The 56,293-nt window shown below is 74.5% G+C and carries 52 protein-coding genes (2 of these 52 running past the window's edge); 28 read left to right on the top strand and 24 right to left on the bottom strand.

Annotation, left to right across the window (positions count from 1 at the left end):
• A protein-coding gene (sigB, locus tag ACFHW0_RS03280; protein ID WP_416605373.1) for an RNA polymerase sigma factor SigB crosses the window boundary here: on the bottom strand, positions 1–649 show its 5' portion. It extends 368 nt beyond the left edge of the window; 649 of the gene's 1,017 nt are visible here — the first part of the coding sequence; it begins with the start codon at positions 647–649; its stop codon lies beyond the left edge, outside the window.
• 258 nt (positions 650–907) lie between these two features.
• Here sigB and ACFHW0_RS03275 point away from each other — a divergent pair, with 258 nt between their 5' ends.
• Positions 908–1,696, top strand: coding sequence for a sporulation protein (locus ACFHW0_RS03275; protein ID WP_416605728.1), 789 nt, complete (start codon positions 908–910; stop codon positions 1,694–1,696).
• Positions 1,697–1,715: 19 nt separating this feature from the next.
• On the opposite strand, the gene ACFHW0_RS03270 is transcribed toward ACFHW0_RS03275, so the two are convergent.
• The 4 genes from ACFHW0_RS03270 to ACFHW0_RS03255 all read right to left on the bottom strand — a co-directional run bounded on the left by ACFHW0_RS03270 (position 1,716) and on the right by ACFHW0_RS03255 (position 8,533).
• Positions 1,716–2,702, bottom strand: coding sequence for a transcriptional regulator TrmB (locus ACFHW0_RS03270; protein WP_416605372.1), 987 nt, complete (start codon positions 2,700–2,702; stop codon positions 1,716–1,718).
• A 137-nt stretch (positions 2,703–2,839) separates the two neighbouring features.
• Positions 2,840–6,538 carry a S8 family serine peptidase gene (locus ACFHW0_RS03265; RefSeq protein ID WP_416605371.1) on the bottom strand — a complete coding sequence of 1,233 codons (3,699 nt, stop codon included), beginning with the start codon at positions 6,536–6,538 and terminating at the stop codon, positions 2,840–2,842.
• Positions 6,539–6,626: 88 nt separating this feature from the next.
• Positions 6,627–7,049 (bottom strand): D-aminoacyl-tRNA deacylase, encoded by a 423-nt coding sequence (gene dtd, locus ACFHW0_RS03260; RefSeq protein ID WP_416605370.1) that lies wholly within the window; start codon positions 7,047–7,049, stop codon positions 6,627–6,629.
• Entirely contained in the window at positions 7,049–8,533 is a 1,485-nt protein-coding gene (locus tag ACFHW0_RS03255; protein WP_416605369.1) for a methyltransferase, read from the bottom strand. The genes dtd and ACFHW0_RS03255 overlap by 1 nt, the downstream gene beginning before the upstream one ends.
• 132 nt (positions 8,534–8,665) lie before the next feature.
• Between ACFHW0_RS03255 and ACFHW0_RS03250 the strand changes: the two genes are divergently transcribed.
• Together ACFHW0_RS03250 and ACFHW0_RS03245 are read left to right on the top strand one after the other, a co-directional pair.
• Positions 8,666–9,247, top strand: a complete 582-nt coding sequence (locus tag ACFHW0_RS03250; RefSeq protein ID WP_416605368.1) for an HhH-GPD-type base excision DNA repair protein — start codon at positions 8,666–8,668, stop codon at positions 9,245–9,247.
• Between the two features lie 56 nt (positions 9,248–9,303).
• On the top strand, positions 9,304–10,542 hold the full coding sequence (locus ACFHW0_RS03245; protein ID WP_416605366.1) for a low temperature requirement protein A: 1,239 nt from the start codon (positions 9,304–9,306) through the stop codon (positions 10,540–10,542).
• A gap of 9 nt (positions 10,543–10,551) precedes the next feature.
• Here the strand turns inward: ACFHW0_RS03245 and ACFHW0_RS03240 are convergent, their stop codons facing one another.
• Positions 10,552–10,863, bottom strand: a complete 312-nt coding sequence (locus tag ACFHW0_RS03240; protein WP_366638593.1) for a hypothetical protein — start codon at positions 10,861–10,863, stop codon at positions 10,552–10,554.
• 13 nt (positions 10,864–10,876) lie between these two features.
• Positions 10,877–11,164 carry a hypothetical protein gene (locus ACFHW0_RS03235; RefSeq protein WP_416605365.1) on the bottom strand — a complete coding sequence of 96 codons (288 nt, stop codon included), beginning with the start codon at positions 11,162–11,164 and terminating at the stop codon, positions 10,877–10,879.
• Between the two features lie 106 nt (positions 11,165–11,270).
• Between ACFHW0_RS03235 and ACFHW0_RS03230 the strand changes: the two genes are divergently transcribed.
• Complete coding sequence (locus ACFHW0_RS03230; protein ID WP_416605363.1) at positions 11,271–11,627, top strand: DUF3099 domain-containing protein; 357 nt, start codon at positions 11,271–11,273, stop codon at positions 11,625–11,627.
• Between the two features lie 19 nt (positions 11,628–11,646).
• Here ACFHW0_RS03230 and ACFHW0_RS03225 read toward each other — a convergent pair whose 3' ends face one another.
• On the bottom strand, positions 11,647–12,543 hold the full coding sequence (locus ACFHW0_RS03225; protein WP_416605360.1) for a carbohydrate kinase family protein: 897 nt from the start codon (positions 12,541–12,543) through the stop codon (positions 11,647–11,649).
• On the bottom strand, positions 12,540–13,469 hold the full coding sequence (locus ACFHW0_RS03220; protein ID WP_416605359.1) for a pseudouridine-5'-phosphate glycosidase: 930 nt from the start codon (positions 13,467–13,469) through the stop codon (positions 12,540–12,542). Before ACFHW0_RS03220 ends, ACFHW0_RS03225 begins: the two co-directional genes overlap by 4 nt.
• A gap of 87 nt (positions 13,470–13,556) precedes the next feature.
• Here ACFHW0_RS03220 and ACFHW0_RS03215 point away from each other — a divergent pair, with 87 nt between their 5' ends.
• The 3 genes from ACFHW0_RS03215 (at position 13,557) to ACFHW0_RS03205 (ending at position 16,365) form a co-directional block, all read left to right on the top strand.
• The gene (locus ACFHW0_RS03215) at positions 13,557–13,775 is read left to right on the top strand and encodes a DUF3039 domain-containing protein (protein ID WP_089001394.1); all 219 of its coding nucleotides are present in this window, start codon (positions 13,557–13,559) and stop codon (positions 13,773–13,775) included.
• Positions 13,776–13,815: 40 nt separating this feature from the next.
• Positions 13,816–14,466: a trimeric intracellular cation channel family protein gene (locus tag ACFHW0_RS03210; RefSeq protein WP_416605357.1), complete on the top strand. Its 651-nt coding sequence runs from the start codon at positions 13,816–13,818 to the stop codon at positions 14,464–14,466.
• Between the two features lie 168 nt (positions 14,467–14,634).
• The gene (locus tag ACFHW0_RS03205) at positions 14,635–16,365 is read left to right on the top strand and encodes a DEAD/DEAH box helicase (RefSeq protein WP_416605356.1); all 1,731 of its coding nucleotides are present in this window, start codon (positions 14,635–14,637) and stop codon (positions 16,363–16,365) included.
• Positions 16,366–16,481: 116 nt separating this feature from the next.
• Here ACFHW0_RS03205 and ACFHW0_RS03200 read toward each other — a convergent pair whose 3' ends face one another.
• Positions 16,482–16,715 carry a DUF7455 domain-containing protein gene (locus ACFHW0_RS03200; protein ID WP_074474066.1) on the bottom strand — a complete coding sequence of 78 codons (234 nt, stop codon included), beginning with the start codon at positions 16,713–16,715 and terminating at the stop codon, positions 16,482–16,484.
• A gap of 244 nt (positions 16,716–16,959) precedes the next feature.
• Positions 16,960–18,570 (bottom strand): RNA polymerase sigma factor, encoded by a 1,611-nt coding sequence (locus ACFHW0_RS03195; RefSeq protein ID WP_416605355.1) that lies wholly within the window; start codon positions 18,568–18,570, stop codon positions 16,960–16,962.
• A gap of 287 nt (positions 18,571–18,857) precedes the next feature.
• Here ACFHW0_RS03195 and ACFHW0_RS03190 point away from each other — a divergent pair, with 287 nt between their 5' ends.
• On the top strand, positions 18,858–19,673 hold the full coding sequence (locus ACFHW0_RS03190) for an inositol monophosphatase family protein (protein WP_416605354.1): 816 nt from the start codon (positions 18,858–18,860) through the stop codon (positions 19,671–19,673).
• Positions 19,674–19,719: 46 nt separating this feature from the next.
• Here ACFHW0_RS03190 and ACFHW0_RS03185 read toward each other — a convergent pair whose 3' ends face one another.
• Entirely contained in the window at positions 19,720–20,235 is a 516-nt protein-coding gene (locus tag ACFHW0_RS03185) for a LytR C-terminal domain-containing protein (protein WP_416605727.1), read from the bottom strand.
• Positions 20,236–20,670: 435 nt separating this feature from the next.
• Between ACFHW0_RS03185 and ACFHW0_RS03180 the strand changes: the two genes are divergently transcribed.
• Positions 20,671–20,967: a DUF4193 domain-containing protein gene (locus tag ACFHW0_RS03180; RefSeq protein ID WP_013284790.1), complete on the top strand. Its 297-nt coding sequence runs from the start codon at positions 20,671–20,673 to the stop codon at positions 20,965–20,967.
• 139 nt (positions 20,968–21,106) lie between these two features.
• On the top strand, positions 21,107–21,976 hold the full coding sequence (locus ACFHW0_RS03175) for a hypothetical protein (protein WP_416605353.1): 870 nt from the start codon (positions 21,107–21,109) through the stop codon (positions 21,974–21,976).
• Between the two features lie 46 nt (positions 21,977–22,022).
• Here the strand turns inward: ACFHW0_RS03175 and ACFHW0_RS03170 are convergent, their stop codons facing one another.
• On the bottom strand, positions 22,023–22,523 hold the full coding sequence (locus ACFHW0_RS03170; protein WP_416605725.1) for a DUF3093 domain-containing protein: 501 nt from the start codon (positions 22,521–22,523) through the stop codon (positions 22,023–22,025).
• Positions 22,524–22,614: 91 nt separating this feature from the next.
• Between ACFHW0_RS03170 and dut the strand changes: the two genes are divergently transcribed.
• The 4 genes from dut to ACFHW0_RS03150 all read left to right on the top strand — a co-directional run bounded on the left by dut (position 22,615) and on the right by ACFHW0_RS03150 (position 25,119).
• Positions 22,615–23,202: a dUTP diphosphatase gene (gene dut / locus ACFHW0_RS03165; RefSeq protein ID WP_416605352.1), complete on the top strand. Its 588-nt coding sequence runs from the start codon at positions 22,615–22,617 to the stop codon at positions 23,200–23,202.
• A 25-nt stretch (positions 23,203–23,227) separates the two neighbouring features.
• Positions 23,228–23,896 carry a DUF3710 domain-containing protein gene (locus ACFHW0_RS03160; RefSeq protein WP_416605351.1) on the top strand — a complete coding sequence of 223 codons (669 nt, stop codon included), beginning with the start codon at positions 23,228–23,230 and terminating at the stop codon, positions 23,894–23,896.
• 127 nt (positions 23,897–24,023) lie between these two features.
• Positions 24,024–24,404 (top strand): OB-fold nucleic acid binding domain-containing protein, encoded by a 381-nt coding sequence (locus ACFHW0_RS03155; protein WP_416605349.1) that lies wholly within the window; start codon positions 24,024–24,026, stop codon positions 24,402–24,404.
• A gap of 31 nt (positions 24,405–24,435) precedes the next feature.
• The gene (locus ACFHW0_RS03150) at positions 24,436–25,119 is read left to right on the top strand and encodes a DUF3159 domain-containing protein (RefSeq protein WP_416605347.1); all 684 of its coding nucleotides are present in this window, start codon (positions 24,436–24,438) and stop codon (positions 25,117–25,119) included.
• 37 nt (positions 25,120–25,156) lie between these two features.
• On the opposite strand, the gene ACFHW0_RS03145 is transcribed toward ACFHW0_RS03150, so the two are convergent.
• On the bottom strand, positions 25,157–25,846 hold the full coding sequence (locus tag ACFHW0_RS03145) for a TrkA family potassium uptake protein (protein ID WP_334563545.1): 690 nt from the start codon (positions 25,844–25,846) through the stop codon (positions 25,157–25,159).
• Between the two features lie 2 nt (positions 25,847–25,848).
• A complete protein-coding gene (locus ACFHW0_RS03140; RefSeq protein WP_121395945.1) occupies positions 25,849–26,514 on the bottom strand; it encodes a potassium channel family protein in 666 nt (221 codons plus the stop codon).
• Between the two features lie 162 nt (positions 26,515–26,676).
• On the opposite strand from ACFHW0_RS03140, the gene ACFHW0_RS03135 reads away from it, so the two are divergent.
• The 4 genes from ACFHW0_RS03135 to dxs all read left to right on the top strand — a co-directional run bounded on the left by ACFHW0_RS03135 (position 26,677) and on the right by dxs (position 33,260).
• Positions 26,677–28,752, top strand: coding sequence for an APC family permease (locus ACFHW0_RS03135; protein ID WP_416605346.1), 2,076 nt, complete (start codon positions 26,677–26,679; stop codon positions 28,750–28,752).
• On the top strand, positions 28,749–30,002 hold the full coding sequence (locus ACFHW0_RS03130; protein ID WP_416605345.1) for a class I SAM-dependent RNA methyltransferase: 1,254 nt from the start codon (positions 28,749–28,751) through the stop codon (positions 30,000–30,002). The genes ACFHW0_RS03135 and ACFHW0_RS03130 overlap by 4 nt, the downstream gene beginning before the upstream one ends.
• 9 nt (positions 30,003–30,011) lie before the next feature.
• Positions 30,012–31,181 carry an anhydro-N-acetylmuramic acid kinase gene (locus ACFHW0_RS03125; protein ID WP_416605344.1) on the top strand — a complete coding sequence of 390 codons (1,170 nt, stop codon included), beginning with the start codon at positions 30,012–30,014 and terminating at the stop codon, positions 31,179–31,181.
• Positions 31,182–31,307: 126 nt separating this feature from the next.
• The gene (gene dxs, locus ACFHW0_RS03120) at positions 31,308–33,260 is read left to right on the top strand and encodes a 1-deoxy-D-xylulose-5-phosphate synthase (RefSeq protein WP_416605343.1); all 1,953 of its coding nucleotides are present in this window, start codon (positions 31,308–31,310) and stop codon (positions 33,258–33,260) included.
• 69 nt (positions 33,261–33,329) lie between these two features.
• Here the strand turns inward: dxs and ACFHW0_RS03115 are convergent, their stop codons facing one another.
• Positions 33,330–34,523: a hypothetical protein gene (locus ACFHW0_RS03115; protein ID WP_416605341.1), complete on the bottom strand. Its 1,194-nt coding sequence runs from the start codon at positions 34,521–34,523 to the stop codon at positions 33,330–33,332.
• Between the two features lie 189 nt (positions 34,524–34,712).
• Here ACFHW0_RS03115 and ACFHW0_RS03110 point away from each other — a divergent pair, with 189 nt between their 5' ends.
• The gene (locus tag ACFHW0_RS03110) at positions 34,713–36,683 is read left to right on the top strand and encodes a hypothetical protein (RefSeq protein ID WP_416605340.1); all 1,971 of its coding nucleotides are present in this window, start codon (positions 34,713–34,715) and stop codon (positions 36,681–36,683) included.
• Positions 36,683–38,473, top strand: coding sequence for a hypothetical protein (locus tag ACFHW0_RS03105; protein ID WP_416605338.1), 1,791 nt, complete (start codon positions 36,683–36,685; stop codon positions 38,471–38,473). The genes ACFHW0_RS03110 and ACFHW0_RS03105 overlap by 1 nt, the downstream gene beginning before the upstream one ends.
• A gap of 37 nt (positions 38,474–38,510) precedes the next feature.
• On the opposite strand, the gene ACFHW0_RS03100 is transcribed toward ACFHW0_RS03105, so the two are convergent.
• Positions 38,511–40,355, bottom strand: a complete 1,845-nt coding sequence (locus ACFHW0_RS03100; protein WP_416605337.1) for a hypothetical protein — start codon at positions 40,353–40,355, stop codon at positions 38,511–38,513.
• Between the two features lie 106 nt (positions 40,356–40,461).
• Between ACFHW0_RS03100 and ACFHW0_RS03095 the strand changes: the two genes are divergently transcribed.
• Positions 40,462–41,748, top strand: coding sequence for a PQQ-binding-like beta-propeller repeat protein (locus ACFHW0_RS03095; protein WP_416605336.1), 1,287 nt, complete (start codon positions 40,462–40,464; stop codon positions 41,746–41,748).
• A gap of 28 nt (positions 41,749–41,776) precedes the next feature.
• Here ACFHW0_RS03095 and ACFHW0_RS03090 read toward each other — a convergent pair whose 3' ends face one another.
• Complete coding sequence (locus ACFHW0_RS03090; protein WP_416605335.1) at positions 41,777–43,006, bottom strand: peptidase C39 family protein; 1,230 nt, start codon at positions 43,004–43,006, stop codon at positions 41,777–41,779.
• 149 nt (positions 43,007–43,155) lie between these two features.
• Between ACFHW0_RS03090 and ACFHW0_RS03085 the strand changes: the two genes are divergently transcribed.
• The 4 genes from ACFHW0_RS03085 (at position 43,156) to ACFHW0_RS03070 (ending at position 45,965) form a co-directional block, all read left to right on the top strand.
• On the top strand, positions 43,156–43,824 hold the full coding sequence (locus ACFHW0_RS03085) for a response regulator transcription factor (RefSeq protein WP_416605334.1): 669 nt from the start codon (positions 43,156–43,158) through the stop codon (positions 43,822–43,824).
• Positions 43,825–43,957: 133 nt separating this feature from the next.
• Positions 43,958–45,127, top strand: coding sequence for a sensor histidine kinase (locus tag ACFHW0_RS03080; protein ID WP_416605723.1), 1,170 nt, complete (start codon positions 43,958–43,960; stop codon positions 45,125–45,127).
• Positions 45,128–45,294: 167 nt separating this feature from the next.
• Positions 45,295–45,582, top strand: coding sequence for a hypothetical protein (locus tag ACFHW0_RS03075; RefSeq protein WP_416605333.1), 288 nt, complete (start codon positions 45,295–45,297; stop codon positions 45,580–45,582).
• Positions 45,579–45,965, top strand: a complete 387-nt coding sequence (locus tag ACFHW0_RS03070; protein WP_416605332.1) for a VOC family protein — start codon at positions 45,579–45,581, stop codon at positions 45,963–45,965. The genes ACFHW0_RS03075 and ACFHW0_RS03070 overlap by 4 nt, the downstream gene beginning before the upstream one ends.
• Before the next feature lie 54 nt (positions 45,966–46,019).
• Here the strand turns inward: ACFHW0_RS03070 and ACFHW0_RS03065 are convergent, their stop codons facing one another.
• From ACFHW0_RS03065 to ACFHW0_RS03045, 5 genes are all read right to left on the bottom strand, one after another.
• The gene (locus ACFHW0_RS03065) at positions 46,020–46,913 is read right to left on the bottom strand and encodes a hypothetical protein (RefSeq protein ID WP_416605330.1); all 894 of its coding nucleotides are present in this window, start codon (positions 46,911–46,913) and stop codon (positions 46,020–46,022) included.
• 101 nt (positions 46,914–47,014) lie between these two features.
• Positions 47,015–48,121 carry a hypothetical protein gene (locus ACFHW0_RS03060; protein WP_416605328.1) on the bottom strand — a complete coding sequence of 369 codons (1,107 nt, stop codon included), beginning with the start codon at positions 48,119–48,121 and terminating at the stop codon, positions 47,015–47,017.
• A 159-nt stretch (positions 48,122–48,280) separates the two neighbouring features.
• Complete coding sequence (locus ACFHW0_RS03055) at positions 48,281–50,383, bottom strand: 3-hydroxyacyl-CoA dehydrogenase NAD-binding domain-containing protein (protein ID WP_416605327.1); 2,103 nt, start codon at positions 50,381–50,383, stop codon at positions 48,281–48,283.
• Entirely contained in the window at positions 50,380–51,573 is a 1,194-nt protein-coding gene (locus ACFHW0_RS03050; protein ID WP_416605325.1) for a thiolase family protein, read from the bottom strand. Before ACFHW0_RS03050 ends, ACFHW0_RS03055 begins: the two co-directional genes overlap by 4 nt.
• A gap of 155 nt (positions 51,574–51,728) precedes the next feature.
• Positions 51,729–53,057 carry a ribonuclease D gene (locus ACFHW0_RS03045; RefSeq protein ID WP_416605324.1) on the bottom strand — a complete coding sequence of 443 codons (1,329 nt, stop codon included), beginning with the start codon at positions 53,055–53,057 and terminating at the stop codon, positions 51,729–51,731.
• Positions 53,058–53,266: 209 nt separating this feature from the next.
• Here ACFHW0_RS03045 and ACFHW0_RS03040 point away from each other — a divergent pair, with 209 nt between their 5' ends.
• Positions 53,267–54,496 carry a trypsin-like peptidase domain-containing protein gene (locus tag ACFHW0_RS03040; protein WP_416605323.1) on the top strand — a complete coding sequence of 410 codons (1,230 nt, stop codon included), beginning with the start codon at positions 53,267–53,269 and terminating at the stop codon, positions 54,494–54,496.
• 74 nt (positions 54,497–54,570) lie between these two features.
• On the top strand, positions 54,571–55,401 hold the full coding sequence (locus ACFHW0_RS03035; protein ID WP_416605321.1) for a hypothetical protein: 831 nt from the start codon (positions 54,571–54,573) through the stop codon (positions 55,399–55,401).
• Between the two features lie 17 nt (positions 55,402–55,418).
• Here the strand turns inward: ACFHW0_RS03035 and ACFHW0_RS03030 are convergent, their stop codons facing one another.
• Entirely contained in the window at positions 55,419–56,000 is a 582-nt protein-coding gene (locus tag ACFHW0_RS03030; protein ID WP_416605722.1) for a DUF3000 domain-containing protein, read from the bottom strand.
• 177 nt (positions 56,001–56,177) lie between these two features.
• On the opposite strand from ACFHW0_RS03030, the gene hemE reads away from it, so the two are divergent.
• A protein-coding gene (hemE, locus tag ACFHW0_RS03025) for a uroporphyrinogen decarboxylase (RefSeq protein ID WP_416605320.1) crosses the window boundary here: on the top strand, positions 56,178–56,293 show its 5' end (the start). It continues 982 nt past the right edge of the window; only the first 116 of its 1,098 coding nucleotides appear in the window; the start codon lies at positions 56,178–56,180; its stop codon lies beyond the right edge, outside the window.

Below are 56,293 nucleotides of genomic sequence, written 5' to 3'. Positions count from 1 at the left end.
ACTCCGGGATGTCCATGGCCCGGGCGACCTCGGCCACGGTGGGCTCACGGCCCAGCGAGACGGAGAGTTCGCGGCGGGCCCGGACCATGCGGTTGACCTGCTCGACCATGTGCACCGGGATGCGGATGGTGCGGGCCTGGTCGGCCATGGCCCGGGTGATCGCCTGCCGGATCCACCAGGTGGCGTACGTGGAGAACTTGTAGCCCTTGGTGTAGTCGAACTTCTCGACCGCGCGGATCAGGCCGAGGTTGCCCTCCTGGATCAGGTCGAGGAAGGCCATGCCGCGGCCGGTGTAGCGCTTGGCGATGCTCACGACCAGGCGCAGGTTCGCCTCCAGCAGGTGGTCCTTCGCGGCGCGGCCCTGGGCGACGATCAGCTCCAGGTCGGCCCGCAGCTCCGCCGAGACGGGGGTGCAGGTCGCCAGTTTCTCCTCGGCGAACAGGCCGGCCTCGATCCGCTTGGCGAGGTCGACCTCCTGGGCGGCGGTCAGCAGCTTCGTCCGGCCGATCCCGTTCAGGTATGCCCGGACCAGGTCCGTGGAGACGCCGCGCTCGTCGGTGGCGTCGAGGTCGGTCAGGGTGTCGGTGCCGCTCGCGGCCTCGGTGGTGCCGGCCGGGCGCGTCCGGTGCTCCGTCATCTGCAGGGCCATCTCAGTTTCTCCCCGTGTCCACGTCTGTGCCGTTGGATCCGGCCCAGTGGTGCCGGTGTGACACACAGCTTGGCGGGCGGGGCGTGAAACGGGAGTGAGGCGATCGGGGACCCGACACGAATTCCGTCGATGCCCTGCTCAGCGTGGCCGACTCGTCGCCGAGCGCTGGTTGCCGCAGGCGGTTACCGTGCCAGCGGTCGGCCCGCACGGCCGGCCCGCCGGCGAGATCGGCGTACCGAACAGGTTGTGGAGGGTGTCGTGGTCTTCAAGCGGCTCATGCAGGCGATGGGTGTGGGTGGCCCGTCCGTGGAAACCGTGCTGACGAATCCGAACTGCCGCCCCGGGGGCCAGTTGGAGGGCGTCATCCACGTGGCCGGCGGCGACCACCCCGTCGACGTGTCGTACGTCGCCCTGGGCCTGGTCACCCGGGTCGAGGTCGAGAGCGGCGACAACGACTACGAGACCACGCAGGAATTCCACCGGCAGGCCGCGACCGGTGCGTTCCGGCTCGACCCGGGGCAGCGCCACGACGTCCCGTTCCGCTTCGCCGTGCCGTGGGAGACGCCGCTCACCGAGCTGTACGGGCAGCACCTGCACGGGATGACGATGGGGCTGCGTACGGAGCTGGAGGTGGCCCGCGCAGTCGACAAGGGCGACCTGGACGCGGTGGCGGTGCACCCGCTGCCGTCCCAGCAGAAGATCCTGGAGGCGTTCCTGCGGCTGGGCTTCCGGTTCGCCCGGGCCGACGTGGAGCGGGGCCACATCCACGGCGTGCGGCAGAGCCTGCCGTTCTACCAGGAGATCGAGTTCTACCCGGCGCCGCAGTACGCCGGGGCGATCAACCAGCTGGAGGTCACCCTCGTCACCGACCCCCAGCAGATCCAGGTGGTGCTGGAACTGGACAAGCGCGGCGGTCTGTTCACCGAGGGCCGGGACGCCTTCGGTCGCTTCACCGTCGACCACGCCACCGCCGAGCGCACCGACTTCACCCCCCAGCTCGACGGCTGGATCCGCCAGTCGCTCCAGCGCCGCGGCCTCTTCTCCTGACGCCGTGCGCGCCGGGCGGTCAGGCCCAGCCGTGGCGCGCGGCGTGCCAGCCGAGCTGCATCCGGGTCTCCACCCCCGCGAGGTCCATCAGGTGACGCAGGCGCCGCTGGAGGGTCCGCAACGACAGGTCGAGCTGGGCGGCGACGACCGGGTCGGTGAGCCCGGCCAGCAGCAGCGCCAGGATCCTGCGATCCAGCTCGGTCGGGCCGTCGGCCGCCTGCGTGGCGGTCCGGTCGTCGGCGGGGTCGGTCAGCGCCGCCGAGTCGAGCGGGTGGGCGTGCCGCCACACGATCTCGAACAGCGCGTCCATCGCCGCCAGCAGCCCGGTGCGGTGCAGCAGCACCGCGCCGGGCTCGCCGCCGGGCGTGGCGGTCAACGGCACCAGGGCCAGCTCCGCGTCGGCCAGGATCAGCTTGATCGGCAGGTGGTCGACCACCCGGACCTGGACGCCGTCGCGCAGCGACTCCAGCGTCTCGGCGACCACCCCCGGTTCGGCCAGCGTCGGCCGGTCGATCACGACCCGGAAGCGCACCCCCTGGTTGACCGCCGCCGACTCCACCGCGTTGGTGCCCGGCGGTACGGCGATGAACGGGGTGGTGACGAAGCTGCGCACCTCCGTGCGGGCGGCGTGCTGCACCTGCGCGAACCGGTGCCGGACGGCGTCGACCCCGCTGACCACCTCGATCAGCTCGTCGATCGTGCGTCCTGCGATCGACGACCGGTACTCTTCGGCGAGCGTGACCAGCGCGAGTTCCGCGCTACGCAGGGCACCCCGCTGCTCGCTGATCAGCGCCCCGAGCGCGACGGCGGGCGGCGCCACGGAGAACTGCCCGTCCGGGCCGTCCTTGACCAGGCCGAACGCCGTGAGCCGGGACAGCGCCGCGTCGACCGTCGCGGCGGGCATCCGCAGCGCGTCGACCAGTTCGGCCCGACCGGCCTGGGCCTGCCGGACCAGTAGGCCGTAGACCGTCTCGTCCTCCGGTCCCAGTCCCAGCACGCCCAGCATCGGTGGCTGCCTCCCCCTGCCCGTCGCGGCAGGCAGAGTATGGGACACCGCCACCGGCCCTGAACAGCCCGGAAGGTCGTTTCGGCCCTCGGGGAGGGCCCCGGGACAGGCGTCGTCCCGGGGCCCCGCCAACCAGTTCACCGCAGGCCGTACGCCCGGATGAGTTCCTGCCGGATGCCGAAGCCGGCGTCCGTCGTGGCGCTGGCGCGCACCGAGACGAAGCCGCCCGGCTGCTTCGGCAGCGTGAGTGAGCCGTCCCAGCGGTCGCCCTCGCCCTTACGCAGGGTCACCTTCCGCCAGGTGGCGCCGTCGTCGTGGGAGACGTCCAGCGTGACCGACGTCACCGTGCCGGTGCCGGTGCCGCCCGGCTGCGGCCCGGCCTTGACGCTGATCCGCTGGCGGGTGCCCGCCCTGACGTCGCCGCGCAGGTCGGTCTCCAGCGCGTAGTCGAGCTGGAGCAGCGCGAACGGCACGAAGGTGTCGGCGTCGTTCGAGCCGGAGACGAAGTCCCACTCGGTGTGCGTGCGGGTGGAGAGCCGCCACCGCTCGGCCGGCCGCGAGGCGTCCAGCACCAGGCGGTACGGCAGCGTGCCGGCGGGCACCGGCGTCCACTGGAGGTCGGCGTTCCACGTGTTCTCGCCCACCAGCTTGTCGCCCTGGTAGAGCTTGAGGTTGGTCGGCACCGAGCCCCATTCGAGGTTGCCGCCGTGCTCCAGCACGTCGTCCGACGGGCTCCAGGCCTGCACGTTGAGGGTCAGGTAGTCCCGGTAGCGGCTGTTGCGCACCCCGAACGCCCGGCTGAAGGCCGGCCGGACGGCCGGCGCGAACCAGTCCAGCCTGGTCGTGGTGCCCCTGGCGTACGTGTTCAGGTAGGCCGTGTCGGTCCACCCGCCCTGGTCGTGCACCTCGTGCCAGACCACGTCGGGCGTGACCCACTCGGTGCGGGTGCCCGGGTGCGACTCGGGCTCCTGGAAGCCGAACGAGGGACTGAAGACCATGTCGTACCGGTAGCCGGCGCCGGGGGAGTCCACGGCGGCGTGGTAGCGGGCGTCGATCCGGCCCAGCTCCCGCTGCCGGGGGTGGTAGACGAGCGGCCGGTCCGGCACCTGTCCGGGCCAGACCCGGGCCAGGTCGTAGACGTAACCGGCGTACGGGACCCCGGTGACGGTCAGCTTGCGCGGCCCGCCCCGGGTTGCGGCGATCAGCTGCCTGCCGGCGTCGCGGTGCACGGTGGCGACCGGGATGGGGGACTCGCCGACGTACTCGTTGAGGATGCCGGCGCCGTCGTGGACCACCAGCAGCAGCTTCGCCCCGGCCGCCGCCGCGGCGGCGGCGCGCTCGGGCGGGCTCACCGCGTCGTTGCGGGTCACCACCACGGCCCGGCCCTTGACGTCGAGGCCGGCGTACTCGCCCGGGGCGCCGGTGCCGGCGTGGACCGGGCGAAGCGTCTCGGTGCCGGCGGTGACGGTGCTGCCCGGCTGGACCGTGGCGTCGATCGGGGGCTGGCCGGGGACGCGCAGGCTCAGCATCGGCTCGCCCTTGCGCCACCGCGCCGCCATGGTGAACGAGCCCCTGCGGATCGGCTCGGTGGGCAGGACGTACAGGTCGTCGTAGCGCACCGGCAGCTGGTACGCCGCGCGGAAGTCGTTGCCCTCGTCGTACCCGACCGTGTAGTCCAGCCGGCGCTGCCGGTCCTCGGTCCGCTCCGGGGAGGCGGTGTCGAGCAGGCGTGCCCGGCGCGCGTCCAGCACGACCTGCGCGTCGCGGTCCAGCACGGTCTCCGGGTCCACCAGCAGGGCGAACCCGAGGCGGTCGGCCCGCTCGCCGGGCACGTCGAGCGCCGCCTCCACCGTGTAGGTACCCGGCGGCAGCCGCAGCGTCCGCTCGCCGGTGACCGGATACTGCGAGGGGTTGAGGTCGCCGGCCCTGTTCACCACCACCGCCGCGCTGGCGGGCTTGCCGTCCCGGCCGGTGAGCTTGATCGTCAGGTCGTGCCGCTCGGGCTCCTTGAGCAGGCCCAGCGCGGTACGGGTGACCGCCGTCCCGGTGGCGGCGTCGGTGCCGACCAGGTAGCCGGTCAGCTCGCCGTGGGCGTCGCCGCGCGGGTCGCCCGTGACCGCGACGTCGGCGCTGCCGCCCGCCGGCACGGTCACCGAGGAGGCGCCCAGCGCGAACGGGCCGCCGCCGGTCAGGGCGAGGTCGAGGGTCACGGCGGTGGTGCCGGTGTTGGTGAAGGTCACCGACCGGGTGACCGGGGCGTCGGTCGGCTCGTGCGGCCAGTCGAAGTTGCCGAAGAACGCCGAGCCGGTGGCCCGTACGGTGGCGCGCACCGCCGCCGCCACGTCCAGCCGGCCGGTGCCCACCTGGTACGGCCGGTACTCGTCGGCCAGGCCCTTGGCGCTGCTCGTCAGCGCGTCCTTGAGCTGCTGCCCGGACCAGGCCGGGTGCTTCTGGGCGAGGATCGCGGCGGCCCCGGACACGTGCGGCGTGGCCATCGAGGTGCCGTCCATGCTCTGGTACGCGCCCTCGCCGGCGGCCTGCTGCGAGCGGGCCGCGACGATTCCGACGCCGGGCGCGGTGAGGTCCGGCTTGAGCGCGCCGGTGCGCGCCAGCGGGCCGGTGCTGGAGAAGCCCGCCAGCGTGTCCTGCTTGTCGACCGCGCCGACCGTCAACGCGCTGGGCGCGGTGCCGGGGGACCCGATGGTCTGCGGGCCGGAGTTGCCGGAGGCGACGACGAAGAGCGTGCCGTGCCGCGCCGAGAGCGTCTCGACGGCGGCAGCCATCGGGTCGGTGCCGTCGGTCAGCGAGCCGTCGCCCAGGCTCATGCTGACCACGTCGGCCCCGGACTCGGCCGCCCACTGCATGCCGGCGATGATCCAGGAGTCCAGGCCGTACCCGTTGTTGTCGAGCACCTTGCCGACGATCAGGTCCGCGCCCGGGGCGACGCCGCGGTGCTCGCCGCCCGAGGCCGCGCCGGTGCCGGCGATCGTGGAGGCGACGTGGGTGCCGTGCCCGTTCACGTCCGAGGTGTCCTCGCCCGGCACGAAGCTGGCCTTGTCGTCGATCTGGCCGGCCAGGTCGGGGTGGCCGGGGTCGATCCCGGTGTCGAGCACCGCGACCGTCACCCCGCTGCCGTCGTACCCGGCGGCCCACGCCGCGGGCGCGCCGACCTGGGGCACGCTCTCCTTCAGCGCGGCCGTCACCCGGCCGTCCAGCCAGAGCTTCGCCACCCCGCCGCCGAGGGCCCTGGCCGGCGCCGCGGCCGAGGCGGGCGCGACGGTGGACCAGAAGGCCCGGGCCTGCTTCTTGTCGGTGGTCAGCGCCGCCCCCCGGATGCTGGGCAGGTCGCGGACCAGCTTCGCCCCGCGCGGTGCCGTCGGCTTGCCCGAGCGCGCCGTCGCCGGGGTGTACGCCGCGATCAGCGGCAGCGTCGGGGTCCTCGCGTCGTCGTACCCCATCTCGATGAGGTCGGTGACGTTGAACAGCCGCCGGTCGAGCTTGTCGCCGTCCAGCAGCGGCAGGGCCTCGTCGGGAAGGACGTACAGGTCGTCGCCGCTCTGCCGGACGCGGACGCCTCCCGTGGCGCCGTCGGGCCGGTCGACGTCGGCGGTGGCCTTGCCGTCGGCGAAGGTGGTCACCGTGACCACGTCGCCGGTGATCAGGGTGACCGTGTGGGTGTCCCGGGTGGCGGCCTGGGCGGCGGGGGACGGGGCGGCCGCCGTCGCCGGCGACTGGATCGCGGCGAGGCCGGCCGCGACCATCCCGGTCGCCGCCGCGGCGGCGGTGAGCCGCCGTCTCGCGCGACCCCAGGTGAAGGGCTGTGAGGGGGTTGGCATGCGATGGTTCTACCGTCGTCGTTCCGCCCCCGGGAACAGTTGACGTCGGCGGGGTTGCGCCACGGCGTGACTCCGCCATCGGCGCCGGTCAGAGTTCGAGCAGCACCGTGCGGGGGCCGACGTTGACGCTCTCGACCAACATGTGGGCGCGGAAGCGGCCGGTCTCCACCTTCGCGCCCCGGGTGCGCAGCGCCTCCACGACCGCCGTCACCAGGGGCTCGGCGACCTCCGCCGGGGCGGCCGCCGTCCAACTCGGACGGCGACCCTTGCGGGCGTCGCCGTAGAGGGTGAACTGGCTGACCACCAGGATCGGCGCGCCGGTGTCCGCCGCGGACCGTTCCTCGTCGAGGATCCGCAGCTCGTGCACCTTGCGGGCCATCGTGCGGGCGGTCTCGACGGTGTCGGTGTGCGTCACCCCGAGCAGCACCAGCAGCCCGTCGTCGATCGCGCCGACCACCTCGCCGTCGACCGTCACGGCGGCCCGGCCGACGGTCTGCACCACGGCCCGCATCAGTCGGCGACCGGCTCGATGAAGCCGCGCTCGACGAGGTGCGCGACGATCGGCCCGGCCGCCTCGGCCAGCTCGCCGGGGGCCACGTCGTGCGCGGCGGCGAGCAGGGCGAGCTGGTCGCGCAGCGGCAGTCGCCCGTCGGCCCCGCCGACCAGGGCCAGGACGAGCGGGTCGATCTCCTCGGTCCAGCGCAGGCCGTGCGGCATGGCCAGCACCTGCCGGTCCACCGCCCAGCCCTCGTCGCCCATGGTGGCCTCCTGCCGCAGCTGGAGGCCGTCGGCGGCCCGGAAGCGGGCGGCGAGCAGTCCGTCGGTGTCGCGGGCGCGGAGCCAGTCCTGGCGGTCGAACCACGCGCCGACCCGGTCGCCGAGCGGGGCCTCCACCCGCTGGCGCAGGTCCTCCACCCGCACGACCGGGTCGTCGTGGCCGGAGCGGCGCAGCGAGACGATGCCGAAGCCGACCGCCTCCACCTTGTGCGCGTCGAACCAGTCCAGCCAGTCCGCCATCCGGCGCGGGTCGGCCGCCTCGCCGACGTCGGTGAGCCACAGGTTGACGTACGCCATCGGGTCGGCCACCTCGCGCTGGATGACCCAGGCGTCCAGCCCCGTGCCGGCGAACCAGCCGGTCACCCGCTCGCCCCAGTCCTCCCCGGCGACGTGCACCCAGTTGGCCAGGTACTGCATGGTGCCGCCCTCGGTGAGCAGGCCGGACGCGGCGGCGGCCAGTTCCGCGCCGATCGCGTCGCCGACCCGCCCCGAGTCGCGGTAGACGTGCGTGGTGGTGCCGGGGCCGACCACGAACGGCGGGTTGCTCACCACCAGGTCGAAGCGCCGCCCGGCGACGGGGGCGACCATGTCGCCGCGGAGCAGTTCCCAGTCCTGGCCGTTGAGTGCGGCGGTGGTGGCGGCGAAGCGCAGCGCCCGCGCCGAGAGGTCGGTGGCGGTGACCCGCCGCGCGTGGCCGGCCAGGTGCAGGGCCTGCACGCCGGACCCGGTGCCCAGGTCCAGCGCGGCCTCGACGGGGCGGCGGACGGTCGCGCCGATCAGCGTCTGCGTGGCCCCGCCGATGCCGAGCACGTGCTCGGCGTGCAGCGGACGGCCGGGCCGGGCGCTGGCGGGCACGTCGGCGAGCACCCACCAGTCGTCCCCGTACGGCTCCAGGTCCACGCCCATCCGCAGCCCGTCGCCGTGCCGCTCGACCAGGCCCCCGGCGAGCGCCTCGTCCAGCGACAGCGGCGCCAGCGCGGCGGCCACGGCGGCCTCCGGCTCGGTCTGCTCGCAGATGAACACCCGGATCAGGGTGCCGAGCGGGTCGCGGTCCTCGGTGGCGCGCAGCGCGGCCCGGAAGTCGTTGCGGGCCACCCCACCGGTGGCCTGCGGGCCGAGCCGGGTGGCGATGCCGTTCGAGGTGAACCCGGCCCGGGTCAGCGCGGTCCGCAGCGCCTCGACGCCGGCAGGGGAGAGCAACATGTCGTGTCCGTCCACGTCGCCATCCTGCCTGGTGTCCGGCGCCGGCATGCGGCCACCCGGGCGAACGTCCGGCGCGGGTGTCGCCGTACCGGGACCGATGTGCGTGTCCCGGTACCCGCCGGTCCGGGTGGTGACAGCATTGTCGCCATGACGCTCGCACTGCCCATCGACCCCGAGGCCAACCGGCTGCTGGAGCGCAGTCCGCTGGCGCTGCTCCTCGGCATGGTCCTCGACCAGCAGGTGCCGATGGAGAAGGCGTTCTCCTCGCCGTACGTGCTGGCGCAGCGACTCGGGCGCGACCTGGACGCCCGGGAGCTGGCCGACCACGACCCGGAGGACCTGGTCGCCCTGTTCGCCCGGCCGCCGGCGCTGCACCGGTTCCCGAAGGCGATGGCGGCCCGGGTGCAGGAGGTGTGCCGGGCCCTCGTCGACCGGTACGACGGCGACGCCGCCCGGCTCTGGTCCGACGCGGCCGACGGCCGGGAGCTGCTGCGCCGCATCGGCGAGCTGCCCGGCTTCGGGACGCAGAAGGCGCAGATCTTCCTCGCGCTGCTCGGCAAGCGGTTCGGGGTCACCCCGGCGGGCTGGCGGGAGGCGGCCGGCGGCTACGGCGACCCGGACGCCCACCGTTCGGTGGCCGACGTCACCGACGCGGACTCGCTGCGCCTCGTGCGCGAGTACAAGCAGCAGATGAAGGTGGCGGCGAAGGCGAAGGCCGCCGGGGGCTGACGCAACCCCACCGTCGGGGCGGTCGTTGTAGCCAGGATGGCGACGACGGGCAGCCGATGACGGACGAACGCGGCGGGCGGTTGCTGCGGCCGGAGGACAGCTCGCCCCGGGCCACCTTCCTGGAGCTCTTCTTCGACCTGGTCTTCGTCTTCGCGCTGACCCGGGTCTCGCTGCGCCTCGTCGAGGGCACCGGCGGCTCCGTCGGGACGCTGCTCGCCGAGATCGGGCGCACGGGCGTGCTCTTCCTGGCCCTGTGGCTACTCTGGTCGATCACCACCTGGGTCACCAGCCGGTACGAGCCGGATCAGCCGGTGATCCAGTTCGTCGTGGTCGGGACGATGTTCGGCGCCATGGTGATGGCCGTGGCGCTGCCCCGGGCGTTCGAGGACCGGGCGCCCTCGTTCGTGTTGGCGTACCTGGCGGTGATGCTCGTCCGGCCGCTGGTCATCGCCACGGCCCTGCGTCGCCACCCGCGCCGCACGGTCCCGCTGCGACTTCTCGCCTGGGCCGCTGCGGGGGGCGTGCCGTGGCTGGCCGGGGCGTTCGGTCCGGAGGAGTTGCGCCTGCCGCTCTGGACGCTCGCCGTGGTCGTCGACTACGCCGGCCTGCTGCTCGGCTGGCCGTTGCCCCGGCTGGGGCCGGCGCGCACCGCCGGCTGGCTGATCGCCGGTGAGCACCTGGCCGACCGGTACCAGCAGATCTTCCTCATCTCGCTGGGGGAGACCATCCTGGTCATCGGGCTGACCTACAGCGGCGCGGAGTTCACCGCCGATCGGGCCGGCGCCTTCGCGACCGCCTTCGCCACCACGGCGCTGCTCTGGCGGATCTACTTCCACCGGGCGGGTCACCTGCTCGCCGAGGCGCTGCGGGTGGCCCGGTCGCCCGGGCGGCTGGGCGCCTCCGCCGGCAGCACCCACCTGTTCATCGTGATCGGCGTGCTGAGCACCGCCGTCGGTTACGAACTGGTGATCGCGCACCCGCACGGGCGGACCGACCCGACCTGGCTGGTCTTCGTCGTCGGCGGCCCGGCGATCTTCCTGGCGGCCCGGGCCCGCTTCGAGTACGAGATCTTCGGCCGGGTGTCCCGGTCGCGGGTCGCGGGCCTGCTGGTGCTGCTCCTGTTGTCGCCGGCGCTCACGCTGGGGCCGGCCATGCTGGCGCTGGCGCTGGTCGCCCTGGTGCTGGCGGGGGTGGCGTCCGCCGACGCCTGGCGCAGCAGGGGACGCCCGCCCGAGGAGGCCGCGTCGCCGCTCGGGCACGGCGGGACCGGCGGGGGCGAGTTCCCCGCGCCGTGACCGGGCGGGTCAGGCGGCGGTCGGCCGGGAGAGGGCGGCCAGCGCCCGCCGGACGTCGGCGAGGGAGACCGTGGCGGAGTCGTCGAGGTCGGCCAGGCCGGCCTCGATCCACTGCCGCATGAGCGTGGTGACCCCGATGCCGCGAGCGTCGGCGGCGGCGCGGACCCGTTCGTACGTCTCCAGCGGCAGGCGTACCGAGCGGCTGACCATGGGGTCGTCGGTGTCGGGGGTGGGCAGCTCCACCGGCTGGCTTGCGTCGATCAGCTCCGCGAGCCGGTCACCGCCGCTGTGGAACTGCTTGGTCGCGTCGTTACGGTTCATCGTCACCGCCTCCTCATCGGCGAGATCTCCGCACGGTCTCGTCGTAGCGCTTCGCCTCGACGTCGCTCAGCTCACGGGCGGAGAGGATGTCCCAGTCGTTGTCGGTGCCGTCGGCCTCGGCGAGCAGCACGGCCAACCGGCGCCCCCGGCGGGCGGCGGCGTAGACGACCATCACGTCGTCGCCGAGGTGCCGGATCACCCGGCGGGTGCTGTGCAGCGCCTCCCAGACTTCCCCGGGCGTGACGTCGTAGACCCTCAGGTTGGCCAACGCCTCGTCGGTGAAGCTGAACCTGCTGCCCACGGCGCGAGCGTACCACGCACGTAACACGAGGCTGAGTCGAGCGATTTTCGCTGATCACGCGCCGCAGGTGACAGGATGGGGCGTAACCCCCTCGAGGAGGTCCGTGGTGAAGCGTCAGGCGTACCAGCCGATCCTGATCACCGACGCCTCGCGCAGCCAGGACGACCAGCTCACCAGCCGTCAGAAGCGCTACGTGCTGATGATGGGGATCCGGGTGGCCTGCGTGATCGTCGGTGCCGTCCTGGTCGGCGTGCAGGCCCCGCTGCTCTGGCTCTGGCTGCCGATGGTGGCCCTGGGCATGGTGCTCATCCCGTGGCTGGCGGTGCTGCTGGCCAACGACCGCCCGCCCAAGGAGCAGCACCGGCTGGCCAACCGGTTCCAGCCGCGGCACCGGGACGAGACCCCGCCGATGAGCCTCACCGCCGAGGAGCGCCCCCACAAGATCATCGACGCCGAGCCCTGACCCGACCCGACGCCTCCCGTCAGGGGGTGGGACGGGCGCCGATCTGGGAGACCGCGAGGGCGCCGAGGTCGCCGGCGCGGCCCAGCGCCACCGCCGGCTCCGCGCCGTCGAGCCAGGCGGCCAGCAGCCCGGCCGCGAACGCGTCCCCGGCCCCCGTGACGTCGACCACCGCCACCCGGCGGGCCGGCGCCACGGCCACCGAGGCGTTTCGGTCCACCCAGACCGCCCCGGCCGCGCCCTGCTTGACGACGATCCGCCGGGCGGAGGCCGACAGCGCCCGCCCCTGCGCCGCCGGGTCCAGCCCTCCGGCCAGCACCGTGGCCTCGTCGGCGTTGACCAGGAGCAGGTCGACCCCGCGTACCCAGGACAGGAAGGCCGCCGCGCCGACCCGCCGCAGCGGGGCCGCGGAGGCCGCGTCGACGCTGGTGGTGAGCCCGCGCTCGCGGGCGGCGGCCAACGCCCGCAGCCCCGCCGGTCGGGACTCGTCGTCCAGCAGGGTGTACCCGGACAGGTGCAGGTGCCGCGCGTCCGGCGTCGCCGCCAGCGCCACGTCGACGTCGGCCGGGGCCAGCCGCAGGTTCGCGCCCCGCTCGGTGACCATCGACCGCTCCCCGGCCGTGGCCAGCACGATCACCGTCCCGGTGGCGCGGTCGGGGCACACCCGCGTCGCGCAGTCGACCCCCGCGCGCTCCAACTCGGCCACCCGGTCCCGCCCGGCGTCGTCGTCGCCGACGGCACCGACCAGCGTGACCGGTACGCCCTGCGCGGCGAGCCAGGCCGCGGTGTTGGCGGCCTGCCCGCCACCGCTGAACCGGATCGCCGCCGACGTGTCCGATCCGGTGGCCATCGGCCCGGCCAGCACCGCCACCACGTCGGTGATCAGGTCACCGACGACGAGGACGCGGCCCGCGGTCATGCCCCGCCGCGGCGGGCGGCCGCGGCGACGGCGATCCGGGCCGCGAGGTCGGCGTTGCGCAGGATGATCCGGACGTTCACCGCCAGGCTCGCCCCCTCGGTCGCCGAGTGGAAGTGCGCGAGCAGGTAGGGCGTCACGGCCTTGCCGGTCACCCCGTCGCGCTCCAGCAGGGCCAGCCCGTCGGCGAGGGTCCGGTCGTGCAACTCCGGGTCGAGCTGCTCGTCGGTCGGCAGCGGGTTGGCCACGATCAGGCCACCGTGGTGCACGCGCTGCTGCTCCCGGGCGACCAGCACGTCCGCGACCTGCTCGGCCGAGTCCAGCGACCAGTCCAGGTCGAAGCCGCCGTCGGTGATGAAGAAGCCGGGGAAACGCCGGGTCCGGAAGCCGACCACGCCGACGCCGAGGGTCTCCAGCCGCTCCAGGGTCGCGCCCACGTCGAGGATCGACTTGACCCCGGCGCAGACCACCGTGATCGGCGTACGGGCCAGGGTGACCAGGTCGGCCGACTCGTCGAAGGTCTGCGCCGCCTCCCGGTGCACCCCGCCGAGGCCGCCGGTGGCGAACACCGGAATCCCGGCGGCGGCGGCCACCGCGCTGGTCGCGGCCACGGTCGTGGCGCCGTCCGCGCCGGTCGCGGCGGCGAGGGCGAGATCGCGTACGGAGAGCTTGGCGACCCCGTCGACGGTGGCGAGCCGGGTCAGCTCCGCGTCGTCCAGGCCCACCACCAGCCGCCCGCCGACCATGCCGATGGTCGCCGGGACCGCACCCGCGTCGCGGACGGCCTGCTCGATCTCGCGGGCCACCCGGAGGTTGTCCGGCCGGGGCAGGCCGTGCGAGACGATGGTGCTCTCCAGGGCGACGACGGGACGCCCGTCGCGCAGGGCGTCGGCAACCTCGCTGCCGTAGCGGATGTGAAAGTCGGTCACGTCACCACCGTACGGCCCCCGTCCGGGCGACCTGAAGTGGACCGGAGCGGGGGTGACCTGCCAGACTTGACGGTCGGAGGTGCAGAAGTGAGCACAGAGGTTCTCGAGCGTCCGGAGCTGAAGGACGCCGACACCGGTCCCGAGATGTTCCACTACGTGCGCAAGGAGAAGATCGCCGAGAGTGCCGTCATGGGCACCTTCGTCGTCGCGCTGTGCGGGGAGACCTTCCCGGTCACCAAGGCCGCCAAGCCCGGCTCGCCGGTCTGCCCGAAGTGCAAGGAGATCTACGACTCTTGGGGCGAGTGAGCGTGGGCGACCCTCCCGGTCGCGCACGTAACCTTCGCCGGTGACCACCTCCACCGCCCTGCTCCTCGCCGACCTCACCGGGGTGGCGGTCTTCGCCGCCTCCGGGGCCTCCGCGGCGGTGGCCAAACGGCTCGACCTCTTCGGCGTCGTCTTCGTCGGCTTCGTGGCCGCGCTCGGTGGCGGGATCTTCCGGGACCTGGCGATCGACGAGGCGCCGCCGCTGGCCTTCGGCGACTGGCGGTACGCCGCCACGGCCGCCGTCACCGCCGCCGCCGTCTTCTGGCTGCACCCCCAGTTCGCCCGGCTGCGCACCACCGTGCTGGTGCTGGACGCGGCCGGGCTGGCGCTGTTCACCGTCACCGGCACGGTCAAGGCCCTCGACGCCCAGGTGCCGGCGGTGGGGGCCTGCGTGATCGGCATGCTCACCGCGATCGGCGGCGGCCTCGGGCGGGACCTGCTCACCGCCGAGATCCCGGTGGTGCTGCGGCGGGAGATCTACGCCGTCGCCGCGCTCGCCGGCTCGATCCTCGTGGCGCTGCTGGACGCCCTCGGACACGCCAACGCCGCCTGGCTGACCACGGCGGCCGCGGTGGTCTTCCTGCTGCGCCTGGTGGCGCTGCGGCGGCGCTGGTCCGCGCCGGTGGCGACCCTGCGTCCCCCACGTACGGGAACCCCCGGCACGCACCCCTGACACGCGTGGCGGATGTGACCAGCGTGGCGTCGGCTGGGTCGGACGGCCCGCGCTGGTTATGCTGAGTCGGCCTTCGCGGCACCATCTGCGCGGAGGCGTTTTCATGGGCGGCGGTACCCGTGGCCCTCGCCCGGGGTCCGCCGTCAGGCGGTCGGAGAGGAGCTTCCCGTGGCGGCCCGGTTGCCGGCGATCGAGACGTTTCCGGCACTGCGCGCATGGCAGCGCAAGGCACTCGTGGAGTACCTGCGTCGGCGGGACCCCGACTTCACGGCGGTCGCCACCCCCGGCGCCGGAAAGACCACCTTCGCCCTGCGGATCGCCGCCGAGCTGCTCGCCGACGGCACCGTCGAGGCGGTGACGGTGGTGGCCCCGACCGAGCACCTGAAGACCCAGTGGGCGCAGGCGGCGGCCCGGGTCGGCATCCAGCTCGACGCCGCCTTCCGCAACGCCGACCTGCACTCCTCCGCCGACTTCCACGGCGCCGTCGTGACGTACGCGCAGGTGGGCATGGCGCCGCAGGTGCACAAGCGGCGCACCCTCACCCGGCGCACCCTGGTCGTCCTCGACGAGATCCACCACGCGGGGGACAGCCGCTCCTGGGGCGACGGGGTGAAGGCGGCCTTCGAGGGCGCCGAGCGCCGGTTGATGCTCACCGGGACCCCGTTCCGCTCCGACGACAACCCGATCCCGTTCGTCAGCTACGAGCGCGGCGGGGACGGCCTGCTGCGCTCCCGCGCCGACTCGGTCTACGGCTACGCCGACGCGCTGCGCGACGGCGTCGTCCGGCCGGTGCTCTTCCTGGCGTACTCCGGGGAGACCCGGTGGCGCACCAACGCGGGGGAGGAGCTGGCGGCGCGGCTCGGCGAGCCGATGACCCAGGACCTCGTCGCGCAGGCGTGGCGTACCGCGCTGGACCCGGCGGGCGACTGGATGCCGCAGGTGCTGCGGGCCGCCGACGCCCGGCTGACCGTGCTGCGCAACGCGGGCATGCCCGACGCCGGCGGGCTGATCATCGCCAGCGACCAGCAGACCGCCCGCTCGTACGCCAAGCTCATCGCGCAGGTGACCGGCGAGCGCGCGGCGGTGGTGCTCTCCGACGACGTGGGCGCCTCGGCGCGGATCGCGACGTTCGCGGCGTCCGAGCAGCGCTGGCTGGTCGCGGTCCGGATGGTCTCCGAAGGCGTCGACATCCCCCGGCTGGCGGTCGGCGTGTACGCGACCAGCGCCAGCACGCCGCTCTACTTCGCGCAGGCGATCGGCCGGTTCGTCCGCGCCCGCCGCCCCGGCGAGACCGCGTCGGTCTTCCTGCCCAGCGTGCCGCACCTGCTCGGGCTGGCCAGCGAGATGGAGGCCGAGCGGGACCACGTGCTCGGCAAGCCCAAGGACCGCGAGGGCTTCGACGACGACCTGCTGGAGCGCGCCCAGCGCGACGACCAGGCCAGCGGCGAGCTGGAGAAGCGGTTCGCCGCGCTCTCCGCGACGGCCGAGCTGGACCAGGTGATCTTCGACGGCGCCTCGTTCGGCACCGCCGCCCAGGCCGGCACTCCCGAGGAGGAGGAATACCTGGGCCTGCCCGGGCTGCTCACCGCCGACCAGGTGGCCCTGCTGCTGACCAAGCGGCAGCAGGAGCAGCTCGCGGCCCAGCGGCGCCGGGCCGCCAGGCCGGCTGAGGCGGCCGCTGCGGCCCCCACGGCGCCGCCGGCACCGATGAGTGCCGCCCAGCGCCGCGTCGCCCTACGCCGCCAACTGAACGCCCTCGTGGCCGCCCGGCACCATCGCACGGGGCAGCCGCACGGGAAGATCCACGCGGAGCTGCGTCGCCTCTGCGGCGGACCGCCGAGCGCCCAGGCCACCATCGAGCAGCTCGAGGAACGCATCGCCACCGTGCAGACCCTCTGACGGCCGCCCACCGGTCGCCGGTGCCCGGGATCGGGCGCGACGGGTGGAGAGACGCCGAAAGCCGGCCGGAGGCCCCCTCAGGGGGCCTCCGGCCGGCTATGTCGTGGGTCTGCGGATCAGTTCGCCATCAGATCGGCGCCACGCCAGCTGAACTCCGGGTCCGTCGCGAACCGCACGGTGATCTTCACGAGATCCTCCGCGTACTTGTTCGCGTGGTGCCCACAGAACACCAGCTCGCTCCCACCCGCCAGAGTGATCCGGAGCTTGCCGGCAGCATTGCAGCGGTCGCACCGTTCATCGGCGGCTGGGGGAGCCACCGTCTCGGGCGGCGGCGTGAGGGTCGGGGTCATCGCCTTCCTCCTCTGGTCGTCACCGATGAACACTCTCTTCGGTCTTTGCTCACCTATCGTGCAACACCCTGTCCCGGCGCTGCCTTCCCTGTGTGCCCGCGGGGGACCGAGGTCACACATGGCAGGGACAGTGTGCCGTGCACCAAGGGTGCCACGTCAACGATCACAATCGTGCAACCGAACGATCACCTTCCGACGTTGCACGCCAGGTGGTCAAAACGACACGTTCGGTTGACGATCGCGATCAGTCCAGGTAGTCCCGGAGCACCTGCGAACGCGACGGGTGACGCAACTTGGACATCGTCTTGGACTCGATCTGCCGGATGCGCTCCCGGGTCACCCCGTAGACCTGGCCGATCTCGTCCAGCGTGCGCGGCTGGCCGTCGGTCAGGCCGAAGCGCAGGCGTACCACACCCGCCTCACGCTCGGACAACGTCTGCAGCACCTGCTGGAGCTGGTCCTGCAGGAGCGAGAACGACACCGCGTCGACCGCGACCACGGCCTCGGAATCCTCGATGAAGTCACCGAGCTGGCTGTCGCCCTCGTCGCCGATGGTCTGGTCCAGCGAGATGGGCTCCCGGGCGTACTGCTGGATCTCCAGCACCTTCTCCGGTGTGATGTCCATCTCCTTGGCGAGCTCCTCCGGCGTGGGCTCGCGGCCCAGGTCCTGGAGCAGCTCGCGCTGGATGCGGCCGAGCTTGTTGATGACCTCGACCATGTGCACCGGGATGCGGATGGTGCGGGCCTGGTCGGCCATGGCCCGGGTGATCGCCTGCCGGATCCACCAGGTGGCGTACGTGGAGAACTTGTAGCCCTTGGTGTAGTCGAACTTCTCGACCGCGCGGATCAGGCCGAGGTTGCCCTCCTGGATCAGGTCGAGGAAGGCCATGCCGCGGCCGGTGTAGCGCTTGGCCAGCGAGACGACCAGCCGGAGGTTGGCCTCCAGCAGGTGGTTCTTGGCGCGCTCGCCGTCCCGCGAGATCCAGCCCAGGTCCCGCTGCATCTCGCGGGTGAGCTTCTCCTCGCCCTCCTCGGCCGCGCGCAGCCGCTCCGCGGCGTAGAGGCCGGCCTCGATCCGCTTGGCCAGCTCCACCTCCTGCTCGGCGTTGAGCAGCGGGACCTTGCCGATCTGCTTGAGGTAGGCCCGGACCGAGTCGGCGGAGGCGGTCAGCTCGGCGTCGCGACGCGCCTGCTTGAGCGCCTCGGACTCCTCGTCGTCCCACTCGAAGTCGTTGTCGCTGGCCGAGTTGGCGGCGTCGGTCTCGGCGGCGCGGGTCAGCTCCGCCGGCTCCTCGACGACCACGTCCTCGATCGCGGCGGCGAGCTCCTCCGGGTCGATGTCGCCCTCGGCGCCCTCGCCCTTGGCCTTGCCGCCGGCCTTGGCCGGCTTGGCGCCGGCCGCCGCGACCGTCGCCTTGGTGGCCCGGGTCGACTTGGTCGCCTTCGCGGGCGCGGCGGCCTTGGCGGCCACCTCGGCGGTGGTGCCGGTGGCCTTGCGCGGGGCGGCCTTGCGCGGGGCGGGCGCCGGGGCCTCGTCCGCGGCGGGCGCCTGCTTCGGGGCGGGCGCGACGGCCTTCTTGGTGGTCTTGGCGGTGGTGGCCCGGGACGCGGGGGTGGCCGATCGGGCGGCGGCGACGCGGCGGCGGGTGCTCGCCGAGCCGTCGACCACCACGGTCACTCCCGCCTCGGAGAGCGCCCGCAGGATCTTCTTGGCCTGGGCCGGAGTCACCTCGGCGGACTCGACGGTGCGCGCGAGCTGAGCCGACGTGAGCTGGCCGCCGGCGCTCTGCGCGTGGGCGATCAGAGTGTCGGTGAGCGAGCGAACGTCGGCGCCGGTCTGGCGGGGTTCTGTCACGAATGACCTTCCGGAGGCGAAGAGCGAGCACGGCCGGGTCGTCCGACGCAGAGCGGGGCACCTTGCCGGGCGATGTGGTTGAGGGACCCCCGTGTCCCGGGCCGGCCGGTCGTGGCGGTCCGTCGCAGCGTGGGCAGGGGTGAATTGTAACGCCGTCTGCGGCGATCATCCCTCGCCGCACGGCGGACCGGCGGCGGGGACCGCCGATTCGACGTAGATGTGGACTTTGTAAGGATGGTACCGCGCGTGACCCGGAACACCCCGGCCGTGCGGGAAGGGGACGAACGATGGATCGCTCGGCGCCGGCGGAACTGCTGGAGATCGCGGTCGAGGTGGCCCGGGACGCGGCCGCCACGGCGTACCGGATGCGGGTCGAGGGCGTGTCGGTGGCGGCCACCAAGAGCACGGTCACCGACGTGGTGACCGCCGCCGACCGGGCGGTCGAGCGGCAGGTGGTCGACGCGCTGCGCCGGCTGCGGCCGGGCGACGCCGTCCTCGGCGAGGAGTACGGGGCGGGGGAGACCGGCCCGGTCGCCCCCGGCGGCGTCCGCTGGATCGTGGACCCGATCGACGGCACCGTTAACTACCTCTACGGGATCCCGCACTGCGCGGTGTCGCTCGCCGCCGAGGTCGACGGCGAGGTCGTCGCCGGGGTGGTGCGCAACGTCAGCACCGGCGAGGAGTGGACGGCCACCGCCGGCGGGGGCGCCTGGCGCGACGGGGAGCGGCTGCGCTGCTCCACGGAGACCGATCTCGGTCAGGCGCTGGTCGCCACGGGGTTCGGCTACGACCCGGGGCGCCGGGCGCACCAGGCCCGGGTGGTCGCCGAGCTGATCCCGCACATCCGGGACATCCGCCGCTTCGGCGCCGCCGCGCTGGACCTCTGCCTGGCCGCGGAGGGGCGGGTGGACGCCTACTACGAGAAGGGGCTCGCGGCCTGGGACCAGGCCGCCGGCGCCCTGGTGGCCACGGAGGCCGGGCTGCTGGTCGCCGGGCTGGGCGGGTTGCCGGCCGGTCCCGACCTGGTGATCGCGGCGCCGGCGGCGCTGTTCAAGCCGCTGCACGACCGCCTCGCTGACCTGGACGCCTCGGGCGGTCCCTGACCGGCCGGCGCCGTGCCCCCGGCGGGACCGGGGGCACGGGCGGCGGTCAGTCGTCCTCGGACATCGGGCAGGACTCGGCCGGCGCGACCGGCGCGCCGAGGTCGCCCAGGGACTGGTTGACCTCGGTGGTGGTGGCGAGCTGCTGGAAGCTGCTGCCGAGCACCACGTCCACGACGTCGTCGGTGCGCTTGGGGTCGTAGTCCCACTCGGCGTTGTCAAGGAAGTACGCCCGCAGCAGGTGCGCCGAGCCGACTCCCTTCGGGCCGTAGCGCAGGACCGCGATGTCGTCGATCTGCTTCTTCTCGTTGCCGACCTTCTTGACCTGGAACTTGCGGTTGCGGAAGTCGTCCGCGACGGTGTTGGCCCGACCCGGCTCGTCGGTCGCGTTGTAGACGTTGATCTTGACGTCCTTGGATTCCCGCAGGGTCACGTCGGCCATCGGCCAGCCCTCCGGGCAACCTCCGGCGAGGCCGGCGCTGCTCTGGGTGTCGCGGACCAGCGCGACGACCACGAAGACGAGGGCCAGCACCGCCAGCAGGCCGACGACAACGAGTGCTCGCACTCGCGCAAAGCTCATCAGGGTGCTCCCCGGACAGTGGGTGGGTGGTGGCGGCCGCCGGTGGACGGGCCGCCCCGCCGGCCGTCGAGTACGCCGCTGAGGTTAACGGTTGTCCGGCCGTCGCGTGGAAACAGCCGGACATGCCGGCGCGCCATCCGGGAACCGGGTAGTACTACCCCTATCTTCGTGTCGCCTGAGTCACATTGGGAACAACTTCGCGTGCGGGGGCGTACATCTCAGCCACGAGGGCGGTATACATGCCTCGCCTAAAGGGGGGGTATGGTTCCGCGCTCGTCGGGTGTTCCTGCGGGATGCCTCCGTCCGTGCTGTCTTCGGGTCGGGTGACCGACACAAGTGGTGGCCGGCCAGCGGAACCGAAACAGCGTCGTCCGGCGTTACAACCGGAAGCGACAACATCGATATGGGAGAGTGAAACCGATGGCCACCGACTACGACGCCCCGCGTCGCGACGAGGTCGACCTCGGCGAGGACAGCCTGGAAGAGCTCAAGGCCCGACGCGTCGACTCACAATCGGGCGCCGTGGACGTCGACGAGGCCGAGGTGGCCGAGAGCTTCGAGCTGCCCGGCGCCGACCTGGCGGACGAGGAACTCACGGTCAAGGTGCTGCCGATGCAGCAGGACGAGTTCCGGTGCGCCCGCTGCTTCCTCGTACACCACCGCAGCCAGCTGGCGGTCGAGCGCAACGGCGACCTCATCTGCCGCGAGTGCGTCTGACACCGTGCGTCCGCACCAGCGGCGGCTCCCTCGTCGGGGCCGCCGCTGCCCGAGTCGCCGTGCGGCCACCCGGGGGACCTGCTTGACTCGTTGACGGGTGACCGTCATGTCGACGTCGGTCCATTCGGGAGGTCGCACCATGAGCGAGCGGAGCGAGTCCGGCGGCACGCGCGGCGCGGACCCGGGCCGGGTCGACGGCGCGGGCGAGCCCGGCGCGCGGGACGATCACGCCCACGCCGTGCCCGCGCGCGGCGCGGACGAGCTGGGCGCCACCGTGGCGGCCCTGACCGCCGACGACATCGAGCCGGCCCGCCGGCGGCAACTGCTCGGCCGCCTCGTGGGGCAGGCGCGGGCGCGTGGGCTGACCGACCTGTTCAAGCCGAAGAGCGCGGTGCGCTGGATGGTCGACACGGTCGCCGAGGTCGCCCCGCACGTGCCCGTACGCGACCTGGCCACCCTGCGCCGGCACTTCGACGGCCTGGACGGCGAGGCGCTGGCCGAGCGGCTGGTGCGCAACGCCGCGCGGACGACGGCCGGCATCGGCGCCGCCGGCGGGGGAGTGGCGGCGGTCGAGTGGACGGTCGCCCCGACCCTGCTCTCCGCGCCGGTCCTGCTGGCCGCCGAGACGGTCGCCGTGGTGGCGGTCGAGTTGAAGCTGATCGGCGAGCTGCACGAGGTCTACGGGGCCCCGGTGCCGAGCGGCGGCACGCAGCGGGCGGTCGCGCTGGTGCAGTCGTGGGCCGGCCAGCGGGGGATCAACCCGATGATGCCCGGCGTCGGGGTGAGCGCCGTGCTGGGCACCGCCGCGCGCAAGGAGCTGCGGGACACGCTGCTCAAGCGCTTCGGCCGCAACCTGACCACCCTCGGGCCCTTCCTCACCGGGGCGGCGGTGGCCAGCTACCTCAACCGCCGGGCCACCCGGACGATGGCGGACCAGCTCCGCAGCGACCTGCGGCGCCGGAGCCCGGCCCTGCCGGGCACCCCGCCCGCCCTCCCCGGCGACCGCTGAGGGGCGGTGCCGGGCAGGCGAGGGCGCGGCCGGGCGCCGGCCGGACTCAGGGGCGGGCGGCGTCGCGGGCGGCGAGGAGCGCCTCGGCCAGCTCGACCGGGCGGCGGGTGCTGACCACCCAGAACGGGGTGGGGTCGGCCGGGTCGTCGAGGACCACCTGGACGGCGCCGGGGATCCAGGGCCGCTGCACCACGAACGCCAGCGGGTCGGCGCCGACCCCGAGCACCTCACGCCGGCCGGCGGCGTCCAACGGGACGACGTCGGCGACGAACCGGACCGGCAGCCGGGCGTCGTCCACCCGCAGTTCGTCGTCGCGTACCTCGATCCGGATCCGGCCGAGCCAGGCCAGGCCGGCGACGGTCGCCGGCAGCAGCACCACGAAGGGCAGCCAGGCGCGGACGCCGGGCGCGCCCATCCAGACCTCCACGGCGAGCAGGGCGGCCCCGCCCAGCCCGCCCAGCCACAGCCACCAGGGCAGGCCGAGCCGCTCGGCGTGCTGCGGGGGCGCCGCGGCGGGCGGCGCCGGGGACGGCGAGGATGGTGACAGGCTCACTCCTGCGAGGGTACGGCGCACGGCGGGCGGCCGAACCGGCAGGATGGCAGGGTCACCCCAGCAAAACGGACGGAAGAGGGGAACCGTGACCGACGTCGTACCCGTGCCCGTACGGCAGCTCGACCCCGAGCTGCCGCTGCCGGCGTACGCCCATCCCGGCGATGCCGGGGCAGACCTGGTGGCGGCGGCGGACGTCGAGCTGCCACCCGGCGGCCGCGCCCTGGTCCCGACCGGCGTGGCGATCGCGTTGCCCGAGGGTTACGTGGGACTCGTCCACCCCCGTTCGGGGCTCGCGGCCAGACTCGGCGTGACGGTGCTCAACGCGCCCGGTACGGTCGACGCCGGCTACCGGGGTGAGATCCTCGTCAACCTGATCAACCATGATCGGAAGACACCGGCGAAGATCTCCCGTGGCGACCGGATCGCGCAGCTCGTCGTGCAGCGGGTGGCGCGGGCGGACTTCCGGCCGGCGGCCGAGCTGACCGCGTCCCGACGCGGGACCGGCGGGCACGGCTCCACGGGCGGCCACGCCGGCCTGGTGCCGTCCCCCACCGGTGGCGGGCCGGCAGCGGCCCCGGAGGCACCGGACGGACGGCGGACGCCGGACGTGCCGGACGCCCGACGGGAAGAGCGGGACCGGGCAGACGGCCGGACGGAAGAGGTGGCAGGGTGAGACCGAACAGCGGAGGGTTGGCGCAGTGATCTTCTCCCGGAAGCGGGACAGTGCCGGACGGCACGCCCGTGACGAGCGGACGACCGAGGTCCTCGACTCGCACGAGGAGTCGACCCCGGCCCGCGGCCCGTACGACATCTCCGAGGCGCCCGAGGGGGTGCAGCGGCTCGACCTGGGCAGCCTGCACATCCCGGCGGTGCGCGACGTCGAGGTGCGGGTGCAGGCCGACCCGGAGGGCGTGATCCAGCAGGTCGTGCTCGTGCACGGTCCGAACGCGCTCCAGCTCGGCGTCTTCGCCGCGCCGCGCTCCGAGGGCATCTGGGACGAGGTGCGCGAGGAGATCCGCCAGTCGCTGTTCAACGACGGCGCGGCGGCCCAGGAGGTCCAGGGCGAGTACGGCATCGAGCTGCACGCCCGGGTGCGTACCCCGGACGGGCTGACCGACCTGCGGTTCGTCGGCATCGACGGGCCGCGCTGGATGGTCCGCGGCGTCTACCAGGGCGAGGTGGCCACCGACCCGGCCGCCGCCGGCCCGCTGGCCGAGTGCCTCGACGGCCTGGTGGTCGACCGGGGCCAGGAGGCCAAGCCGGTGCGCGAGCCGCTGCCGCTGCGGCTGCCCCGCGAGGTGGCCGACCAGGCGGTCGAGGGGGCGCCGGCCGACGGCAACCCCGCGCCCGCGCCCCGAGAGGCCTGACCGTCCGTCACGACGCGCCGGGACCGGCCCCGTCGGCGTACGCTGGCGGGACGGTTCCGGCGCCGCCGGGGTCGTCCCGGGTGCCGGCGTCGCGTCGGCCCAGCGTGGAGAGGGTGACGCGGAGGTCATGTCGACCGACGAGGGCCGGGGTCCGCTGCGCCGCATGCTGCGCCGGCTCACCGCGAGCGAGGCGGAGATCGAGGCGCAGGAGCTGCGCCGGGAGAGCGCCGAGCACGGCGGTGTCCCGGCCGGGCAGTGCACGCGGGGCCAGCTGGTCTCGGTGGCCGGTCGGCTGCGTACGGTCGTCTACACCCCGCGGACCAACCTGCCCACGCTGGAGGCGGACCTCTACGACGGCAGCGACGTGGTCACCCTGGTCTGGCTGGGCCGGCGGCACATCGCCGGGATCGAGCCCGGCCGGCACCTGACCGCGCGCGGCCGGGTGGCCGTGCGGGACGACCGCAAGGTGATCTACAACCCGTACTACGAGCTGGAACCGCCGAAGTGACCCGGTGGCCGCGGCGGACGGAAGGCGTGCGATGACGACGGGACAGCACCGGGCGGCACAGCCGGAGAGCGACCCGCAGGGCGAGGAGCCGCTACCCACCCTCGCCGAGCAGATGGCCGACCAGCTCGGCGGCTGGCGAGGGCTGGTCGAGTCCAGCATCCCGGTGGTCGTCTTCGTGCTGGCCAACATCATCGGTGAGCTGCGGCCCGCCGTGATCGCCTCGGTGGCGGTGGCGCTCGTGATCGCCGGGCTCCGGCTGGCGCAGCGCCGGCCGGTCCGGCACGCGGTCAACGGGCTCTTCGGCATCGCCGTCGGCGCCGCGATCGCCTGGCGCACCGGCGACGAACGTGACTTCTACCTCCCCGGCATCCTCTACGGCATCGGCTACGGGCTGGCCCTGCTCGTCTCGGCGGCCATCCGGCAGCCCCTCGTGGGGTGGATCTGGTCGGTGCTGGTGGCCAAGGGCCGCTCGGAGTGGCGCGACGACCCGCGCCTGGTGCGGACCTTCACCGGGCTCACCGTGCTCTGGGGCGTGGTGTGGCTGGCCAAGGTGGGCGTGCAGGCCGGGCTCTACCTCGCCCACCAGGACACGGCGCTCGGCGTGGCGCGGCTGGTGCTGGGCTACCCGCCGTACGTACTGCTGCTGCTGATCACGGTCTGGACGGTCCGGCGGGTGACCCGGGAGTCGGAGCCGGAGGCGCTGCCCGGCGGCTGAGGCCGCCCCCGCACCACCCGGCGGCCGAACCGCAGGCTCAGCGCTGCTCGCGGGTGCGTTCGACGCTGTCCGCCCCGAGCACCACCGCGCGGACCGCGTCCTCGACCTCCGCGGTGCACACGAAGATCAGCTCGTCGCCGGCCTCGAGCGAATCGTCCGGGGTGGGCACCAGCACCCGCTTGCCGCGCAGGATCGCCACCAGCGCCGAGTCGCGGGGCAGCGGGACGGCGCGCAACGGCTCGCCCACGTACGGGGCGGTCGGCGGCAGGGTGATCTCCACCAGGTTCGCCTCGCCCTGCCGGAAGGTCATCAGCCGGACCAGGTCGCCGACGGTGACCGCCTCCTCGACCAGGGCGGCCATCACCCGCGGCTTGCTCACCGCGACGTCGACGCCCCACTGCTCGGTGAAGAGCCACTCGTTCTCGGCCCGGTTGACCCGGGCCACCACCCGGGGCACCGCGAACTCGGTCTTGGCCAGCAGCGAGACCACCAGGTTGACCTTGTCGTCCCCGGTGGCCGCGACCACCACGTCGCAGCCGGCGATGTCGGCCTCCTCCAGGCTCGCCAGCTCGCAGGCGTCGGCCAGCACCCAGTCGGCCGCCGGCACCCGGTCCGGCCGGAGCATCCTGGGCTGACGCTCGATGAGCATCACCTGGTGGCCGTTGTCGATCAGCTCCTGGGCGATCGAGCGGCCCACGTTGCCCGCGCCGGCGATGGCGATGCGCATGCTCACAGCCCTCCTTCCGGCGGCGCCGCCGCCACCGACGTGACCGTCGCCGCCATGTCGTCGGTGACCAGCATGAAGAGCTGGTCGCCCTCCTGGACGACGCTGGACGGGGTCGGCAGCGTGCCGATGCCGAAACGGATCAGGTACGCCACCCGGGCCCCGGTCGCCCCCTCCAGGGCGCGTACGGGCCGGCTGACCCAGTCCTTGTGCACCGGCACCTCGATGATCGACACGGTGCTCGTCGGGTCGCGGAAGATCTCCACGTTCCCCTCCGGCACCAGGTGCCGCAGCATCCGGTCGGCGGTCCACCGGACGGTGGCCACGGTGGGGATGCCGAGCCGCTCGTAGACCTGCGCGCGGCGCTGGTCGTAGATCCGTGCCGCGACCCGGGACACGCCGAACGTCTCCCGGGCGAGCCGGGCGGAGATGATGTTGGAGTTGTCGCCGCTGGAGACGGCCGCGAAGGCGTCCGCCCGCTCGATACCGGCCTGCCGGAGCACCTCCCCGTCGAAGCCGGCGCCGGTGACGGTGATCCCGGCGAAGTCGGGGCCGAGCCGGCGGAAGGCGTCGGCGTCCTGGTCGATGACCGCGACCGAGTGCCCCCGGGACTCCAGGCTGTAGGCGAGGGTCGAGCCGACGCGGCCACAACCCATGATCACGACATGCACCGCGTCCCTCCTCAAGGTGCGCAACGCCCGGGCGGTGAGCGTGCCGTCTGCGAGCCTGCCACGTTCCCGGCACGGGCGCGGACCGACGGTACTCCGCCGGTCCACCCTGCCGCGATCGACCACCCCGCGACGCCCACCAGGGTGGTCGTACGCTTGGCGGTTGTGGCCAGACCCACCTCGCTGCTGAAGCGGCTGCTCCTCGGTCGACCGTTCCGGTCCGACCGGCTGAAGCACACGCTTCTGCCCAAGCGCATCGCGCTGCCCGTGTTCGCGTCCGACGCGCTCTCCAGCGTCGCGTACGCGCCCGACGAGATCCTGCTGACCCTCTCCATCGCCGGCGCCTCGGCGTACTTCTTCTCGCCGTGGATCGCCCTGGCCGTCGTGGTGGTGATGCTCACCGTCGTCGCCAGCTACCGGCAGAACGTGCACGCCTACCCCTCCGGCGGCGGCGACTACGAGGTGGCCACGGTCAACCTCGGTCCCCGGGCGGGGGTCGCGGTGGCCAGCGCGCTGCTGGTCGACTACGTGCTCACGGTCGCGGTCTCGGTCTCCTCCGGGGTGGCCAACCTGGGCTCGGTGGTGCCGTTCGTGGCCACCCACAAGGTGCTGATCGCGGTCACCGCGGTGGTGCTGCTCACCGCGGTGAACCTGCGCGGCCTGCGGGAGTCCGGCACGGCCTTCGCGATCCCCACCTACGGCTTCATCATCGTCATGGTCGGGATGCTGCTCACCGGCCTGGTCCGGGTCTTCGTGCTCGGCCACGACCTGCGCGCGCCCAGCGCCGGCCTGGAGATCCAGGCCGAGCACAGCGTCACCGGCTTCGCCCTGGTCTTCCTGCTGCTGCGCACCTTCTCGTCGGGCTGCGCGGCGCTGACCGGGGTGGAGGCGATCTCCAACGGGGTGCCGGCGTTCAAGGCCCCGAAGAGCCGCAACGCGGCCACCACGCTGCTGCTGCTCGGCACCATCTCGGTGGCCATGCTGGTCGGCATCATCTGGCTGTCCCGCCTCACCGGCCTGCAGTTCGTCGAGGACCCGAGGCTCCAGATCATCTCCGGCCCCGAGGGGTACGTGCAGAAGACCGTCACCACCCAGCTCGGGGAGACGGTCTTCGGCTCCGGCTCGGTGCTGCTCTTCGTGGTGGCCGGGGTCACCGCGCTGATCCTCTTCCTCGCCGCGAACACCGCGTTCAACGGCTTCCCGGTGCTCGGCTCGATCCTCGCCCAGGACCGCTACCTGCCCCGGCAGCTGCACACCCGCGGCGACCGGCTGGCCTTCTCCAACGGCATCGTCTTCCTGGCCGTCGCCGCGATCGTGCTGATCGTCGGCTTCCAGGCCGAGGTGACCCGGCTCATCCAGCTCTACATCGTGGGCGTGTTCGTGTCGTTCACGCTCTCCCAGGCCGGCATGATCCGGCACTGGAACCGCCACCTGCGGACCACGCGGGACCCGCAGGCGCGCCGGCGGATGCTCCGGTCCCGGGCGATCAACACCTTCGGCATGGCGATGACCGGCGCGGTGCTGGTCATCGTGCTCGTCACCAAGTTCCTGCTCGGCGCGTGGATCGCCATCGCCGCGATGGCGATGATCTACGTGCTGATGCTGGCCATCCGCCGGCACTACGACCGGGTCGCCGCCGAGCTGACCCCGCCGGACGAGGGCCGCGCCGTGCTGCCCGCCCGCAACCACGCCGTCGTGCTGGTCAGCAAGCTGCACAAGCCGACGCTGCGGGCCATCGCGTACGCCCGGGCCACCCGGCCGGACACGCTGACCGCGGTGACCGTCAACGTCGACGAGAAGGACACCCGGGAGTTGCAGGCGGAGTGGGAGCGGCGGGACCTGCCCGTCCCGCTGACCGTGGTCGACTCGCCGTACCGGGAGATCACCCGCCCCATCCTGGACTTCGTGGCCGGCGTCCGCCGGGAGTCGCCGCGCGACGTGGTCACGGTCTTCATCCCGGAGTACGTGGTGGGGCGCTGGTGGGAGAACCTGCTGCACAACCAGAGCGCGCTGCGCCTGAAGGGCCGGCTGCTCTTCGAACCGGGGGTGATGGTGACCAGCGTGCCGTGGCAGCTCGCCTCGACCGCCGGCAAGGACCTGGACCGGCTGGACGCCACACTGACCCGGGGCCCGGCACGCGGCCCCCGGGTCGCGCCGCGCGGCACCCTGCCGCCGAGCGTCCCGCCCGTCGTGTCCGCGCCGCCCGGCGAGAGCGGCCCGAGTGGTGGAGGTGAACGGTGACCGCGCACGGGAACGGCCGGGGGCTGGAGGAGGCCGAGTGGGTCGAGCTGACCGTCGGGGCGGTGGCGCCCGGCGGGCACTGCGTCGCGCGGGTGGACGGCCAGGTGGTCTTCGTCCGGCACGCGCTGCCCGGCGAGCGGGTGGTCGCCGAGGTCACCGAGGTGCACAAGGGATTCGTCCGGGCTGACGCGGTGCGCGTGCTCGACGCCGCGCCGGACCGGGTCGAGCAGCCCTGCCCGTACGCGAAGCCGGGCCGGTGCGGCGGGTGCGACCTGCAACACGTCGCCCCGGCCGCCCAGCTCGACTGGAAGGCGGCGGTGGTGCGCGAGCAGCTAACCCGCCTCGGCGGGCTCGCCGACGCCGAGCTGGACGCCCTGGGCGTCCGGATCGAGGCGCTGCCCGGCGGGCCGCTGGGCTGGCGCTCGCGGGTCCGCTACGCCGTCGACGGGGCGGGCCGGGCGGGCCTGCTCAAGCACCGCTCGCACGAGGTGGTCCCGATCGACCGCTGCCTGATCGCCCACCCGGCGATCCGGGAGCTGCCCGTGCTGGCCCCGACCGGGACGCGCTGGCCGGACGCGGACGCGGTCGAGACGGTCGCCTCCACCGGCGGCGACGTGGCCGTGACCGCCGTCGCCGAGGGGGTGCCCCGCACGGTGAGCGGCCCGGACCGGGTCCGCGAGGTGGCGGCCGGCCGGGAGTGGACGCTGCCGGCGTCGTCGTTCTGGCAGGTCCACCCGGCCGCCGCCGACACCCTGGTCGACGCCGTGCTGGAGCTGGTCGACCCGCGTCCGGGGGAGCGGGCCTGGGACCTCTACGGCGGGGCGGGGCTCTTCGCCGCCGCGCTCGCCGGCCGGGTCGGCGACGCGGGCCGCGTCACCCTGGTCGAGTCGGCGGCGCAGGGCGTCGCCGCCGCCCGGGAGAACCTGCGCGACCTGCCCCGGGTGGAGGTCGTGCCGGCCCGGGTGGAGACCGCGCTGGCCCGCCGCCGGATCACCGGGCCGGTCGACGTGGTGGTGCTCGACCCGCCGCGCTCCGGCGCGGGCGCCCGGGTGGTGCGCGACGTGGTGGCCGCCGGGCCGCGCGCGGTGGCGTACGTGGCCTGCGACCCGGCCGCCTTCGCCCGCGACGTGCGCACCTTCGCCGGGCTGGGCTGGCGGCTGGCCGCGCTGCGCGGCTTCGACCTGTTCCCGATGACCCAGCACGTCGAGCTGGTCGGTCTGCTCCTGCCGCCCGACGGAGTTGCCCGCTAGCCTGACGCGATGAAGATCGTCGGGCTGATGTCGGGGACCTCCTACGACGGGGTGGACGTGGCCGCCGCCGAGTTCACCCTCGACGGGGACACGCTGCTGCTGCGCCCGCTGGGGCACCGCGGCCTCGACTACGACGACGGGCTGCGCGAGGCGATCGGCGCGCTGCTGCCGCCCGGGAGCACCACCGTCGAGGCGGTCTGCCGGCTGGACAACCGCCTCGGCGAGGTCTTCGCCCAGGCGGCGGCCCTCGGCGTCGAGCTGGCCGGCGGCGCGGTCGACGCGGTGGTCTCGCCCGGGCAGACGGTCTTCCACTGGGTCGACGGCGGGCGCGCCCGGGGCACCCTGCAACTGGGCGCGGTGGCCCGGGTGGCCGCCCGGGTGGGCGTACCCGTGCTCAGCGACCTGCGCTCGGCGGACGTCGCCGCCGGCGGGCAGGGCGCGCCCCTGGTCCCGGCGTTCGACGCGCTGCTGCTCGACCCGGCCGACGGCGCGGCCCCGCGCGCCGCGCTCAACCTGGGCGGCATCGCCAACCTCACGGTCCTCGCGCCGGGAGCGCCGGTGCTCGGGTACGACGTCGGGCCCGCCAACGCGCTGCTCGACGCGGCGGCCCGCCGCCTCCTGGGGCGGCCCTGCGACCTCGACGGCGCCCGCGCGGCGGCCGGTCGGGTGCACCCCGGCCTGCTCGACGCCCTGCTCGCCGAGCCGTACTACGCGGCGCCGCCGCCCAAGTCGACCGGCAAGGAGCTGTTCCACGCCGGCTACCTGGACGCCCGGCTGGCCGCCCTCGGCGAGCCGGTGCCGGCCGACGACGTGCTCGCCACCCTGACCGAGCTGACCGCCCGGGTGGTGGCCGCAGAGTGCGACCGGCACGGCGTGGCGGAGGTGGTGGCGGCCGGCGGTGGGGTGCGCAACCCCACGCTGACCGCCCGGCTGGCCGCCCTCGGGGCGGGGCGCTGGCGGCTGCGCACCACCGACGAGCTGGGGGTGCCCGCGCAGGCCAAGGAGGCGTACGCGTTCGCGCTGCTGGGCTGGCTCTCCTGGCACGGGCTGCCCGGCGCGCTGCCCTCGGTGACCGGCGCCGCCCGGGCCGCCGTGCTGGGCTCCTGGACCCCGTCCGGGCCGGCGTACCGGGGCGCCCCGGCCGTCCCGGCGCCCCGGCGGCTGCGGGTCGCGGCCTGACTCCCGCAGGCACCCGGCCCGGCCGCGAGCCATCCGGGTGCTGACCAGGCGCTCAGCACCCCCGGTCGGCGGGCGGGCGTCCGGGCCGGACTGCGGAGTACCGGGCGGCCGATAGACTCTTGCGTCATGAGCGTTGAAGAGGGCACGGTCCACCACACCGGGCTGCTGGCCACCGTCCGGGGTCCGCAGGACGTCAAGCGGATGTCCGCCGAGGAGTTGGACGTCCTCGCCGCCGAGATCCGGGACTTCCTGATCGCCAAGGTCTCGCGCACCGGCGGGCACGTCGGCCCCAACCTGGGCGTGGTCGAGCTCACCCTGGCCATGCACCGGGTCTTCGACTCCCCGCGCGACCGGCTCCTGTTCGACACCGGCCACCAGGCGTACGTGCACAAGATCCTCACCGGGCGGCAGACCGGCTTCGACAAGCTGCGCCAGCGCGGCGGTCTCTCGGGCTACCCGAGCCAGGCCGAGAGCGAGCACGACCTGATCGAGAACTCGCACGCCTCCACCGCCCTGTCCTACGCGGACGGCCTGGCCAAGGCGTACGCGCTGCGGGGCGAGCAGCGCAGCGTGGTCGCCGTGGTGGGCGACGGCGCGCTCACCGGCGGCATGTGCTGGGAGGCGCTGAACAACATCGCCACCGCCCGCAACCCGCTGGTGATCGTGGTCAACGACAACGGGCGGTCCTACGCGCCGACCATCGGCGGCCTCGCCGACCACCTCTCGTCGCTGCGGCTCAACCCCGGCTACGAGAAGGTGCTCGACACCGTCAAGGAGGCGCTCGGCTCCACGCCACTGGTCGGCAGGCCGATGTACGAGGTGCTGCACGCGGTCAAGCGGGGCATCAAGGACGCGGTCGCCCCGCAGGCGATGTTCGAGGACCTCGGCATCAAGTACGTCGGCCCGGTCGACGGGCACGACGTGACCGCGGTCGAGTCGGCGCTGCGCGCGGCGAAGAACTTCGGCGGCCCGGTGATCGTGCACGCCGTCACCCGCAAGGGCTACGGCTACCGCCCGGCCGAGGAGGACGAGGCCGACTGCCTGCACGGCCCGGGCAGCGCCTTCGACATCGAGACCGGCAAGCTGGTCGCCGCCCCGTCGGTGAAGTGGACCCACGTCTTCGCCGACGAGCTGGTCGCGATCGCCGACGAGCGGCCCGACGTGGTGGGCATCACCGCCGCGATGGCCGAGCCGACCGGCATCGCCAAGCTGGCCCGCAAGCACCCGAACCGGGTCTACGACGTGGGCATCGCCGAGCAGCACGCGGCCACCTCGGCCGCCGGCCTGGCCCTCGGCGGGCTGCACCCCGTGGTGGCGGTCTACGCGACGTTCCTCAACCGCGCCTTCGACCAGGTCCTGCTGGACGTGGCCATGCACCGGCTGCCGGTGACCTTCGTGCTGGACCGGGCCGGCATCACCGGCCCCGACGGGCCCAGCCACTACGGCATGTGGGACATGTCCGTCTTCGGGGTCGTGCCGGGCCTGCGGATCGCCGCGCCTCGCGACGCCGCCACCCTGCGCGAGGAGCTGCGCGAGGCGGTGGCCGTCGACGACGGCCCCACCATCGTCCGCTTCCCGACCGGCACCGTCGCCGCCGACCTGCCGGCCGTGCGCCGGGTCGGCACCGTCGACGTGCTGGCCGAGTCGGCGCGCAAGGACGTGCTGCTGGTGGCGGTCGGCTCCTTCGGCCACCTGGGCATGGAGGTCGCCACCCGGGTCGCCGGGCAGGGCTTCGGGGTGACCGTGGTCGACCCGCGCTGGGTCCGCCCGGTCCCGGCCGAGCTGGTCGAGCTGGCCGCCGGGCACCGCCTCGTGGTCACCGTCGAGGACGGCGTCCGGGTCGGTGGCGTCGGCGACGCCCTCGCCCAGGCGATGCGGGACGCCGACGTCCGGGTGCCGCTGAAGGACCTGGGCGTACCGGCCGACTGGCACCCGCACGGCACCCGCGCGCAGATCCTCGCCGACCTCGGCCTGACCGCGCAGGACGTGGCCCGCGACGTCACCGGCTGGATCTCCCGGCTGGACGTCGAGCCGGTCGAGCCGGTGATCACCGCCGACGACGCGACCGCGCAGAACTGAGCCTGCGACCGCCGACGGCGGGTGCCCCGGGAGACCGGGCCACCCGCCGTCGGCGTCTCGCCTGCCTGGTCAGCGACCGCCGAGGGAGCGGTAGTGCGTCTTCTCCGCCTCGGCGAGGCTGAACGTCTCCGAGCGGGTCGGCATCGGCACCACGACCAGCCCCGGCCGGTCCACCAGCCGCAGCGTGTCCGGCGGCGTCGACAGCGAGCTGTCGGCGGTCGGCCGCCAGCTCAGCACGGCCAGCGGCTGCCCCGGCACCGGCAGGGTGTACGTCTGCAACGGGTTGGCCCGGTCGGCGGGGGAGACCACCGGCATGCCCCCGTCGGCGGGGCGGTAGACCACGGCGGTCATCGTGCCGTCGGCCGTCTCCCAGCTCAGCTGCTCCAGCTCCGCCGGCTCGCCGCCGCCGAGGGCGACCTCGCCCAGGGTGCGTACGGTCAGCTTGGTCATCGGCCAGGACGACGGCACCGAGCGCGGCGCGTCCCGGTCGCCGATGCGCCGGGGGACGCTGCCGAACGGGCCCTCCTCGCCGGCGAGCGCGCAGGTGTCCAGTCCCGTGAGGGCCCGCTTGCCGGAGCCGCTCTCGTCCCGGACGAGGGGGTAGCGCGGGTCGGTGGTGCCGGTGCCCAGGTCCAGCAGCCGGTCGGCGGCCCGGCCCCGGGGCAGCGCCTCGGTGGCCCGGAGCGTGGCGGTCACCGGCACCGCCCGGCAGGCCGGCACGTCCACCGGCTCGGTGAGGCCGTCGGTGTGCCGCAGGGCGCGGCCGTCCGGCCCGAGCAGCCGCTGCACCCGGCCCGACGTGAGGTAGCGCCGCCCGTCGGAGGTGTGCACGGGGAGCACGTCGGAGTAGACGAGGTAGCCGGGGTCGGTGTACTCGGCGGCGCGGGTGACCGCGTACCGGCCGCCCTCGGCGGTGACCTGGAGCAGCCAGGAGGCGCTCTCGCCGGGCACGTCCGCGGCGACCAGGGCCAGCGGCGCACCGCCGACCTCGCCGGACCAGAGGATCCCGGACGTGGGCAGGTGCACCCGGTCGTCGGCCGGTGACCGCCAGTCGCGTACCGCCTCCGTCACGGCCGACCGGACGGTGGTGTCGCCCGCCAGGGTGCCGCGTGGCGGCCAGACCGTCAGGTCGCCGTCCAGGCTGTCGTAGCCGACCCGCAGGTCGCCCGGCTGCCGGTCGGCCACCGGGCCGCAGGCGGTCGCCGTGAGCAGCAGGGTCAGCAGAGCGGTGGCCGTGATGCCGCGCCGGCGGACTGGAGCCACCTGTACGCCCCCTCGATCGCCTCAGCCGTCGTTCAACGGAAAGCGCCATAGTACGAGATGTCGGATCACCGGGACGCGCCACCTCGCCCACCGTCCGTGCGCAGGTCGCGGGCGGTGGGCGACGCCGACCACAGAGGACACTGCCGTGGTTTCAGGGTGAATGTCCCGCTCGGGTAGACTCCGCCGACTGTGACGCCTGCCGAGACCCGCGCCGAATCCTGGTCGGAATCCGACGCCGCCGCGGCCCCCGCGTCCGAACCCGTGGCGCCGCCCGTGGGCGACGGCACCGGTGACCGTACGCCGGGCGGGGCCGACCGGGCCGACGGGGCCGACGCCCCCGGCGCGGCCGTGGCCACCGGAGCGACCGACGCCCCCGCCCCCTCCGGCGAGGCCGGCGGGGCGGGCGGCGCGGCCCGGCCGCGGCGGTGGACCCGGCGGCGGCAGGACCTCACGGTCTTCGGCCTGTTCCTGCTCGCCGCGGTGTGGGTCACCAGCCAGATCTGGGTGGACCCGGCCGGCCGGGTGGCCTCGCTCTACAGCAGCGACCCGGCCCAGGTGCAGTTCTTCCTCGCCCACTCGGTACGCGTGGTGCTGCACGGCGATTTCCCGTTCTTCACCGAGCAGTTCAACTACCCCGACGGGGTCAACCTGATGGCCAACACGGCCATCCTCGCGCTGGGCATCCCGATGGTGCCGGTGACGTTGCTCTTCGGGCCGGCCGTGACCTTCGTGGTGCTGGTCACGCTCGCGCTCGCCGGCACCGCCTCGGCCTGGTACTTCGTGCTCTCCCGGCACGTCGTGCGCAGCCCGCTGGCGGCGGCCGTCGGCGGCTGGTTCTGCGGGTTCTCGCCGGCGATGCTGTCGCACGCCAACTGGCACCCCAACATCATCTCGCAGTTCCTGCTGCCGTTCATCGTCTGGCGGGTGCTGGTCATCACCCGGTCCCGACGGCCGTGGCGCGACGGCGTGCTGCTCGCCCTGATGGTCACCGCCCAGGCGTTCATCAACGAGGAGATCCTGCTCTTCACGGCGCTCGCCTGCGGGGTGTTCCTGCTCGCCGTGCTCGCCCAGCGGCCCGCGCTCTGGTCGGCGGCGTGGCGACCGCTGGCCAAGGCCCTCGCGATCTGCACGGTGCTCGCCGGGTCGCTGCTGGCGTACCCGCTCTACGTCCAGTTCGCCGGGCCGATGGCGTACCACGGCCTGAGCGACGCGGTGCGCGACTACGGCAACGACATCGCGGCCTTCTTCGCGCCCGGCTCGCCGACGATCGGCGGCGACGAACGCGCGAACGTGAACCTCGCGCCGAACTACTCGGAGGAGAACGCCTTCTTCGGCTGGAGCCTCGCCCTGATCGCCGTCGGCATCGTGGCCTGGCTGCGCCGGGAGATGCTCGTGCGGGCGCTCGCCGCGACCGGGGCGTTCTTCGCGGTGCTCTCCCTCGGCGAGCGGGTGTCCTGGTGGGACCGCGAGCTGTTCACCGGGCCCTGGGAGTGGCTGGTCCGGCTGCCGCTGCTCGACGCGGTGGTGCCCACCCGGTTCGGCCTGATCACCAGCGTGGTGGTGGGTATCCTGCTGGCGCTCGCCGTCGAGCGCTCCCGGACGCTGCCGGTCGAGCGGCGGACGCTGCGTACGCTCACCGTGGCCGGGCTCGTCCTCGCGCTGCTGCCGATCGCGCCGATGCCGCTGAATGTGACCTCCCGGCCGCCGGTGCCGGACTTCATCACCGCCGACCGGTGGCGCGGCTACGTCGGTGAGGACCAGACCCTGGTGCCGATCCCGGTGCCGAACATGGGGCACACCCACGGAATGCGCTGGGCCGCCTCCACCAACCTCGACTTCAAGATCCCCGGCGGCTACTTCCTGGCGCCGCGCAACGGCAACACCGGCGACCCCGGCCGCTTCGGCGGCCGGCCCAGCGGCATGGGGCGACTGCTGGAGGAGGTCGCCTCGACCGGCCGCATCCCGAAGCTGGACGACCGGCAGCGCCGCCGCTCGCTCGACGAGCTGCGGCACTGGCGGGCGGCCATCCTGGTGCTCCCGGTCGGCCAGCACCACTCCGAGCAGCTGCGGCGCACCGTCGAGCAGTTGGTCGGTCCCGGCCGCCGGGAGCTGGACGTCTGGGTCTGGGACGTCCGGGCGCTGACCGACCAGCCGACCTGATGACCGCACCGGCGGCGACCGGCACCGCCGAGGCGGCACCCGCCCGGCGGTCCCGCCGGCTGCCGGTACGCGCGCCGGACGCGCTGGTCGTCGCCGGCTACCTCGCCCTGGCGGTGCTGCTGACCTGCGGCCAGTGGGGTCGCCCGGGGCAGCTGTTCCACCAGGCGGGGGACCAGATCCTCTTCGAGTGGATGCTGGCCCGCGCGGCCGGGGCGGTGACGGGCCTGGAGAACCCGCTCTACAGCGCGCAGCTGAACGCCCCGGACGGGGTCAACCTGATGGCCAACACCTCGGTGCTGGGCCTGGGCGTGCCGCTGACGCCGGTCACCCTGCTCTTCGGCTCCCAGGTCGCGTTCCTGGTGGCCGTGGTCTGCTGCCTCGCCGGCACCGCGACCGCCTGGTACGCGCTGCTGCGCCGCCGGCTGGTCGACTCCCGGGCGGCGGCGGCCGTCGGCGGGCTCTTCTGCGGCTTCGCCCCCGGCATGGTCGCGCAGGCCGGGGCGCACCTGCACATGGCGGCGCAGTTCCTGGTGCCGGTGATCCTGGCGCTGGTGTTCCATCCGGACCCGCGCCGGGTGTGGCGGCACGGCACGCTGCTCGGGCTGCTCGTGGCGTACCAGCTCTTCCTCGGCGAGGAGGTGCTGGTCTTCCTGGTTCTCGCCGCCGGGACGTTCGCGCTGGCGTACGCGGTGGCCGACCGGGCGACGGCGCGCCGGCTGGCGCCCGCGCTGCTCGGCCGCCTCGCGGTCGGGGTGGCGGTGGCGCTGCCGCTGCTGGCGTACCCGCTGTGGTTCCAGTTCTTCGGCCCGGGCCACTACCGGGGCATGCCCTTCCACGCGTACGGCTACCAGCTCGACGCCGCGTCGTTCACCGCCTCGGCGCGACAGACGGTGCTCGGCGACGACCACCTGCCCGGCCTGCTCGCGCCGAACCCCACCGAGGAGAACTCCTTCTTCGGCCCGGGGCTGCTGGTGCTCGCCGTGGTGATCGTGATCTGGCTGTGGCGCCGGCCGCTGGTCCGCGCGCTGGCCGCCTGCGGGCTGCTCTTCGCGCTGCTCTCGCTGGGCGAGCAGGTCCGCCTGGACGGCACCTCCACCGGCATTCCCGGGCCGTACCGGCTGGTCGCCGAGCTGCCGCTGCTCGACCACGCGGTGCCGGCGCGCTTCCCGCTGGTCTGCGTCCCGGTGCTGGGCATCCTGCTGGCCCTGTCCCTGGACCGGCTGCGCGCCCAGCCGGCGGCCGGAGCGCGGGCGGGCGGCGTGCCGGTGCGGCTGCTCTGGGGCGGGGCGGTGGCCGCCGCGCTGCTGCCGCTGACCCCCACCCCGATCCGGACCGTGCCGGCCTGGCCCGTGCCGGCGTTCGTGGCCGAGGGCGGCTGGAGGGCCCACGTCCCGCCGGGCCGGACCCTGGTTCCGGTGCCGCCGGTGACCGGTGCCGGGGTCAGCCCGGCGATGCTCTGGTCGGCCCGCACCGGGCTGGCCTTCCCGGCTCCGGGCGGCTACTTCATCGGCCCCCGGGCCGCCGACGATGCGGCCGCCCGGTGGGGAGCCCCGGACCGCCCCACCGCCGCGCTGCTGCGCCGGGTGGCCGAGACCGGCGAGGTGCCGGTGGTCACCGACGAGCACCGCCGGCAGGCGGTCGAGGACCTGCGGCACTGGCGCGCCGCCGTGGTGGTCCAGGGCGGACTGCACCACGGCGACCCGGTGCGCCGTACGGTCGACGCCCTGCTCGGGCCCGGCCGGGAGGTGGCCGGCGCCCACGTCTGGGACGTCCGCCCGCTGGTCCGCTGACGTCCCGGCTCCGCGCGCCCGCCGGTCGGACGACGGCTCAGCCGACCAGCGGCCGGACGTCCCAGAGCCACACGTCGTCGACGCGCTGGGGCGGGCCGATCAGCGCGGTCATCAGCTCGCGCAGGACCGCCTCGCGGGGATGCGCGCCGAGGACGACGACGGACGCGCGCCAGAAGCGCAGGTCCTCGACCGCCTGGCGGCGGTTCTCGTCGGTCAGCGCGGGGACCGCGTTCTTGTCCATGGTGGAGTAGACGAGCGTGCTGGTCGGCCGGTTCGGCGCGCCGAAGACGCCCTCGCCCCGCTCGTTCGGCCCGATGAAGTAGCCGCCCGGGATCGGGAACGCGTGCTGCGTCAGCGCGCTCCAGCGCAGCGTGGGCAGGCCGTGCACGTTGCTCGGGATCGGCACCGGCACCAGGGTCCGGCCCTGCGGCACGTACGGGCGCCAGCCGCCGGCGGTGATGAAGTGCGGCGGCGGGTCGACGGGCTGCGCGGGCAGCGGACGCGGGAACAGCGGCAGCACGGCGAGCGCGACGGCCGCGTACCCGACCGGCCGCAGCCAGCGGCGGCGCGGCCCGGCGGCGTCGTCACCGGCGCGGGGGGCCGGCACCGGCCGGCGGCCGTAGCCGGCGACCGCGTCCCAGGCCAGGGCGAGCAGCACGCCGAGCGCCGCCGCCACCACCAGGGCCAGCCGGGTCGGCATCATCATCTCGACCAGCGGCAGGTCGTCGGAGACGTAGGCCCAGGGGCCGTCCGTCTCCGTCTCCACCCCGTTGATCCGCACCTTCGGGCCGATCGAGGCCACCGTGAAGACCACCACCAGCACCGCCAGGATCCGGGCGGCGAGCGAGCGGCGGACCAGCAGCACCAGCGCCACCAGCGACAGCAGCACCAGCGGCCAGCCGAACCAGGTGTTCTGCTCGGTCAGCCCGATGGTCTTCTCCACCGCCTCGTCGCCGGCCACGGTGTCGCGGGCGAAGGTGACGAAGGCGGCCAGGTCCTCGCCCCAGCTGTGGAACACCCCGCCCTGCAACCCCCGGTAGGACTGCGGTCCGTTGAACTGGAACCAGATCGGGTAGGCCGTCAGCAGCAACGCCAGCCCGCCGCCCACGCCGAGCGCGGCGGCGAAGGTGCCCGCCACCGCCCGCGTCCGCGCCGGCCGCATGATCGCGTACGCGACCACGACGACCAGGCAGGCCAGCGCGGTGAGCAGCAGCATCTCCTCGTTGATGAAGATCTGGTACGCCACCAGCAGGCCGAGCACGAGCCCGTTGCGTCGCCACCGGCCGGGCTCGCCTAGCCGGAGCACCCGCACCACGATCAGCGGCAGCAGGAAGTTCGAGACGAAGTTGGGCTGGCCGTTGGCGTGGTGCACGATGCCCGGCGCGAAGCCGAGGAAGGCGCCGCCGACGAAGGCCGCCGCGCGGGAGCGCACCAGGTGCCGCGACAGCATCCAGTACGACGTGCCGGCGGTCGCGGCCAGCGCGCCGCCCAGGTAGAGCGCGTACATGACCTGCGGGCCGAGGAGCATGGTCAGCGGCGCCAGCGGCAGCGTCACCCCGAGCAGCGAGGTGTTCGCCATCATGTTCACCCCGTCCGGGGCGTTCTGCCGCTCGGTGAACAGCGGGTTCTCCAGGTGCCGCACCGAGTACGCACCGTGCGAGAAGAGCCACTCGAACCAGCTGTGGTCGGTGGGCAGGTGCGACGACACCCGGTTCTGCACGTCCGCCCAGTAGTTCAGGCACACGAGAACGCCGAGCAGGACATAGGCTCCGATGACCAGTACGTCGGCGCGGGATGGCCCGCGCCGGGGCCGGCGCGTCGGCTCGGCCGCGACGGGCTCGGAGACGGAGTTCAGCGAGGGGTCTACCACCGGCACAGCCACGACGCGCCATCGTACAGGCGCTCGGGCGTCGCTTTTGCCGGGCCGGTGCCCCCACGGCCGATTTGCCGGTCCGCCGGAGGCCACGGTGTGACGGGGAGGACGCCACGTGACGCTCATCGACCTCGGCGAGCTGCGCGACGAGCCGGGTCGGGAGGCGCCGCCGCCCCGCCCGCCGCGCGCCGTCGGTCGCCCGCTGCGGGTCGCGCTGGCGCTCGCGTTCCTCGTGGCCACCGTGGCGGCGGCCGCGCCGGTGCCGGCACGGATCGCGGTCGTCGTGCCGGCCCGGCTCGGGTCGGAGGCGTTCCTGCACGGCGACCGGCTCTACGTCGTCGAACCGGCCGAGGGGGAGCCCGAGGGGACCGTCGAGGTGCGGGCGTACGAGCTGCCCGAGCGGGCGCCGGCCGACGACGCCCCGCCCGCCCCCGTGTGGCGCACCCGGGTCCCGGCGGCGGGCCGGTTCTGGCATGTCCAGACCGGGCCAGGGACGGTGCTCTTCTCGATCACCGGAGACCAGGACGACGGGCAGACGCTCGCCCTCGACGCCGGGACGGGCCGCGAACGCTGGCGGCAGCCCGGCTACCCCTGGTGGGACCCGACCGGAACCCTGCTGATGCAGACCGGCGGGGTGGCGGGCGGCGCCGTGCGGTCGGTCGATCCGGCCTCCGGCCGGGCGCTCTGGTCGGTGCCGACGCCGCCCGAGGCCGCGACGTACGCCCTGCGCAACGGGCGGGTCGAGTGGATCGTGCTGGCCCCCGCGAAGGGGCGGGTCGAGGTGCGCGACCCCCGCTCCGGCGCCCTGGTGCACGCGGCGGACCTGGGCCTCGGCGAGGCGTCCGGGCACGCGGTGGTGACGCACGACCTGTTGCTTGTCGTCCGGCCGCCCGCGGGCGCGGTGACCGCCTACGGGCTGGACGGGCTGGGGCGGCGGTGGGAGGCGCGCGTCCCCATGGTGGAGCACATCAACGAGTGCGGCGAGCTGTTGTGCGTGCCCGGAGGGAACAGGCTCGTCGCGCTCGACCCGGCCACCGGCGCGCTCCGGTGGATCGGCGAGCGGTGGCTCGGGGCGTTGTCGGCACGGGGCGGCCGGCTCCTGGCGATCGGGCCCGGCGGCGGCGGCGAACGGTTGGGCGTGCTCGACGCGGCGACCGGTCGGGAGGTGGCCGACCTGGGCAGCTGGCAGCTGCTGCCCAGGTACGCCGACGAACGGCTCCTGGCCGTGCGGCCGGCCGTCGCCGGTGGCGGGCTGGCGGTGGCCGAGCTGGACGTGGCCGCGGGCCGGGCCCGGGTGCTGGACGTGCTCCGCGACGCCTCCGGGGACTGCCGCGGCCGGGCCGACACCGTGGTGTGCCGGCTGCGCACCGGCGAGTTCGGCGTGTGGCGCTACCGCGACTGAGCCCGCCGCGTGGCGACCGGTGCCGGGGTCACCAGTTGGGCTGCTCCGGCGCCGGGGGGAGCGGCACGCCGGGCGGCCGGAGCACGTACGCCACCCCGCCGCTGCCACCCTGCCAGGCGGCCTCGAACCGGTCCCGGTCGACGGTCCGGCGCACCGCGTCGTCGTCGGGGGCGTACGGGTCGTTGAGCACCGGCGCGCCCGTCGCGGTGAAGCCCACCAGCACCATCAGGTGCCCGGCGGTGTCGTAGTCCAACCCGGGCACCTCGCCCACCCGGAACGCGGCGGAGACGATCAGCGGGATGCCGGCGGCCACGAACGCCTCCGCCTCGGTCAGCGACCGCAGCCGGGTGACGAAGGCGTCCACACCGTGCAGGCCCGCGTACGCGGTGTTGAACGGCCAGTTCCCCGCCCCGGCGAAGGCGTGGTCGTAGCAGTGCCGCGCGGCGTGCACCACCACCGGGCGGGGGCCGGTCGGGTCCACCCAGGCGTACCGGGCCGGGGCCGGGGCGGCGTCCCAGAACGCCAGCACCATCGAGGTGCAGGTGGGGCTGCACCACGAGTCTCCGCCGCCGCCCCACTGCGGATGGGCGCCGGCGTGCAGCCGCTGCGAGTAGCGCGGCACCTCCAGCACCGTGCCCCAGGCGACCGGGGCGGGCCCGGCCCCCACCGGCGGGGAGCCCTCTCCGGTGGGCCGGGACGGCCCGGCCGCGGGCGTCGGGCGCGGGCCCGCGGCGACCGCCCCGACCGCGCGCAGCACCGGGGTCACGTCGGCGTCCTCCGGCCGGAGCAGGGTCACCCGGACCTGCCAGCCGGTGACGGTCGCGCCCGTCACCACCAGCGTGTCCGTGTCCACCCGGGCGTCGGCGTCGCGCTGCCCGGGCACGGACGTCCGGCGGATCGCGTGGTCGTCGGCCGCCCAGTCGGCGAGGACGTACCACCCGGTGGCCGGTGCGTCGTCGCGCCAGCCCCGCAACTCCACCCGCAGCCAGCAGTCGCCCGGGGTGTCCCCGTTCCACGAGGGCACCACGTCGCGCACGGCGAAGTCGACCGGCACCGGCGGGGACGTCCAGCTGCCGGCCGCGTACCGGCGGGTGCGGCCGTCGGCGTCGGTGTGGTCGAGCCGGTCGACCGGGTCGGCCAGTTCGAGGCCCCGTCCGCCCGCGTGCAGCCCGGACAGGCTGCCCAGCCCGGCGTCGCCGGGCAGGCGGAAGCCCCGGTAGGTGACGTCCCGTCGGATCGTCGGCGCCGCGTCGGTCATGCGTCTTCCCGTCCGTCGTGAAGGTTGCCGCCAAGAGCATCGCGTACGACGAAGGTTTTCTGCAACGGGGTCGGACCGGGACGGCGGGTGCGGCCCGGTTTGGCCGCCGGCACTAGGTTGTGGGTGGTCAGGGGCGCGAGGAGGCCGGGATGCGGGTACTGGTGGTCGAGGACGAGCGCAACCTCGCCGACGCGATCGCGCGGGGGCTGCGCAAGCGGGGCATGGCGGTGGATGTCGCCTACGACGGCGACAGCGGCCACGAGATGGCGTTCGTCACCCGGTACGACGTGGTGGTGCTGGACCGGGACCTGCCCGGCGTGCACGGTGACCAGATCTGCGCCGAGCTGGCCGCCTCCGGCACGCTCACCCGGGTGCTGATGCTGACCGCCAGCGGCACCGTCGCCGACCGGGTGGAGGGGTTGCAGCTCGGCGCGGACGACTACCTGCCGAAGCCGTTCGCCTTCGACGAGCTGGTCGCCCGGGTGCAGGCGCTCGGCCGCCGGGCCACCCCGGCCGCGCCGCCGGTGCTCGAACTCGCCGATCTGGTCCTCGACCCGGCCCGCCGGGTGGCCACCCGGGGCGGCCAGCCGGTCGACCTGACCAACAAGGAGTTCGGTGTGCTCTGCGAGCTGCTCAAGGCGCGCGGCGCGGTGGTCTCCAGCGAGGAGCTGCTGGAACGGGTCTGGGACGCCAACACCGATCCGTTCACCACGATCGTCCGGGTCACCGTGATGACGCTGCGCAGGAAGCTCGGCGACCCGCCGCTGATCGAGACGGTGGTGGGTGCGGGCTACCGCACGGCGGAGGCGTCGGCATGAGCGCGAGGAGTGAGCCGGTCCTGCGAGCCCCGCAGTCGCGAACGAAGGTGGCACGGTGAGCGCGAGGAGTGAGCCGGTCCTGCGAGCCCCGCAGTCGCGGACGAAGGCCGGCGCCGCGACCCGGCGGGCCCTGCTGCGGCCCACGCTGCGGCTGCGGTTGACCCTGCTCAACGGGGTGCTGCTGGTCGGCGCGGGCGCGATCCTGGTGCTGCTGGCCTGGCTGCTGGTCCGCGACGCGCTGCGTCCGACCGACGAGCTGCTGCCCGGCACCACGGTGGTGCTGGCCGACGGCCGGTCGCTGGACGCCGCGCAGTGGCAGCGCCAACTGGTCGACGCCGCCAGCGCGGAGCTGCTGGCCAAGGGCCTGGTGGCGCTGCTGGCGATCAGCGTCGTCGGGGTGGCCGGCGCGTACGCGGTCGCCGGTCGGGCGCTGCGCCCGCTGCACCAGGTCACCGCCACCGCCCGCCGGTTGGGCGAGACCACCCTGGACCAGCGGATCGGCTACTCGGGCGCCGACGACGAGGTGGCCGAGCTGGCGGAGACCTTCGACGAGATGCTGGACCGCATCGCCGCCGCGTTCGAGGCGCAGAAGCGCTTCGTGGCCAACGCCTCGCACGAGCTGCGGACCCCCCTCGCGGTGATGCGTACCGAGATCGACGTGACGCTCAGCGACGACGACGCGGACGCCGCCGAGTACCGCCGGATGGCGACCGTGGTCCGGGACGCCTCCGAGCGGGCGAACGGGCTGGTCGACGCCCTGCTGGTGCTCGCCCGCAGCGAGGCCCAGGCGGGCCGCCGGCTGGGCCGCCGCACCGAGTGCGACCTCGCCGCCGGCACCGCCAACGCCCTGTCGGCGGTACGCCGGGAGGTGGAGCGGATCAAGCTGCGGGTGCAGACCTCGCTGGAGTCCGCACCGGTCGTCGGCGATCCCGGGCTGCTCGACCGGCTGGCCGGCAACCTGATCGAGAACGCGATCCGCTACAACCACCTGCACGGCCGGCTCTGGGTGCGCACCGGTTCGGACGGGTGCCGGTCGTGGCTGGTGGTGGGCAACACCGGCTTCGAGGTGGACCAGGCCGACGTGCCCGGCCTGTTCGAGCCGTTCCGGCGGGGCGGCCGGGAGCGTACCGGCGCGCGGGGCTCGGGCCTCGGGCTCTCCATCGTCCGGGCGGTCTGCGACGCGCACGGCGGCACCGTGAAGGTGATCGCCCAGCCCGGTGGCGGGCTGGAGGTCACGGTGACCCTGCCGGCGGCGGAGGCCGCCCCGGCCGTCACCGCCCAGGAGCCGGTCGCCCGGCGGTGACGGGCCGCCCCGGGGTTGCGGGGAGGGCGGGCCCGGTGGAAGGATCATGGCGTCAGCTCGAGGACCGGAGGGGGGTGCGTCGATGTTCACCGTCATGATCTCCGCGCCCCGTCTCGCCGGCTGACTCTCCCGTACGCGGGGCGCCTCCATCCTCAGCGAAGGAACCTGTGTATCCACGGATCCACCACGTCAGTTTCGACTGTCACGACACCCATGCCCGCTCCGGCTTCCGGCCGGCGGTGCCCGGGCACGCCCCCGGCGACCCGGCGGTGCTGCCGCCGCCGGGCGGGGCCATCCCGAACGTCTTCTTCCCGCAGGGGCCCGGGGCCGGGGCGGTCAGGTACCGGGTGCACGCCCGCCCCGGACCGGCCGGCCGGAACCGGGAGGTCGCGCGGGTGCCCGGCCGCGCCGCGGCGGAGCGGGCGGGCACGACCAGCGAGGAGGTGCGCCCGTGAGCGCACGGATCCACAACATCAGCATCGACTGCCGCGACACGTACGCGCTGTCCGGCTTCTGGGGGCAGGTCTTCGACTGCTCCCGCCAGCCGGACGACCTCCCCGGCGACCCGGAGGCCATGCTGCTGCCCCCGGGTGGCCCGGAGGTGCTCTTCGTGGCGGTGCCCGAGGGCAAGGAGGTGAAGAACCGCCTCCACCTCGACCTGGAGCCCACGGACCGCACCCGGGACGAGGAGGTCGCGCGCCTGGTGGCCCTCGGCGCCACCCAGGTCGCCGACCAGCGCCGCGCCGACGGCTCGGGCTGGGTGGTGCTCGCCGACCCGGAGGGCAACGAGTTCTGCGTGCTGCGCAGCGCCGCCGAGCGGGCCGCCACGACGGGCTGACGCGGACGGGGCCCGTCCACCGTCGTGGGCGGGCCCCCGCCGCTGCCGTACGGGTCAGGACTTCTGCTCGACCTGCCCCCGGATGGTGGCGAACTCGGCGTGGGCCTGCTGGCCCGTCTTGAAGTAGATGATGACCATGCCGACGCTGCCCTTGTCGCTCCACACGCAGACGCCGAGCGGCACGTCCTGCGCCTTGGCGTCGCCGCACTTGGCCTCGCCGCCGAGCGGGCCCGGGTCCACCGGACTCATCTCGCCCAGCCGCACGTCGCTGGTGAGTGCGCCCCTGATGGTGTCCTCGAGCGTCCTGGCCGGGTTCGGGTTCAGGCCGGACGCGGCGGCGATCATCACGAGATCCTTGTCGGCGGGGGTGCCGTAGAACCCGCCGACGGTGCTGCTGGCATCGGGGATCGCCTTGTTGAGCTCCGCCTCGAGCTGCCGGGCGCCGGCCTGGAGGGCCGGGTCGGTCGCCTTGGGCCGCCCGGCGAGGGTCGCCGGGGCGACGACCCGGATCCGGGTGGCGTCGACGGTCTCCTTGACCTCGTCCTTGACGACGAAGGCGAAGATCGCCGCGCCGCCCAGGCAGAGCACCAGCACCACGGCGAGCGAGATCAGCACTATCTTGCCGGCGTTCGACTTCCGCGCGACCGGCGGGCCGCCGTAGGGTGCCCCCACAACGCCACCGGGCGGCGGCTGGGCGAACCCACCGGCCTGCGGCGGCGGGTACCCACCGGCCTGCGGCGGGGGCCCGTACGCGCCGGGTTGCGGCGGCGGTCCGTACCCGCCGGACTGCGGGGGCAGCGGGTCGTACCCGCCGGCCTGCGGCGGTGGTCCGTACCCGCCGGCCTGTGCGGGGGGCCCGTACCCGCCGGGTTGCTGGGGCGGGTACGAGCCGTACGGACCGCCCCCGCCGTCCGGCGGCGGGTAGGAGTTGGCGGGTGGGTAGGACATCGGTCAGCTCCGGGTCTGCGCGAGGGGACTGGTGGTCCGTGCGGCCCCGCCCGACGCCCCGCGTCCACTGCGGGCGGCGGCGTGCACCGGGCGGATGCCGGTCAGTACTTCTGCTCGATCTGGCCGCGGATGGCGACGAACTCCGCCGCCGCCGCCGCCGACGAGGAGAAGAACATCACGATGAGCCCGACACTGCCGTGGTCGGCCCACGCGCAGACGCCCAGCGGCACGCCGGCGGACTCGCCGTCGCCGCACTTGGCCAGGCCGCCCTGCGGTCCGGGGGCGATCGCGGTCAGCCGCTTGACCGCCAGGTCCTTCGAGATGCCCTTGATGGCGTCGTCGAGCTCCCCTTCCGGGTTGAGCACGAAGGAGGAGGCGGCGATCACCATGACCATGTTCCGCTCCTCCGCGCTGCCGTAGAAGGCGCCGGCGACGCCGGTCTCGCCGCGCACCGAGGACCGCAGCTCGCGGACCATGTCGTCGGCGGCCTTGCGCAGGGTCGGCTCGGTGCTCTTCGGGCGGCTGCCGAGGCTCTCCGGCGTGACGACCCGGATCTGCGGGGCGTTGCTGGGCTCGGGCGACGGGGCGGGCTCGGACGACGTGGCGGCGCTCGGCGTGGCGCTCGACGCCGCCCCGGTCGGGGACGCGGTCGGGGTGGGCCGGGGATCGGCGCCCTGGTCGCCTTCGTAGGCGAGGTAGGCGATGCCGCCCCCGCCGAGGCAGAGCACCAGCAGCCCGACCAGGCCCAGGGTCAGCACCAGCTGGTGGGGCCTCGCCGGTCGGCCCGCGCCGGGCGGGGACGGCGGGTAGCCGGCGTACGGGCTGGTGGGGAACCCCGCCTGCGGCGTGGCGGGATAGCCGCCGTAGGGCTGGGTGGGGTACGGCTGGCCCGACGTGGGCCCGGGGTGCGGCTGAGCCGACGTGGGGCCGGGGTACGGCTGGCTCTGCGGGGGCCCGGAGTGCGGCTGGGCCGACGTCGGCCCGGGGTACGGCTGGGCCGACGTGGGGCCGGGGTACGGCTGCGCCTGCGGGGGGCCGGGGTGCGGTGTGGTGGGCCAGCCGCCGCCCGCCGGGGGCTGCCCGCCCGGCGGATTTCCCCAGCCGTCGGCGGGCGGCGCCGGGTAGCCCTCCGGCCGCGGCGGGGGAAAGTCGTAGTGCGTGTCGTGCTCCGGCTGCCCGGACCAGGGATCGACCGGCGGTTGGGACATGATCAGCTCCAGGCGAGGGTGCGAACGGGTGATCGTAGCCAGCCACGGCACGGTACCGCTGTCCCGACCCCGACCGTATCGGCCGCAACGACGAACGCGGTGGCCACCTCCATCCAAGCTGGACGGGGCAACCACCGCGTACGCGGGGGGCGGTGTGGATCAGCCGGGCAGGCTGGCCACCCCGTGCGGCAGGAACCGTCGGCCGGTGACCCGCTCCGAGGTGCCGGTCCGGTCCAGGTACGGCGTGATGCCGCCCAGGTGGAACGGCCAACCCGCGCCGAGGATCATGCACAGGTCGATGTCCTGCGCCTCGGCGACGACGCCCTCGTCGAGCATGAGCCGGATCTCCTGCGCCAGCGCGTCGAGCGCGTTCTGGCGCACCTGCTCGGCGGTGAGCGGCTGGTCGCCGACCACGAGCAGCTTGGCCACCTCGTCGTTGACCTGGTCGTCGACGACGATCGGCTGACCGGAGTCGGCGATCCGCTTGAGGTTCTCGCTGACGCCGAAGCGGTCGGGGAACGCGGCGTGCAGGGTGCCGCCCACGTGGTACGCGACGGCCGGCCCGACGAGCTGGAGCAGGGCAAGCGGGCGCATCGGCAGGCCGAGCGGGTCCAGCGCGCTGTTCGCCACGTCCAGCGGGGTGCCCGCGTCGACGGCGGCGAAGACAGTGCCGAGGAAGCGGGTGAGCAGCCGGTTGACCACGAACGCCGGGGCGTCGGAGACCAGCACGGAGGACTTCTTCAGCTGCTTGCCGACCGCGAACGCGGTGGCGAGCGTGGCGTCGTCCGTCCGCTCGCCCCGGACGATCTCCAGCAGCGGCAGCACCGCGACGGGGTTGAAGAAGTGGAAGCCGACCACCCGCTCGGGGTGCTCCAGTTCCTCGGCCATCGCCGTGATCGACAGGGAGGAGGTGTTGGTGGCCAGCACCGCCTCCGGCTTGACGGTCTTCTCCAGCTCGGCCCAGACCTGCTTCTTGACGGCCAGGTCCTCGAAGACGGCCTCGATGACGAAGTCACAGTCAGCGAACGACGTGAGCTGGCCCGGCTGAGGCGCGGCGAAGGCCTCCGCCTTGGCCGCGCCGCTGACCAGGCCGTACAGCTTGGCGGCCGTGCCCTTGTCCATCCGGCCCTTGCTGACGGCCTTCTCGATCTGGGTGTGCACGTAGCCGACGCCCTTGTCCACCCGGGCCTGGTCCAGGTCGGTCATGACGACCGGCACCTGGAGGCGGCGGGCGAAGAGCAGGGCGAGCTGGCTGGCCATCAGGCCGGCGCCGACGATGCCCACCTTGGTGACCGGGCGGGCCAGCCCCTTGTCCGGCGCGCCGGCCGGCCGCTTGGCCCGCCGCTGCGCCAGGTCGAACGCGTAGAGGCCGCTGCGCAGCTCCTCGGAGAAGACCAGGTCGGCGAGGGCCTCGTCCTCGGCGGCGGTGCCGGTGGCGAAGTCGGCGTCCTTCGCGGTCTCCAGCAGGTCCAGCGCCTTGTACGCGGCCGGAACCGCGCCGTGCAGCCGCTGGTCGAGGGTCTGCCGGGCGAAGTAGAGCACGCCCGCCCACATGTCCCTGTCGACCTCGGGCCGGGTCACGGTGACCTCGCCCCGGACGACGCCGGCGGCCCACTCCAGGGACCGCTCCAGGAAGTCCGCCGGCTCGAGCAGCACGTCCGCGATGCCCATCTCGGCGGCCTGCTTCGGCTTGAGCATCTTGTTCTGCATGAGCGGGTTCTGGATGATCACCTGGGTCGCCGCCGGGATGCCGATCAGGTTCGGCAGCAGCTGCGTGCCGCCCCAGCCGGGGACCAGGCCGAGGAAGACCTCGGGCAGCGCCAGCGCCGCCACCCCGCCGGAGAGCGTCCGGTAGTGGCAGTGCAGCGCCAGCTCCAGGCCGCCGCCCATCGCCGCGCCGTTGACGAAGGCGAAGGTCGGGACCTCGCTGTCCTTGAGCCGGGCGAAGACCCGGTGCCCGAGCCGCCCGATCTCCAGCGCCTGCTCGCGGTCGGCGAGCTGCGGGAGGCTGGTGATGTCCGCGCCCACGCAGAAGACGTACGGCTTGCCGGTGACCGCGACGAAGGCCGGGTCGGCCGCCAGCGCGGCGGTGATCGCCTCGTCCAGGCTGGTCAGGCCGCCCGGGCCGAAGCTGTTGGGCTTGGTGTGGTCGAAGCCGTTGTCCAGGGTGATCAGGGCGGCCGGCCGGTCCAGCCCCGGTACGTTCACCTGGCGCAGCAGCGCCCTGGTGACGACCTCGTTCGGTGCGGCGAGCGCGCTCACTTGTCTCCCTCCCAGTGTGGGTTCTCCCAGATGACCGTGCCGCCCATGCCGATGCCGATGCACATGGCGGTGACGCCGTAGCGGACCTCGGGGTGCTCGGCGAACTGCCGGGCCAACTGGGTCATCAGCCGGACGCCCGAGGAGGCGAGCGGGTGACCGATGGCGATCGCGCCGCCCCACGGGTTGACCCGCGGGTCGTCGTCGGCGATGCCGAAGTGGTCGAGGAAGGCGAGCACCTGCACGGCGAACGCCTCGTTCAGCTCGAACAGGCCGATGTCGTCGATGGTCAGGCCGGCGAGGCGCAGCGCCTTCTCGGTCGACGGGATGGGGCCGACGCCCATCACCTCGGGCTCGACGCCGACGAAGCCGAACGACACCAGCCGCATGGCGACCGGCAGGCCCAGCTCGCGGGCGACGTCCTCGGAGGCGAGCAGGCTGGCGGTGGCGCCGTCGTTCAGGCCGGCCGCGTTGCCCGCGGTGACCTTGCCGTGCGGGCGGAACGGGGTCTTCAGGGTGGCGAGCTTCTCCAGCGAGGTGTCCCGGGGAGCCTCGTCGACGGTGGCCAGGCCCCAGGCGTTCTCCTCGTCGCGGACCGCCACGGACACCAGGTCGTCCTGGAGCTTGCCGTTGGCGTACGCCTTGGCGGTCTTCTGCTGCGACGCGAGCGCGAACGCGTCGGTGCGCTCCTTGGTGATGTGCGGGACCCGGTCGTGCAGGTTCTCCGCGGTCGCGCCCATGACCAGCGCCGACGGGTCGACCAGCTTCTCGGCGACGATCCGCGGGTTGGGGTCGACGCCCTCGCCCATCGGGTGGCGGCCCATGTGCTCGACGCCGCCGGCGATGGCGACGTCGTAGGCGCCCATGGCGATGCCGCTGGCGACGGTGGTCACCGCGGTCATGGCGCCGGCGCACATCCGGTCGATCGCGAAGCCGGGGACGGTCTTGGGCAGGCCCGCCAGCAGGGCGGCGGTCCGGCCGATGGTCAGGCCCTGGTCGCCGATCTGGGTGGTGGCGGCGATCGCGACCTCCTCGACCCGCTCCGGCGGCAGCTGCGGGTTACGACGCAGCAGCTCGCGGATGCAGCGGATCACCAGGTCGTCGGCGCGGGTGTTGGCGTACATGCCACCCGCCTTGCCGAACGGGGTACGGACGCCGTCGACGAAGACGACATCCCGAACTTCACGGGGCACTTGAGCCTCCTCTTCGACCTGATCCGGCCTCGGCGCCGGCAGGCGGCACTACGGACCGGACGAAGGTCGCCGGCACGGGCGTGTTCCTCCGGATGCTACTCGCCAGTAACCATCGCTGGCACCCGCCCCCGTGTGGCCCACCCCACACCGCCGGGTCAGGGGGCGAGGGGTGGATCGGTGAGGGCCTCCGTGAGGTCGGGAAGGAGCAGGGTGATCTGCCACTCGCGGGCGTTGAAGCCCCGGAGGGTCTCCGCGACGGCCTCCTCCGTGACCTCCTCCGGGGGTACCCAGGCCAGCCGGCGGATCGAGTCGGGGGTGATCAGGTTCTCCGGCGGCAGCTGGTGCGCGCCGGCGATCCGGACCACCACCTCCCGGCAGCGGGCCAGCCGGGCCGCCGCCACCGGGTCCCGTTCCGCCCAGCGGTGCGGCGGCGGGGGCCCCTCGACCGTCGGGGCGACCGGCAGCGCGTCCTCGGGCAGTTGCCGCGCGTCGTCGAGCGCGGCCAGCCAGGTGCGGGCCAGCCGGCGCACCGAGCGACCACCGAAGCCGGGCAGGGTGAGCAGGGTCTTCTCGTCCTTCGGATCCAGCTCCGCCGCCGCGACGATGGCCGAGTCCGGCAGCACCCGCCCCGGGGCGGCGTCCCGCCGGGCGGCGATCTGGTCCCGCGCGTACCAGAGGGAACGGACGCGGGCCTGGGCCCGCGCCCCCCGCACCCGGTGGATGCCGGACGTGCGGCGCCACGGCTCGGCGCGCGCCTTCGGCGGCCGGGCGCCGGTGCGGACCAGCGCGGCGAACTCCTCCGCCGCCCACGCGGACTTGCCCTGCCGGGTCAGCTCCTCGTCGAGCGCGTCGCGCAGGTCGACCAGCATCTCCACGTCGAGCGCGGCGTAGGTCAGCCAGGACTCCGGCAGCGGGCGGCTCGACCAGTCGGCCGCCGAGTGGTGCTTCTCCAGGCTGTAGCCGAGTAGCTGCTCGGTCAGCGCGGCCAGGCCGACCCGCTCGAATCCGGCCAGCCGGGCGGCCAGTTCGGTGTCGAACAGCCGGCGCGGGCGCAGGCCCAGCTCGGCCAGGCAGGGCAGGTCCTGGCTGGCGGCGTGCAGCACCCACTCGGCCTCGCCGATCACCGTGTCGAGGGCGCTCAGGTCGGGCAGCGGCAGCGGGTCGATCAGCGCCGTGCCGGAACCGGCCCGGCGCAGCTGCACCAAATAGGCCCGCTGGCTGTAGCGGTAGCCCGAGGCGCGCTCGGCGTCGAGGGCGACGGGGCCGGTGCCTGCGGCGAAGCGGGCCACGACGTCGGCCAGCTCGCCGGGCGTGGCCGCCGGCTCAGGTGTGCCCTCGCGCGGGGCGGTCAGCGGAACGGGCCCGTCGGCGGTCGGTTCGGTCCCCGCGGCCTCCGGCTCCGGTCGGGCCGACGGCGGGTGGTGCGCATCGATTCCCGTACGGCTTTCGGCGGGCCGACGGCGCAGGGGTGGTTCGTCGGTCACCTGACAACCCTAGTGCGCGACGCGACGCGGTGGGTGAAGCCGGTCCGGTGTGTGTCGCCGGGCGACCGCCGGATGTCCTTCCGGAGGCCGGACATAGGGGAAGACAAAGCCCGTTGACGCAGGTACGGTCCATCGGGCCGTTGCGCGGGTACGGCATCATCAGGGTCCCGTGAACGGAGCGGGGCGTCTACGGGGAGGGCAAGGCGATCATGACTGCTGGCTACGGGTCGGCGGACAGGGGCCCGGCGGGACCGGGCGACGGCGCGTTCCCGCCGGGGACGGCCCGTCCCGGGCCACTGCCGCCCCGGATCGAGCCGGCCGGCTCCGCGTACCTGCCGCCGGGCGCCCCCGGGCAGCCCGCGGCCGGCCCGTCCCCCCGGCCCGCCTGGTCGCCGCCGTCGCAGCCGGGCCAGTGGGGCGTGGCCCCCGCCAACGCGCCGGCCCCGGCCGCCGCACCCGCTGCCGGCGGCTGGGGGCACGGCGGCACTCCGTCCACCGCCCCGGGCCCGTCGACGCCGCCGCCCGGTGCCACCCCCGGGCCCGGCTGGCCCCCCGCGTCCGGTTCGACGCCGCCGGGCGTCCCCGGCCAGCCGCCCGCCCACGGCCACCCCCAGGGCTCCGGGCCGGGCCAGCCGTACCCCGCCGGGCCCGCCCCGGCGACGAAGGGGCGCGGGCTCACCATCACCGCGCTCGTGCTCGCCGGCCTGCTGGCCGTCGTGACGGGCGTGCAGGCGTACCAGATCAACCGGCTCTCGAACCGGCTGGGCGACACCGACGGCAGGATGGCGGCGGCGCAGGCGGCCGACGGCACCCGGCTCGACGGCCTGGAGTCCCGGGCGGGGGCGCTGGAGAAGCAGGCCGGCGCCGCGTTCAACCCGGAGGCCGTGGCCAGCGCCGTGCTGCCCAGCGTGTTCCGGGTCCGGGCCGGCAACTCCACCGGCACCGCGTTCGCGATCGGCAAGCCGGCCGCGGGCGGGGGCACCAACCTGTTCACCAACTACCACGTCGTGGACGCGCTCTGGCAGACCGGCGAGCGGGAGGTCTTCCTGGAGCGCACCGACCAGCGCTTCCCGGCGACCATCGTGCGCGTCGACGAGGCCAACGACGTCGCCCACCTGCGGACCAACGGCAAGTTCACCGGCCTGGTCGCCGCGCCCGCCGCCGTGAAGTCCGGCCAGCAGATCGTGGTCGTCGGCGCGCCGCTCGGCCTGGAGGACAGCGTCACCACCGGCGTGGTGAGCGCCTTCCGCGAGGCCGGCGGTGGCGAGGGCCCGGTCATCCAGTTCGACGCCCCGATCAACCCCGGCAACTCGGGCGGCCCGGTCATCAACGGCAGCAAGCAGGTCGTCGGCATCGCCACCGCCAAGGCCCGCAACGCCGAGGGGATCGGTCTCGCCGTACCGATCAAGGTCGCCTGCGACGGTTTCAAGATCTGCTGACCCCGTCAGCGCCCAACCCCCCTCGGCCCGGCGGAGCATGCCGCGCGGACCAGTACACGTGGAGGAAGAACGACATGTCCCAGCCACCGACCGGGCCGGAGGGCTACCCGCCGTACCCGCCGGCCGCGCCCGGTCAGCCGCCGTCGGGCGGCGCCCCGCACGGCACCACCTACGGCAGCGCGCGCCCGTACACGCCCGAACAGCCGGACGCCGGCCAGCAGCACTCCCCGGCGCCGCAGCAGTACAACCCGGCCCCGTCCGGCGGCTACCCCCAGTCCGCCCCGCCGGCGTCGCCCGGCTACGCCCCGGGCAGCGCGTCGCCCGGCTACGCCTCCGGCAGCGCGTCGCCGCACGCCGGCCAGGTCTCCGGCGGGCCGGCCTTCGGGCAGCCGATGTCCGTCCCCCCGGCCTCCGGGCCGGCGTACGGGCAGCCGATGTCCGCCCCGCCCGGCTCCGCCCCGCCCTTCGGCGGCCCCGCGCCGGGCGGCCCCGGCAAGAGCCACAAGGTGCTGATCCTGGCCGTCGTGGCCGGGCTGCTCTTCGTCCTGGGCGGGGTGATGACCGGCCTGTTCGTGTCGACCACCAACGAGCTGGACCGGACCGAGAAGAAGATGGCCAGCGAGGTCAGCCAGCGCGACGGCACCATCGCGGCGAACGGCAAGGAGATCGAGAAGCTCAAGACCGACCTCCAGGCGGTCCGGGACAAGCTCGGCGACACCGAGCAGGACCTCACCGGCACCCGCAACGACCGGGACGAGCAGGCCCGGCAGAAGAAGGTCATCGCCAGCTGCCTCGACAAGCTCACCACCGCGCTCGCCGCGGCGGCGAACGGCAACAAGGCGGCCTACGACAAGGCTATCCAGGGCATGGACAAGGTCTGCAACGAGGCCGAGAAGTACCTGTGAGGTGACCCGTCGCGGGGTCAGGCCGCGCCGGCGGGGCGACGCTCCGACAGCGCGGTCACCCCGGGCGGGGGGAGCCCGGCGGTCGAGGCCAGCAGCGCGCACCAGGCCAGCAGGTGCGGGGCGAGGTCGTCGTCGACCGGCGTCCAGGAGGCGCGGATCTCGATGTCGGCGGCGGCGGGCGGCCCGGCCAGGTCACCGAACCGGGTCGACATGGTCTGGGTGATCGTGCCGCCGATCGCCCGGTGCTCCGCGTCCTGCGCCTCCAGCGCGTCGGTCAGCCACGTCCAGCCCACCCCGGGCAGCAGCGGGTCGGCGGCCAGGTCGACCTCCAGCTCCGCCGTCACGTAGGTGACCAGCCGCAGGGTGCCCTGCCACGCCTCGTGGCCGGCCGGGTCGTGCAGCAGGATCAGCCGCCCGGAGGCCACCTCCTCGCCGTCGCGCAGGACGGTGGCGGAGAGCGCGAAGGCGTACGGGGCGAGTCGCTGCGGCGCGCCGACCTCCTCCAGCACGATCTCCGACCGGGGCGCCGCGGACCGCAGCCCGGTGACCGCGCGGGCGAAGGTCTCCGGGAGCGCGATCGGGGGGGGCCATGCCGGCAGCCTATGCCGCCGGTCGGCCACCCGCCCGAGAGGCGCGCCGATGCCGGGCCACGCGGCGGTCGTGCCACTGCCCCTGGAGGACGCCCCGCGGGCGCCCGCCCCCCGCCGGGCCGACCGGCGTCACAAAAGGCGGCGCTGCCCGCTGCCGCCCGCGTCCCCCGTGGCACGATGGCCGCGATGACCACCACGACGACGGGCGCCGACGCCCGAGACGAAGACCCCCGCCCCGGCGGACCGGCCGACTCGCCCTTCGTCCGGGCCTGCCGGCGCCAGCCCGGCCCGCACACCCCCGT

The sequence above is a fragment of the Micromonospora sp. LOL_025 genome, assembly GCF_048060285.1.
Classification (GTDB): Bacteria; Actinomycetota; Actinomycetes; order Mycobacteriales; family Micromonosporaceae; genus Micromonospora.
This window is presented reverse-complemented; position numbering and strand designations above follow the sequence as displayed.

Coding starts and splice junctions, on each gene's coding strand:
- ACFHW0_RS03240 (WP_366638593.1), bottom strand. CDS start 10,863: ATGAACCGTAACGACGCGACCAAGCAGTTCCACAGCGGCGGTGACCGG.
- ACFHW0_RS03145 (WP_334563545.1), bottom strand. CDS start 25,846: ATGCGCATCGCCATCGCCGGCGCGGGCAACGTGGGCCGCTCGATCGCC.
- ACFHW0_RS03155 (WP_416605349.1), top strand. CDS start 24,024: ATGTCGACCGACGAGGGCCGGGGTCCGCTGCGCCGCATGCTGCGCCGG.
- ACFHW0_RS03040 (WP_416605323.1), top strand. CDS start 53,267: ATGACTGCTGGCTACGGGTCGGCGGACAGGGGCCCGGCGGGACCGGGC.
- ACFHW0_RS03125 (WP_416605344.1), top strand. CDS start 30,012: ATGAAGATCGTCGGGCTGATGTCGGGGACCTCCTACGACGGGGTGGAC.
- ACFHW0_RS03065 (WP_416605330.1), bottom strand. CDS start 46,913: ATGTCCTACCCACCCGCCAACTCCTACCCGCCGCCGGACGGCGGGGGC.
- ACFHW0_RS03150 (WP_416605347.1), top strand. CDS start 24,436: ATGACGACGGGACAGCACCGGGCGGCACAGCCGGAGAGCGACCCGCAG.
- ACFHW0_RS03225 (WP_416605360.1), bottom strand. CDS start 12,543: ATGACCGCGGGCCGCGTCCTCGTCGTCGGTGACCTGATCACCGACGTG.
- ACFHW0_RS03060 (WP_416605328.1), bottom strand. CDS start 48,121: ATGTCCCAACCGCCGGTCGATCCCTGGTCCGGGCAGCCGGAGCACGAC.
- dtd (WP_416605370.1), bottom strand. CDS start 7,049: ATGCGGGCCGTGGTGCAGACCGTCGGCCGGGCCGCCGTGACGGTCGAC.
- ACFHW0_RS03105 (WP_416605338.1), top strand. CDS start 36,683: ATGACCGCACCGGCGGCGACCGGCACCGCCGAGGCGGCACCCGCCCGG.
- dxs (WP_416605343.1), top strand. CDS start 31,308: ATGAGCGTTGAAGAGGGCACGGTCCACCACACCGGGCTGCTGGCCACC.
- ACFHW0_RS03245 (WP_416605366.1), top strand. CDS start 9,304: ATGACGGACGAACGCGGCGGGCGGTTGCTGCGGCCGGAGGACAGCTCG.
- ACFHW0_RS03270 (WP_416605372.1), bottom strand. CDS start 2,702: ATGCTGGGCGTGCTGGGACTGGGACCGGAGGACGAGACGGTCTACGGC.
- ACFHW0_RS03265 (WP_416605371.1), bottom strand. CDS start 6,538: ATGCCAACCCCCTCACAGCCCTTCACCTGGGGTCGCGCGAGACGGCGG.
- ACFHW0_RS03250 (WP_416605368.1), top strand. CDS start 8,666: ATGACGCTCGCACTGCCCATCGACCCCGAGGCCAACCGGCTGCTGGAG.
- ACFHW0_RS03200 (WP_074474066.1), bottom strand. CDS start 16,715: ATGACCCCGACCCTCACGCCGCCGCCCGAGACGGTGGCTCCCCCAGCC.
- ACFHW0_RS03090 (WP_416605335.1), bottom strand. CDS start 43,006: ATGACCGACGCGGCGCCGACGATCCGACGGGACGTCACCTACCGGGGC.
- ACFHW0_RS03190 (WP_416605354.1), top strand. CDS start 18,858: ATGGATCGCTCGGCGCCGGCGGAACTGCTGGAGATCGCGGTCGAGGTG.
- ACFHW0_RS03180 (WP_013284790.1), top strand. CDS start 20,671: ATGGCCACCGACTACGACGCCCCGCGTCGCGACGAGGTCGACCTCGGC.
- ACFHW0_RS03085 (WP_416605334.1), top strand. CDS start 43,156: ATGCGGGTACTGGTGGTCGAGGACGAGCGCAACCTCGCCGACGCGATC.
- ACFHW0_RS03035 (WP_416605321.1), top strand. CDS start 54,571: ATGTCCCAGCCACCGACCGGGCCGGAGGGCTACCCGCCGTACCCGCCG.
- ACFHW0_RS03175 (WP_416605353.1), top strand. CDS start 21,107: ATGAGCGAGCGGAGCGAGTCCGGCGGCACGCGCGGCGCGGACCCGGGC.